This window comes from Acinetobacter sp. 479375, from assembly GCF_000581715.1.
Classification (GTDB): domain Bacteria; phylum Pseudomonadota; class Gammaproteobacteria; order Pseudomonadales; family Moraxellaceae; genus Acinetobacter; species Acinetobacter ursingii.
The window spans coordinates 115,344-170,000 of record NZ_JEZN01000007.1; the positions used below are offsets into that span (position 1 = coordinate 115,344).

The 54,657-nt window shown below is 41.0% G+C and carries 47 protein-coding genes, 4 tRNA genes, 1 rRNA gene and 1 riboswitch (2 of these 53 running past the window's edge); of the genes, 28 read left to right on the forward strand and 24 right to left on the reverse strand.

Annotation, left to right across the window (positions count from 1 at the left end):
• Positions 1–635 carry the 3' portion of an AEC family transporter gene (locus J500_RS08230; RefSeq protein WP_004991331.1) on the forward strand. 244 nt of this gene lie to the left of the window's left edge, so the window shows 635 of its 879 coding nt (coding positions 245–879); its start codon lies off the left edge, out of view; its stop codon occupies positions 633–635.
• A gap of 306 nt (positions 636–941) precedes the next feature.
• Here J500_RS08230 and rdgB read toward each other — a convergent pair whose 3' ends face one another.
• From rdgB to J500_RS08265, 7 genes are all read right to left on the reverse strand, one after another.
• The gene (gene rdgB / locus J500_RS08235; protein WP_004991329.1) at positions 942–1,571 is read right to left on the reverse strand and encodes an RdgB/HAM1 family non-canonical purine NTP pyrophosphatase; all 630 of its coding nucleotides are present in this window, start codon (positions 1,569–1,571) and stop codon (positions 942–944) included.
• 71 nt (positions 1,572–1,642) lie between these two features.
• Positions 1,643–2,230: a tetratricopeptide repeat protein gene (locus J500_RS08240; RefSeq protein ID WP_004991327.1), complete on the reverse strand. Its 588-nt coding sequence runs from the start codon at positions 2,228–2,230 to the stop codon at positions 1,643–1,645.
• Positions 2,227–2,820 (reverse strand): methionine biosynthesis protein MetW, encoded by a 594-nt coding sequence (gene metW / locus J500_RS08245; RefSeq protein WP_004991325.1) that lies wholly within the window; start codon positions 2,818–2,820, stop codon positions 2,227–2,229. Before metW ends, J500_RS08240 begins: the two co-directional genes overlap by 4 nt.
• Positions 2,820–3,983: a homoserine O-succinyltransferase MetX gene (gene metX / locus J500_RS08250; RefSeq protein WP_034699061.1), complete on the reverse strand. Its 1,164-nt coding sequence runs from the start codon at positions 3,981–3,983 to the stop codon at positions 2,820–2,822. The genes metW and metX overlap by 1 nt, the downstream gene beginning before the upstream one ends.
• An 84-nt stretch (positions 3,984–4,067) precedes the next feature.
• Positions 4,068–5,765 (reverse strand): 2-isopropylmalate synthase, encoded by a 1,698-nt coding sequence (gene leuA / locus J500_RS08255; RefSeq protein WP_004991322.1) that lies wholly within the window; start codon positions 5,763–5,765, stop codon positions 4,068–4,070.
• 443 nt (positions 5,766–6,208) lie between these two features.
• Positions 6,209–6,892 carry a Fe2+-dependent dioxygenase gene (locus tag J500_RS08260; RefSeq protein ID WP_004991321.1) on the reverse strand — a complete coding sequence of 228 codons (684 nt, stop codon included), beginning with the start codon at positions 6,890–6,892 and terminating at the stop codon, positions 6,209–6,211.
• A gap of 105 nt (positions 6,893–6,997) precedes the next feature.
• Positions 6,998–9,208 carry a TonB-dependent receptor gene (locus J500_RS08265; protein ID WP_004991319.1) on the reverse strand — a complete coding sequence of 737 codons (2,211 nt, stop codon included), beginning with the start codon at positions 9,206–9,208 and terminating at the stop codon, positions 6,998–7,000.
• Positions 9,209–9,564: 356 nt separating this feature from the next.
• Here J500_RS08265 and tig point away from each other — a divergent pair, with 356 nt between their 5' ends.
• From tig to J500_RS08285, 4 genes are all read left to right on the forward strand, one after another.
• A complete protein-coding gene (gene tig, locus J500_RS08270) occupies positions 9,565–10,899 on the forward strand; it encodes a trigger factor (RefSeq protein ID WP_004991314.1) in 1,335 nt (444 codons plus the stop codon).
• A 196-nt stretch (positions 10,900–11,095) separates the two neighbouring features.
• Positions 11,096–11,701 (forward strand): ATP-dependent Clp endopeptidase proteolytic subunit ClpP, encoded by a 606-nt coding sequence (clpP, locus tag J500_RS08275; protein ID WP_004991313.1) that lies wholly within the window; start codon positions 11,096–11,098, stop codon positions 11,699–11,701.
• A gap of 26 nt (positions 11,702–11,727) precedes the next feature.
• Entirely contained in the window at positions 11,728–13,038 is a 1,311-nt protein-coding gene (gene clpX / locus J500_RS08280) for an ATP-dependent Clp protease ATP-binding subunit ClpX (protein WP_005001393.1), read from the forward strand.
• A gap of 165 nt (positions 13,039–13,203) precedes the next feature.
• Complete coding sequence (locus tag J500_RS08285) at positions 13,204–13,917, forward strand: DUF2846 domain-containing protein (RefSeq protein WP_034699065.1); 714 nt, start codon at positions 13,204–13,206, stop codon at positions 13,915–13,917.
• A gap of 73 nt (positions 13,918–13,990) precedes the next feature.
• Here J500_RS08285 and J500_RS08290 read toward each other — a convergent pair whose 3' ends face one another.
• The 6 genes from J500_RS08290 to J500_RS08315 form a co-directional block, all read right to left on the reverse strand.
• Complete coding sequence (locus J500_RS08290) at positions 13,991–14,557, reverse strand: DUF2059 domain-containing protein (RefSeq protein ID WP_034699068.1); 567 nt, start codon at positions 14,555–14,557, stop codon at positions 13,991–13,993.
• Between the two features lie 205 nt (positions 14,558–14,762).
• Positions 14,763–15,164 (reverse strand): ribosome silencing factor, encoded by a 402-nt coding sequence (gene rsfS / locus J500_RS08295; protein ID WP_004991308.1) that lies wholly within the window; start codon positions 15,162–15,164, stop codon positions 14,763–14,765.
• Between the two features lie 81 nt (positions 15,165–15,245).
• Complete coding sequence (locus J500_RS08300) at positions 15,246–16,040, reverse strand: hydroxypyruvate isomerase family protein (protein WP_034699073.1); 795 nt, start codon at positions 16,038–16,040, stop codon at positions 15,246–15,248.
• Positions 16,041–16,052: 12 nt separating this feature from the next.
• The gene (locus J500_RS08305; RefSeq protein WP_034699075.1) at positions 16,053–16,925 is read right to left on the reverse strand and encodes an NAD(P)-dependent oxidoreductase; all 873 of its coding nucleotides are present in this window, start codon (positions 16,923–16,925) and stop codon (positions 16,053–16,055) included.
• Positions 16,926–16,955: 30 nt separating this feature from the next.
• Positions 16,956–17,744, reverse strand: a complete 789-nt coding sequence (locus tag J500_RS08310) for a crotonase/enoyl-CoA hydratase family protein (protein ID WP_034699078.1) — start codon at positions 17,742–17,744, stop codon at positions 16,956–16,958.
• 88 nt (positions 17,745–17,832) lie between these two features.
• A complete protein-coding gene (locus tag J500_RS08315) occupies positions 17,833–20,628 on the reverse strand; it encodes an ATP-binding protein (RefSeq protein WP_034699082.1) in 2,796 nt (931 codons plus the stop codon).
• 154 nt (positions 20,629–20,782) lie between these two features.
• Here J500_RS08315 and cysM point away from each other — a divergent pair, with 154 nt between their 5' ends.
• The 4 genes from cysM to J500_RS08335 are packed head-to-tail and all read left to right on the forward strand — an operon-like array spanning position 20,783 to position 26,320.
• Complete coding sequence (cysM, locus tag J500_RS08320) at positions 20,783–21,712, forward strand: cysteine synthase CysM (RefSeq protein WP_034699086.1); 930 nt, start codon at positions 20,783–20,785, stop codon at positions 21,710–21,712.
• A 31-nt stretch (positions 21,713–21,743) separates the two neighbouring features.
• On the forward strand, positions 21,744–22,589 hold the full coding sequence (locus J500_RS08325; protein ID WP_034699089.1) for a 3'-5' exonuclease: 846 nt from the start codon (positions 21,744–21,746) through the stop codon (positions 22,587–22,589).
• A gap of 8 nt (positions 22,590–22,597) precedes the next feature.
• A complete protein-coding gene (gene rlmD / locus J500_RS08330) occupies positions 22,598–23,986 on the forward strand; it encodes a 23S rRNA (uracil(1939)-C(5))-methyltransferase RlmD (protein WP_034699092.1) in 1,389 nt (462 codons plus the stop codon).
• Between the two features lie 27 nt (positions 23,987–24,013).
• On the forward strand, positions 24,014–26,320 hold the full coding sequence (locus J500_RS08335) for a RelA/SpoT family protein (RefSeq protein ID WP_005001421.1): 2,307 nt from the start codon (positions 24,014–24,016) through the stop codon (positions 26,318–26,320).
• Between the two features lie 110 nt (positions 26,321–26,430).
• On the opposite strand, the gene J500_RS08340 is transcribed toward J500_RS08335, so the two are convergent.
• Positions 26,431–27,600 carry an acyl-CoA desaturase gene (locus J500_RS08340; RefSeq protein WP_034699129.1) on the reverse strand — a complete coding sequence of 390 codons (1,170 nt, stop codon included), beginning with the start codon at positions 27,598–27,600 and terminating at the stop codon, positions 26,431–26,433.
• Positions 27,601–27,850: 250 nt separating this feature from the next.
• Between J500_RS08340 and J500_RS08345 the strand changes: the two genes are divergently transcribed.
• Positions 27,851–28,348 carry an META domain-containing protein gene (locus tag J500_RS08345; protein ID WP_004993961.1) on the forward strand — a complete coding sequence of 166 codons (498 nt, stop codon included), beginning with the start codon at positions 27,851–27,853 and terminating at the stop codon, positions 28,346–28,348.
• Positions 28,349–28,379: 31 nt separating this feature from the next.
• Here J500_RS08345 and J500_RS08350 read toward each other — a convergent pair whose 3' ends face one another.
• From J500_RS08350 to J500_RS08360, 3 genes are all read right to left on the reverse strand, one after another.
• The gene (locus tag J500_RS08350; protein WP_004993960.1) at positions 28,380–29,090 is read right to left on the reverse strand and encodes a glycerophosphodiester phosphodiesterase; all 711 of its coding nucleotides are present in this window, start codon (positions 29,088–29,090) and stop codon (positions 28,380–28,382) included.
• A gap of 39 nt (positions 29,091–29,129) precedes the next feature.
• Positions 29,130–29,708 (reverse strand): cob(I)yrinic acid a,c-diamide adenosyltransferase, encoded by a 579-nt coding sequence (locus tag J500_RS08355; protein WP_004993959.1) that lies wholly within the window; start codon positions 29,706–29,708, stop codon positions 29,130–29,132.
• A gap of 84 nt (positions 29,709–29,792) precedes the next feature.
• Positions 29,793–31,619, reverse strand: coding sequence for a TonB-dependent receptor plug domain-containing protein (locus J500_RS08360; RefSeq protein ID WP_004993958.1), 1,827 nt, complete (start codon positions 31,617–31,619; stop codon positions 29,793–29,795).
• A gap of 35 nt (positions 31,620–31,654) precedes the next feature.
• Positions 31,655–31,867: riboswitch (cobalamin riboswitch) on the reverse strand.
• Positions 31,868–32,013: 146 nt separating this feature from the next.
• On the opposite strand from J500_RS08360, the gene J500_RS08365 reads away from it, so the two are divergent.
• The 4 genes from J500_RS08365 to J500_RS08380 all read left to right on the forward strand — a co-directional run bounded on the left by J500_RS08365 (position 32,014) and on the right by J500_RS08380 (position 35,588).
• Positions 32,014–32,658, forward strand: a complete 645-nt coding sequence (locus J500_RS08365; RefSeq protein WP_004993957.1) for a phosphoribosylanthranilate isomerase — start codon at positions 32,014–32,016, stop codon at positions 32,656–32,658.
• A 13-nt stretch (positions 32,659–32,671) separates the two neighbouring features.
• Positions 32,672–33,883 (forward strand): tryptophan synthase subunit beta, encoded by a 1,212-nt coding sequence (trpB, locus tag J500_RS08370; RefSeq protein ID WP_171063292.1) that lies wholly within the window; start codon positions 32,672–32,674, stop codon positions 33,881–33,883.
• A gap of 73 nt (positions 33,884–33,956) precedes the next feature.
• A complete protein-coding gene (locus J500_RS08375; protein WP_004993956.1) occupies positions 33,957–34,469 on the forward strand; it encodes a DUF1543 domain-containing protein in 513 nt (170 codons plus the stop codon).
• A 123-nt stretch (positions 34,470–34,592) separates the two neighbouring features.
• On the forward strand, positions 34,593–35,588 hold the full coding sequence (locus J500_RS08380) for a DUF2804 domain-containing protein (protein ID WP_004993955.1): 996 nt from the start codon (positions 34,593–34,595) through the stop codon (positions 35,586–35,588).
• Positions 35,589–35,610: 22 nt separating this feature from the next.
• Here J500_RS08380 and J500_RS08385 read toward each other — a convergent pair whose 3' ends face one another.
• Positions 35,611–36,486 carry a metal-dependent hydrolase gene (locus tag J500_RS08385; protein WP_004993953.1) on the reverse strand — a complete coding sequence of 292 codons (876 nt, stop codon included), beginning with the start codon at positions 36,484–36,486 and terminating at the stop codon, positions 35,611–35,613.
• 117 nt (positions 36,487–36,603) lie between these two features.
• Here J500_RS08385 and J500_RS08390 point away from each other — a divergent pair, with 117 nt between their 5' ends.
• The 5 genes from J500_RS08390 to J500_RS08410 all read left to right on the forward strand — a co-directional run bounded on the left by J500_RS08390 (position 36,604) and on the right by J500_RS08410 (position 42,091).
• Positions 36,604–37,632 carry an AraC family transcriptional regulator gene (locus J500_RS08390; protein WP_004993951.1) on the forward strand — a complete coding sequence of 343 codons (1,029 nt, stop codon included), beginning with the start codon at positions 36,604–36,606 and terminating at the stop codon, positions 37,630–37,632.
• 424 nt (positions 37,633–38,056) lie between these two features.
• A complete protein-coding gene (gene trpA / locus J500_RS08395) occupies positions 38,057–38,860 on the forward strand; it encodes a tryptophan synthase subunit alpha (protein ID WP_004993950.1) in 804 nt (267 codons plus the stop codon).
• Positions 38,857–39,753 (forward strand): acetyl-CoA carboxylase, carboxyltransferase subunit beta, encoded by an 897-nt coding sequence (accD, locus tag J500_RS08400; protein ID WP_004993949.1) that lies wholly within the window; start codon positions 38,857–38,859, stop codon positions 39,751–39,753. Before trpA ends, accD begins: the two co-directional genes overlap by 4 nt.
• Entirely contained in the window at positions 39,750–41,036 is a 1,287-nt protein-coding gene (gene folC / locus J500_RS08405) for a bifunctional tetrahydrofolate synthase/dihydrofolate synthase (protein ID WP_034699101.1), read from the forward strand. Before accD ends, folC begins: the two co-directional genes overlap by 4 nt.
• Positions 41,027–42,091: an SPOR domain-containing protein gene (locus J500_RS08410; RefSeq protein ID WP_171071574.1), complete on the forward strand. Its 1,065-nt coding sequence runs from the start codon at positions 41,027–41,029 to the stop codon at positions 42,089–42,091. The genes folC and J500_RS08410 overlap by 10 nt, the downstream gene beginning before the upstream one ends.
• A 32-nt stretch (positions 42,092–42,123) precedes the next feature.
• Here the strand turns inward: J500_RS08410 and J500_RS08415 are convergent, their stop codons facing one another.
• The 3 genes from J500_RS08415 to J500_RS08425 all read right to left on the reverse strand — a co-directional run bounded on the left by J500_RS08415 (position 42,124) and on the right by J500_RS08425 (position 44,563).
• Positions 42,124–42,708: a dual specificity protein phosphatase family protein gene (locus tag J500_RS08415; protein ID WP_034699107.1), complete on the reverse strand. Its 585-nt coding sequence runs from the start codon at positions 42,706–42,708 to the stop codon at positions 42,124–42,126.
• Positions 42,705–43,523 carry an MBL fold metallo-hydrolase gene (locus tag J500_RS08420; protein ID WP_034699110.1) on the reverse strand — a complete coding sequence of 273 codons (819 nt, stop codon included), beginning with the start codon at positions 43,521–43,523 and terminating at the stop codon, positions 42,705–42,707. Before J500_RS08420 ends, J500_RS08415 begins: the two co-directional genes overlap by 4 nt.
• Positions 43,524–43,921: 398 nt before the next feature.
• Positions 43,922–44,563, reverse strand: a complete 642-nt coding sequence (locus tag J500_RS08425; RefSeq protein ID WP_004993944.1) for a peroxiredoxin — start codon at positions 44,561–44,563, stop codon at positions 43,922–43,924.
• Between the two features lie 362 nt (positions 44,564–44,925).
• Here J500_RS08425 and secA point away from each other — a divergent pair, with 362 nt between their 5' ends.
• From secA to J500_RS08465, 8 genes are all read left to right on the forward strand, one after another.
• Complete coding sequence (secA, locus tag J500_RS08430) at positions 44,926–47,637, forward strand: preprotein translocase subunit SecA (protein ID WP_004991246.1); 2,712 nt, start codon at positions 44,926–44,928, stop codon at positions 47,635–47,637.
• A gap of 164 nt (positions 47,638–47,801) precedes the next feature.
• Complete coding sequence (locus tag J500_RS08435; RefSeq protein ID WP_034699113.1) at positions 47,802–48,173, forward strand: hypothetical protein; 372 nt, start codon at positions 47,802–47,804, stop codon at positions 48,171–48,173.
• 130 nt (positions 48,174–48,303) lie between these two features.
• Positions 48,304–49,536, forward strand: coding sequence for a bifunctional glutamate N-acetyltransferase/amino-acid acetyltransferase ArgJ (argJ, locus tag J500_RS08440; RefSeq protein WP_034699114.1), 1,233 nt, complete (start codon positions 48,304–48,306; stop codon positions 49,534–49,536).
• Between the two features lie 155 nt (positions 49,537–49,691).
• On the forward strand, positions 49,692–50,756 hold the full coding sequence (nadA, locus tag J500_RS08445) for a quinolinate synthase NadA (RefSeq protein WP_034699115.1): 1,065 nt from the start codon (positions 49,692–49,694) through the stop codon (positions 50,754–50,756).
• 132 nt (positions 50,757–50,888) lie between these two features.
• Positions 50,889–50,965: transfer RNA gene (locus tag J500_RS08450), tRNA-Pro, on the forward strand.
• Between the two features lie 71 nt (positions 50,966–51,036).
• Positions 51,037–51,113: transfer RNA gene (locus J500_RS08455), tRNA-Arg, on the forward strand.
• Positions 51,114–51,147: 34 nt separating this feature from the next.
• A tRNA-His gene (locus J500_RS08460) sits at positions 51,148–51,223 on the forward strand.
• Between the two features lie 18 nt (positions 51,224–51,241).
• Positions 51,242–51,318 (forward strand) — tRNA-Pro (locus tag J500_RS08465).
• A gap of 124 nt (positions 51,319–51,442) precedes the next feature.
• Here the strand turns inward: J500_RS08465 and J500_RS08470 are convergent.
• The 3 genes from J500_RS08470 to J500_RS08480 are packed head-to-tail and all read right to left on the reverse strand — an operon-like array spanning position 51,443 to position 53,628.
• The gene (locus J500_RS08470) at positions 51,443–51,922 is read right to left on the reverse strand and encodes an OmpA family protein (RefSeq protein WP_034699116.1); all 480 of its coding nucleotides are present in this window, start codon (positions 51,920–51,922) and stop codon (positions 51,443–51,445) included.
• Positions 51,923–51,936: 14 nt separating this feature from the next.
• Positions 51,937–53,154, reverse strand: a complete 1,218-nt coding sequence (locus J500_RS08475) for a diguanylate cyclase domain-containing protein (protein ID WP_034699117.1) — start codon at positions 53,152–53,154, stop codon at positions 51,937–51,939.
• Between the two features lie 6 nt (positions 53,155–53,160).
• On the reverse strand, positions 53,161–53,628 hold the full coding sequence (locus J500_RS08480; RefSeq protein ID WP_004991239.1) for a YfiR family protein: 468 nt from the start codon (positions 53,626–53,628) through the stop codon (positions 53,161–53,163).
• A gap of 615 nt (positions 53,629–54,243) precedes the next feature.
• Here J500_RS08480 and J500_RS08485 point away from each other — a divergent pair.
• Positions 54,244–54,657, forward strand: a 16S ribosomal RNA gene (locus J500_RS08485); its annotated part runs 1,112 nt beyond the window's last position; the annotation flags it as partial.

The window sequence follows — 54,657 nt, forward strand, 5'->3', positions numbered from 1 at the left end:
TATGCTTTAGCTATGTCAATATGGCGTGGCTGGGTTTTCCATTCGCGATTGCTTTATTTGGTACTCAAATCAGTTCTGCGATGGTGGCTTTATATATTGGCGGGTCTATTTTTGGCAATATTTGGGCTGTCACTGCGGTGTCTTCGGAGCCGCAAGAAAAATCGGTCATTGTAAAAAAAGTGATGCAATCTCCACCTTTTGTGGCTTTGGTTTTAGCTGGATTATTTAGGTTGATGGAGCTGCAAAATATCCAAGAAACCTATTGGGTTGATCACGTTTATAGTGCCAGTAAGATCGGAATGACCTTTGCAGGAATGTGTGTATTGGGCATGTGGTTACGACGAACCAAAGTCAATGTAGATGATTTAAAACGAAGTAGCATGATTTTAGCGCTTAAAATCATTTGTGGTATAGCATTGTGTAGTATTGCTTATTTTTATCTACCGATTCCACATGTTCAGCAATATATCGGTGTCATGTTTTTATTGTTCTGTTTACCGCCTGCGGCAAATATTGTGGCGCTTGAAACGCATTATCAGGGGACTGGAGTTTCAGCGAAGTATATTGCGTCGGGTACGATTGTGAGTTGTGTGGTGATTGCAGTTTATGGAATGTTGCTGCATTTTTATTTTTAAATCTATAAATATCCAGAATAAATATTCTACGTGTAAACGTCGTTCGCAATGTTTTAAATCAAAATATATTTACAATATAAATTATTGTAAGTATATGTTTTTCAATGTATTTTAATAGTAAATAAGTGATGTGTAGTTTTCTCATTCTTTACTTTTCAAGGATGAAAAGTAACAAAAATCCTTTGTTTGGCTGATGGTACGTCCTTGATACCACAGCCAAACGGGCGGCATCCATGCCGCCGTCACGGTCGTGCATCTCTATTTTATATTCAAATCTATGTGTATGTTTCTTGTTGAGAGGGTTCTTTATACGTGAGCCAAACTCTCACGAAAACGTTGCATTGCCTGCCCACGATGGCTGATTTTATTTTTTTCTTCCTTACTCATTTCCGCACTGCTGATGCCAAGTTCTGGCAACCAAAATAATGGGTCGTAACCGAAGCCATGTTCACCACGCGCTGCTTCTAAAATTTCGCCATGCCAGAAACCCTGAAAGATTTGTGGAAGTGGATCTTCTGCATGTTCAACCAAAGCCAATACACAGACAAACATTCCTTCAATCACTTGCCCATTTTGACGAAATGGTTTTAAGTCATTTAAAAGTTTTTCATTATTGGCGCTATCATTGCCATGATTACCCGCATAACGTGCTGAATAGATACCCGGTGCGCCGTCTAATACAGGAACACAGATGCCAGAATCATCTGCAATGGCAGGTTTTCCTGAAATTTTAGACGCATGTCGTGCTTTAATAATGGCATTTTCAATGAAGCTCAGTCCATCTTCAATCGCATCTGGAATGTCCAGTTGCCCTTGAGGAATAACATCAACAGGAAGTTTCAGCTCTGCAAATAGTTTTTCAAACTCGGTAATTTTACCTTTGTTGTTACTGGCTAAAACTAAAGTACCTTGAGAGAGCCAATGCGGTGCAGACATAATCAAAACCTAAATAAAAGAGAAAATTAAAAAACAAAAAGCACCCGAAGGTGCTTTAAAATTTGAAGAACTTACTGCGCCTGAATCCATTTGTCCGCACGATCAACCGCTTGACGAATCTGATCTTGGGTTAAATTGGCAGCCAACGCCGTTTTTTTGCTTTGTGACATGTTAATCACTTTATTATCTAACATGCCATCACGAGTCGATAACTCGTACCATTGATAGGCGCCCTGATAGTTTTTCTTTTGCTCTTCCATCATGGCGAGATTATAACTAGCACGGTTGTCACCATTACTGGCTGCTTTTTCAAAGTATTTACGCGCCATCGCTTCATTTTTAGCAACGCCAACGCCATCTGCATACATACGGCCGACATTGAGCTGAGCAGGGGATAATCCCTGATCTGCTGCTGCTTTAAACCATGTAAAAGCTTGTTTATCATCTTTGGCTACATCTTTACCGTATTGGTAATGCGAACCTAAATAAAATTGTGCACCCGCCTGACCCGCTTTAGCAGCTTTCATCAGATCGGTAATCCCCATTGTAGAATAATGTGCAGCTTGTGCTGCAATAGATTGTGGTTGGGCAACGTAATCAGCATGTGCGTGAATACTTAAAAGTCCAACTACTAGTGTGCTGAATAATGTTTTTTTCATAGAGCGCTCACTCGATATATTGCGACTTCACCAAACAAATTAGGGACATGCTTACTTAAAAAGCTCCCTTGCTGATTCCCATTGACGGCAAGTCGATTAATAATCCGAATCTGATTTTCTGCACAAAGTGCTTCAAAATCTCGGAAAGTACATAAATGAATATTGGGCGTGTTATACCACATATAAGGTAATGCATCTGAAACAGGCATCATTCCTTTCAAAGCCAAAAACGAGCGCGTCTTCCAGTGCGCAAAGTTTGGAAAAGTAATGATGGCTTGTTTGCCCACTCGCACCATGTCACGTAATAAAACGTCTGGTGCATCTACAGCCTGCAAAGCTTGCGCCATGACGACATTGTCAAAAGACTGGTCGGCAAAACGGCTCAAGCCAAGATTCAAGTCTTGCTGAATAATATTTAACCCGCGACTGACCGCAATTGCAATCTTTTCTTGATCAATTTCTAGCCCATAAGCATGAATTTGGTGTTTTTTGCTCATATGAGCCAATAATTCACCATCGCCACAGCCTAAATCCAGCACACTGGAACCCGGTTTAATCCACTTTTCCGCAAGTTGTTGGTCGATACGCATCAGATCGCCTCCACGTGTGGGGTAGATTTTAAAAGCGCTTCACCGCCTAAAAAAGCCCGTAGCGTTTTTACATAGAGTGGAATAGGAAATAAAAATGAATCATGCCCTTGTTCAGCATCGATATCCAGATAAGTCACAGGTTTATGATTGGTAATAAGTGCATCGACAATTTCCTGAGAGCGTTCTGGGGCAAAACGCCAGTCCGTAGTAAAGGAAATCACGAGGAAACGACATTGAGTTTGCGCCATTGCTTTAGTCAATGACTGCTCATACTCACGTGATGGATCAAAATAATCCAACGCCTTGGTCATAATCAAATAGGTATTGGCATCAAAATTTCGGCTAAATTGTTCGCCTTGATAGCGCAGATAGCTTTCCACCTGAAATTCGACATCAAAGCCATACATAAATTTGCCCGATTTTAAATCACGACCAAATTTTTGTTTCATCGCTTCTTCAGATAAATAGGTGATGTGACCCACCATCCGCGCCAAAATCAATCCGCGTTTTGGATAGCTATCATTTTCCAGATAACGACCATGATAAAAATCAGGATCAGACAGGATGGATTGGCGCGCGACTTCGTTAAACGCGATATTCTGTGCTGAAAGTTTAGGTGCACTGGCAATAATCACACAATTTTTTAAACGATCAGGATAGTCCACTGACCATTGTAAGGCCTGCATGCCGCCCAATGACCCACCAATCACCGCATACCAAACATCAATGCCCAATCGATCTGAAAGCATAGTTTGGGTTTTGACCCAGTCACGCACGGTGACCAAAGGAAAATCTGGGCCGTAAGGACGGTTTTCATTTTCAGGATTGGGCGAAGTTGGGCCAGTCGAGCCATTACATCCGCCAATATTATTCAGTGCAACCACAAAAAAATGATTGGTATCAATCGCTTTGCCTGGGCCAATACAGGCATCCCACCATCCTGATTTTTTGTCATCTTCGTGATGATAACCCGCCGCATGATGATGCCCAGAAAGCGCATGACAAATCAAAATCGCGTTAGATTGATCTGCATTTAAAGTACCATAGGTTTCAACCATCAGTTCGAAACGCGGTAAGCTGCGGCCACATTCTAAATGTAGAGGGTGTTCAAATTGAAACTTTTGTGGAGTGACCAAACCCACGGAGTCAGATGCAAAAGACACGGGAGCGATTCGCCTTCTATCTTTAAACCAATAATAAAGAAAGGATACCATAGGTATCCTTTCAAAAAGAGTGTTTTACGTAGTTTATACAGCGGCAGCGGCCACTTGATCTGTGCTCAAGACACCTTGTTCAATTAAACGATTGGTTGAGGCCAAAATCGCTTCAATGGATGAGGTCACGGTGTTGTCATGGATTCCTGCTCCAAACGCACTCTTACCTGTTCCTTTGACTTGAATTTCAATCAAGGTCAAGGCCTTGGCGTTGGCACCAGAGCTAATGCTACGTTCTTCATAGTTCAATACATCAATCGGCAATTGAAGCGCATTTAAGAAAGCCGAAATTGGACCATTGCCTTCGCCACGTAATTGTTGGATTTCACCATCAATATCCACTTCGAGTTCAATTGCCTGCGTGCCATTTACGTCAGAAAGGCGATAGTTTTTTGCGGTATAGTGCTGCTGTTTAGCATTTACGTAAGTGTCTTGGAACAAATTCCAGATTTCAGTTGCACTAATTTCCGTACCGTTGCTGTCGGTATGTTGTTGCACAATTTGTGAAAATTCAATCTGTAAACGACGCGGCAATACCACGTTGTAGTGAGATTCTAACAAGTAAGCAATGCCGCCTTTACCCGACTGGCTATTGACACGAATCACTGCATCGTAGTCACGACCCAAGTCTTTTGGATCGATTGGCAAGTAAGGCATATCCCAGATTTCTTCGTTTTTCTGGAATTCAAAGCCTTTTTTGATGGCATCCTGATGTGACCCTGAGAATGCCGTGAAGACCAAATCACCCGCATAAGGATGGCGTGGATGCACCGGTAAGCCCGTACATTCTTCAATGATGGCAATCACTTCATTGATGTTGGAGAAATCTAACTCGGGTGCAACACCCTGCGTGTACATATTTAAAGCAATCGCCGCGACATCAACATTACCTGTGCGTTCACCATTACCAAATACGCAACCTTCAACACGGTCTGCTCCAGCCATAATCGCAAGTTCAGACGCTGCAATCCCACAGCCACGGTCATTATGACAGTGAACAGAAATGATCACTCCATCACGACGGGCAAGATTACGGTGCATCCATTCGATTTGGTCTGCATAAACATTTGGTGTTGAAACTTCGACTGTTGCAGGCAAGTTTAAAATCACTTTATTGTCTGCTGATGCTTCCCAGATTTCAGTCACCGCATCGCAGACGTCTTTAGCGACTTCTAATTCTGTAGCAGAAAAACATTCTGGGCTGTACTGAAATACCCATTCAGTTTCAGGATATTGCGCTGCAATTTCTTTAATTTTTTTAGCAGCATTAACCGCTAAAGCTTTAGAGCCATTGGCATCAACATTCAATACTTTTTGACGGAAGGTCGGTGAATTAGCATTATAGATATGCACAATCGCGCGTTTTGCACCGACCAAAGACTCAAAGGTACGCTCAATTAAATGATCACGTGCTTGTACCAACACTTCAATATAGACATCATCTGGAATGTGGTTTTCTTCAATCAATTTACGAGTGAAGTCAAAATCTACTTGAGACGCCGATGGAAAACCAATTTCAATGTGTTTGAAACCAATTTTGACCAACATCTGGAACATTTTAAACTTTTGATCGATGTCCATCGGTTCAAAAATGGCTTGGTTACCGTCACGCAAGTCGGTACTCATCCAGATCGGCGCTTTGGTAATTTCGTTATTCGGCCATTGGCGGTCAGGTAAATCGACGCGCTGGTACATACGGCGATATTTTTTGCTTGGATCTGCCAACATCATGAGATAACTCCTTGTTGTAGTGCGCTTGCTCTATATTTTCAGGCAACTCACTACTTTATATATGGTGTTTAAATAAAACGATTAAAAGAAAATAACGAAAAATTTTGAGGCCAATTTTACAGGCAAAAAGAGAGTATGCGCGCTTGGCGCAGCATCAGGAGTGTATTCAAATCAGATGTAGACTTGGAAAAAGCAAAAATGTATTTCATTTCCGTATACCATTAAATAAGCTTAGTGGTTTCACCTGCGTAAAAAGATTTTACGACTCATTTGAGTGTAGGTGAAAAACGCCGCATATGCAAAATCATATCTTAAATTTTAATTTGAATAAATGGAAAATATTTCCCTGTTTTTTGCATAATTTGCAATTTATGAGGAAATATTTTCCTAATAATGATTCTATGTTGGTGATATTTTTTATTTATGGATTTGCGGAGCAGGTTTTATAACTCAGACCACATTCGCATCAGATTATGATAAATGTTAGTGAGCTTCATTACTTCTGGATAATGGTCGCCATGTTGCATACGTAAATTGCGAACGGACTCATCCAAAGTAAATAATAAATGCCGTTTGTTATCATCGCGAATTAAACTTTGTACCCAGAAAAAAGAAGCGAAACGTGTACCACGAGTAATACTACTGACCTCATGTAAACTGGTTGCAGGATAAAGTACGACATCGCCTGCGGGAAGTTTAACTTCGTGGTAGCCATAAGTATCTTCAATGACAAGTTCACCACCGTCATATTCATCTGGTTCACTTAAAAATAAGGTGCAGGATAAATCGGTGCGGATTTGTTCAGTTGTACCACGGATTAGACGAATCGAATTATCGACATGAAATCCAAAACTTTCATGTTCATTGTAACGATTAAACAAAGGTGGAATAATTTGATGGGGAAGGGCTGCGGTTTGGAATGTGGGATGATTCCAGATAGCCTTAATCACCAGATCGCTTAAATGCTGGGTCAAGGGATCTTGTTCAGATAATTGCTGATTGTGCTTAACTGAGGCAGACAAAGTTCCCGCAGTCACTTTACCTCCAACCCAAGTGGCTGATTCCATCAATGTTCTAAATTCCGCGACCTGTTGTTTGCTCAGTACTTGAGGAATATGATGGATCATATGAAATACCTTTGATCAGAAAGTGGCAATTAGAAAAATAGCCTCATGAGGAGGCTATTTTTCTAAATTTTAATTAAAGCCATAAATAGATTATGGTTTTAAGGATTAATATTTAAAATTAATGGCTAATACTGCATTACGACCATCACCTTCAAAAGCATAGTGTGCAGCATGCGCACTGGTGAAATAACGTTTATCCGAAATGTTATTTACATTTAACTGTAAATTCACATTTGGATTAATTTCATATTTCGCCATGGCATTATAAATGGTGTAAGCAGGCATATATTTTTCGGCAGTGGTACTCGAGTTAACATAGACATTGTCTTTATATTGAGCACCCGCACCTACAGTCAACTGTGGTAAGACTTTATAAGTCGACCATAATGTTGCACTGTTTTTTGCAACATATGGGATTGGGCCACCTGCTGGAACTGCTGTTCCACGTGAAAAGCCACCATCGGTGAGTTCACTGTCTAAATAACTATAACCTGCTGAAACTTCCCATTTATTGGTGATATGACCGTTTAAGCCAAGCTCAAAACCATCAACCTTACTTTCACCCACATTTGAGTAAAAACCTGCTGCATCCTGAATACGAGTATTTTGCTTTTCAGTACGGAAGATTGCAGCAGTGACATTGGCACGTTTATTGAAGATATCCCATTTAGTACCGACTTCATAAGTGCGGGCTTTTTCAGGTTTCAGGTCATTAATGGTAATGGCAACTGCCGATTCACTACTATCACCTTGTCCAACACCCACTGGATTGGCAGAAGTCGCATAGCTCGCATAGATACTGCCATTTTCAGTTGGTTTGAAGATCAGACCCGCTTGATAACTAAAGAAATCGCTATCGCTTTCAATACTTGTTCCCGCAGGAGTGGTTCCAGATGCCTTATTATATTTAGCTTCTGTATCGAACTTATCCCAACGTAAACCCAGATTCATTAACCATTGTGGTGTAAATTCGATGCTATCAAGCGCATATAAACCCACGGTACGGCTACGGGTGGTTGTGACCGCAGGATTTGCATCACGTGTACCAATCATGGCTGGATTATCTGGACTGGTGATACTGGTACACCAATAAGTCACAGCATTACACTGAGCATCTGCGGCTGTTGCAGATTGATTAAACGTGTATGACCCCATATCAGTGTCTTGTAAACTCCATTCAACGCCTGTATTAAACGAGTGTTTAATGGCGCCTGTATTGAATTTTCCAGTTAGAGCAAGTTGGTCTGAATAAGCGTCGGTGTCAGAAATTCGACTCAGCGCATGACCACGATAAACATAACCATTTAAAACATTGTTTAGCCCATTTGTACCCGTTTTAGAGTCATTTGAGTTGGTGTACACATAATCTGTTTTTGATTTTGTATAGTTCACCACATTAGATAAGGTTAAGTTGTCGTTAAAATCATGTTCTAACTTAAAGGTGCCAATATGGTTCTCACGTTTATCAAAGTCGCGATTTTTCCATCCATAGTAAATACCTTGTTTGGCTTGATAGGGTTTTCCGCCAGTCGATAAAAATGGAATACCTGCATCAGGTTCGTCATAACTTTGTAAATAGTAATAGCTTAATGATCCGCGAGTGGCTGTACCCAAGCCCCATGCGATGCTTGGTGCAATACCAACGCGATTGTATTCTGCACCATTACTTTGACCAGGCTTTTCGTTTTGATGTCCCATGACCACGACACGGCCAGCAACACCATTTCCAAAATCTTTATTGGCATCAAGTTGTATCTGACGATAGTCGTCTGTACCTGCTGCGACAGTGCCTTGATAAACATCACCTTGATGCGCTTGTTTGGTAATGAGGTTGATACTACCGCCAACACCACCGCCACCAGATAAAGTAGAACTCGAACCTTTGGTGACTTCTACCTGTTCAATTGCAAACATATCGCGGTTTTGCAGGGTGGCATTGCGGACACCATCTACATAGATTGAAGACTGGGAGCTATAACCACGAATATAAGGTGTATCACCAAATGGTGTACCACCTTCGCCTGCTGCGAAGGTAATTCCTGGTACATTTTGTAATGCTTGAGTTAACGAATTTGCACCGGTGTCTTGTAGCAATTTTTGAGAAACGACAGCAACAGATTTTGGCGTGTCTAAAAGGGGTGCAACATATTTTTTATTAGCCGAGTTATCTACTTTCAGACTGTCAGTACTCGCTTCAGCGTGAATAGTAGGTAAATGGGAAACGTCATCTTGAGCGATTGCTGGAACAGCAACAACAGATAAAGAAGAGGCGATTGCGGATGAAACAATCTTCTTACGCGTTTTAATAAAAGACATAGTCACAGATATCAATAATAAAAAGTATGTGAATAATAATGATTATTATTTTTATAAGTAGTTTTTTTCCATTGAAATTCTTGTTCAAAAAAGGAGATATTATGGATTTTAAGAAACATTATTTTACATGTGTATATTTAACTTTATGAAAACTAAATAAATTATTGATATAGATGAAAATATGTTCTTTTAAAAAAATTATTTTTTAAGTTTTTTTTAAGTTTTTTGTTTTTTTGGGGAAATGGTTTTTTCCATTAAAAACTTCCTTTTTCATCATCTGTTTTGTATATCGGGAAAGTTGTCATATAATGTGGCACTTTTAAAAATTGTTACTCTAACTAATTATCGAGGAAGCCATGCAAGTAACGACTGAAGCGGTTTCGGGCGTTGCCCGTCGTTTAAATGTTTCTGTACCGACGAGCCGTATTAATGAGCAATTTGAAGCTCGTTTAAAACGCACTGCCAAAACTGTGAAGATCAACGGCTTCCGTCCAGGCAAAGTGCCTATGTCACGTGTACGTTCAGACTTCGGTCCTGGTATTTATCAGGAAGTAGTGAACGATATTATTCGTGATAGCGTTTTTGAAGCAATTCAACAAGAAAAAATCAATGCTGTAGGCATGCCGAACATTGAAAAAGTGGAACATAAAGATGACGCTTTAGTGTATGAAGCGACTGTTGAAGTGTATCCAGAAGTTGAAGTTAAAGCATTCAATGATTTGGAAGTTGAACGCAAATCAACTGAAATCAACGACAAAGACGTTGATCAAATGATCGAAAACTTGCAAAAACAACGTCAAACTTGGGCTGTTACCAAAGGTATGGCGAAAAAAGACATGCAAGTGACTTTCGACTTTGAAGGTTCGATTGATGGTGAAAAGTTTGAAGGCGGTTCTGCTGAAGACTTTAAACTGGTATTGGGTTCTGGCCGTATGATTCCTGGTTTTGAAGATGGGATCGTGGGCATGAAAGCAGGTGAAGAGAAAGTCATCGACGTCACTTTCCCTGAAGATTACCAAGCTGAAAACCTTGCAGGTAAACAAGCGCAATTCAAAATCACTGTGAAGCAAGTTGAAAAATCAAAACTTCCAGAGATTGATGCAGAATTCCTTAAAATCTTTGGTTTGACTGAAGAAGAAGGCGTTGAAAAACTTAAAGCTGATGTTCGTAAGAACATGGAGCGTGAAGTTCGTAACGGTTTACGTAACCAAGTAAAACAAGCGGCGTTTGATGCACTTGTTGCTGCAAACGAAATCGAAGTTCCGGCTGCGATGGTTGCTCAGGAAATCGATCGTCAACGCGAACAAATGATTCAACAGTTTACTCAACAGTTTGGTGGTGCTGGTGCTCAAGCATTTGACAAGAGCATGCTTCCAGATGAATTGTTCAAAGAACAAGCTGAAAAATCAGTAAAATTGGGTGTATTGGTAAGTAAAGTACTTGCTGATGCGAAACTTGAAGTGGATCAAAGCCGTGTAGATGCTTATATCGAAGATATGGCATCTTCTTATGAAGATCCAACTGAAGTGATTGAATACTTCAAAAATGACAAACAGCAACGTGCTCAAATCGAAGCGGTTGTGTTAGAAGATCAAGTGGTTGATCACATTTTGGCTGCTGCAAAAGTAACCAATACTGATGTGAGTTATGAAGACTTATTGAAAGAACAACAAGCGCGCCAAGCTCGTTAATCTTTCATATAGATTGAGAAAAGGCGCGAAAGCGCCTTTTTTTATGAATCTGTTCTTTTCTGATATTCCGACAGAAATGCGCGTTTTATACAGAAATAAAACGATATTTTGAAAGGAATGCTTTTGCAATTTTAGTGATTATCCCTCATATTGTGGGAATGAGTTAAGTTACAAAAATTTAGGAATAAATAATCGTATGTATGTTCCAACAATTGAAAATGCTTTAGTTCCTGTTGTCGTTGAACAGTCTTCACGTGGTGAACGTTCTTTTGATATTTTTTCACGTCTGCTACGCGAACGTGTAATTTTTCTAACGGGTGAAGTTGAAGACAACATGGCGAATTTAATTGTCGCTCAGATGTTGTTTTTAGAAGCAGAGAACCCAGATAAAGATATACACCTCTATATTAATTCACCAGGTGGTTCAGTGACCGCAGGTATGGCAATTTACGATACCATGCAGTTTATTAAGCCAGATGTAGTGACTTATTGTATGGGTCAGGCGGCATCTATGGGTGCATTTTTACTCAATGCTGGTGCTAAGGGTAAACGTTACTGTCTTGAAAATGCCCGTGTCATGATCCACCAGCCACTCGGTGGTTTCCGTGGTCAGGCTTCTGATATTGAGATTCATGCGCGTGAAATCTTATTTATCAAAGAGCGTTTGAATCGTTTAATGGCAGAACATAGTGGTCAAGACTACGAAACCGTTGCCCGTGATACGGATCGTGATAATTTCATGACTGCGCAAGCAGCCAAAGAATATGGTTTAGTGGATCAAGTTTTATCTAAACGTCCCTAAAAGTTAAGATTTAAGTTGGAGTAATTATGTCCGAACATCCTCAAGGACAAAAACATTGTTCATTTTGCGGTAAAACGCAGTCTGAAGTCGGGAAACTGATTGCAGGTGAGGACGCATATATCTGTAATGAATGTGTGGACGTGTGTCTTGATCTCGTGCAAACCAGTCAACAAGTTGAAGCTGGAGATTGGGCAAGTCGTGAGCTACCTAAACCGCAAGAAATTCGTAAAGCTTTGGATCAATATGTGATTGGTCAGGATATTGCGAAAAAAACCTTATCTGTAGCGGTTTATAACCATTACAAACGCCTGAAAGTCGGTCAATCTGGACATAAAGCCAATCAGGATATTGAAATTGCCAAAAGTAATATCTTGCTAATTGGGCCAACAGGTTCAGGTAAAACCTTGCTTGCACAGACTTTAGCGCGGTTATTGGATGTTCCATTTGCTATGGCAGATGCGACGACCTTAACCGAAGCTGGATATGTGGGTGAAGATGTCGAAAACATCGTGCAAAAGCTGTTACAAAAAGCCGATTATGATGTAGAGAAAGCACAAAAGGGCATTATCTATATCGATGAGATCGATAAAATTACCCGTAAGTCTGAAAATCCATCGATTACCCGTGATGTATCGGGTGAAGGGGTGCAACAAGCCTTACTGAAAATGATTGAAGGTACTGTGGCTTCGATTCCGCCGCAAGGTGGACGTAAGCATCCACAACAGGAATTTATTCAGATTGACACTGCGAATATCCTATTTATCTGTGGTGGTGCGTTTTCTGGGCTTGAAAAAATCGTGCAGCAACGTCAGGAAAAAGGTGGCATTGGTTTTACTGCGGAAGTCAAAAATAAAGATGAAAGCAAAAAACTGGCTGAATTGTTCCGTCAGGTTGAACCGACTGATTTGGTGAAATTTGGTTTAATTCCAGAGTTTATTGGTCGTTTGCCTGTGATTGCAACGCTTGAAGAACTGGATGAAGCAGCGCTCATGCAGATTTTGACTGAGCCGAAAAATGCGTTGACTCGTCAGTATCAATATCTATTTAATATGGAAGATGTTGATCTGGTATTTGAAGATGCAGCATTGCGTGCAGTTGCTAAAAAGGCTTTAGAGCGTAATACAGGGGCGCGTGGTTTGCGTTCGATACTGGAAAATGTATTGCTTGAAACCATGTATGAGCTGCCAAGTCGTGATGATGTCGGCACTGTCATCATTAATGAAGCAGTCATTACAGAAGGAGCGCAACCAGTTTTCCAAAAGGAGCGCTTACCGCACAAAAATCATGATACGGTTGAACAAGTTGATTTGAAAGTGGTTGATTCTAAATCTGCGTAAGTTTTACATACGTTCAGTCATCTGATACTTATCTGAAAAGCATGATCTGCTCAGGCATTTCATGCTTTTTTATTTGCAAATAAGAAATGAGGTGTTAATCTTGAGGCGAAATACGCATAGTTTTGCGCCGTAAAATAAATGAAATAAAACGCCTTGAGGGATATCATGCGTTATTTATTATTATCACTGTGTTGCGTTGGGGCGTTGACAGCCTGTCATAGTACTTCCCAGTTAAAATCTGAGCCTGAAACCTTAACCTCAACTTTGCCAAAAGTCGATGTCAATCAAGAGCCTGGAATATTAGATCAATATCATGTGGGTGGGTTTTCTGTCGGTGGTTGGGTTAACCAAAAACTAGGACAATATTTTCAGCCGATTCAACCACAAAACTCGCAAGCAGCAGTGGTATATTTGTATCGTCCTGACTCGCGTTGGAATCAGCAGGAGATCGCCGCTGCCAACATCTTTATTAATGGAAAGCGGATTCCGAGTTTATTAAATAATCATTATTATTGGGTGGAATTGCCTGCGGGAACTTATCGGATTTCGACCAGTCGTCCTTTAACAGTTTTTCATTTTCAAGAACCCAAATATATTGATATGACGGTAGATGCAGGACAAAGCTATTATCTGAAATATGATGAAGAAAATCCTGCACGTAAAGAACGCACAGGACCATTTTTGATTATGCAGGAAAAAATAGGGCGTAATGAAATTGCATTTACTCGTTTGAAATCATCGAGCTATAACTTTGTAGCACAAGATACTTCAGGCAAGATTCGACATAAACCGCAAGAATTAAAACCTGCAAAATATGATGAAAAATCAGATGTGTTATTGGTTAAGCCATTTAAAATCTGGAATCCAATGACGTGGTAAGCTTGATTCGGCTGAGGCGGTATCCCGCTACAGCCGAATTTACATTTATACTGCTTAAAAAAATAATGATAAATTACTGTTTTTTTTGATTTTTATTTTTTTCGACAATAAGAGGAGCAATAATAGCCATCATTTTTTCCTGAAAATTTTCGCGTGTTTTATCATCATTAAACATTTCTTGGCCTAGCTGCATCATATAGGTAGACAATTCACCCATCATTTTGGCATTTTTCCGAGTAATGGATTGACCTTCAGGCGTTTTGAGAAATTTAATACTGGCTTGTAACTCTTCTTCGCTGTAAGTTTTCAAGTAAATATCTTGAATCACCTGCTGAGTTTTAGGATTAGTAATGATTTGATTGCTTGATTCTTTTAAAAGTTGGCTCAACTGGGTGGCTGCTTGTTTCTCTTTACTATTCAGTGTTTGTGAACCAGTTGTATTTAAAATAATTTGCTCTGCCTGTTTATTATAATAAGGCTCTAACTCTGTGAGTGATTGACGTAATAAATAGTCAATTTGACTCACTTGCATGAGTTCTTTCACTGTACTGAGTTTCGCAGGCGAAGCCAATAAACCTGTGCTAATGCAGGTCAGGCACAAACTGATAGAAAGGCGCTTAATAAGTTGTTGAACAGCCATGAGGATGCCTTTGGTCTAAATTATAGAATTAATTTGAAAGTAAAATATAAAAGTGGATCTAGTTTAATCTATATGTTGGTTTTTTTAATATTATTTTGTAGTTCTTTTTAAACCCTGATTAAGTAAATCCTAAAATGTTCGATAAAAGATTGGCTTTAAAATGAAAAAGCGACCATTTAGGCCGCTTTTTTTTGCTCTTATAATTTTAGGCAGTTGCCTCTGGAGCATTGCGCCATAAGCTTTCAAGATCGTAAAACTTACGAGCGGTTGGTAACATCACATGGACAACAACAAAGCCGAGATCGATCAATATCCATTCGGCATCACGTTCACCTTCAACCCCAATCGGGCGAAAACCTGCTTTACGTGCTTCATCGGCAACATTATCAGCAAGGGCTTTAACATGGCGAGTAGATGTACCGCTCGCAATAACAATCGCGTCGGCAACATTACTAATGCTGCTTACATCAAGTTCTAAAATATCTTTTGCTTTTACATCGGTAAGTGCATCATGTACAACTTTTAGACAAGCTTCTACATTATGCGGCGTTGAATTCATTGCGAGATCGTGAGAATTAGAAGCGCTGGGCGATGGTTCTAAATTCATAAAGGGTATAATTTCCTGACAATTACTCAGGATCTAATATAGCGAAGTTTTGACTAAATTTCAAACCCTCGCTGTAACACATTATGTATTTACGTCATTAGAAAAATATTTGTTTTTCCATTCGAAAGACTGCGCAGATGTGTATTGAGGTTTGTATTCTGCTGCAATGTATCCTTGGTACTGACTGTGCTGTAACCACTGAAAAATCTGTGCAAAGTTCAGTGCGGCTGTATCAGGTTCATGACGACCTGGGCAGTCTGCAAACTGGATGTGTCCAATCTGGTTGATATTTTCTTTTAAACCTTCGAGTACATCTTCACCCATCATTGCCATGTGATAACAATCATATTGCATTTTTAAAGCAGGATGTTGTACCGCTTCAAGCATTTCCTGAGCCTGAGCAATATTTTGAACTAAAAAGCGCGGCATATCAGTGCCATTGATCATTTCAAATACAGGCTCAATCCCATGTTCAGTCATCAGGTGACACGCCAGTTTAAGGTTGCTGGCCAGTGTATTTAGGCAGGGCAGTAAATCTGCATCCAGCGGCTGTTTACCAGCTAAAATATTGATTCGAGGCACATCTAGCGCACTCGCGTATTGAATCGCTTGTTCCAGCGCCTGATGAAATTCAATTTCTTTACCAGGAATGCCTGCCAGACCATTGCCACCTTGCATCAGATCACCCGCAGGGGCATTAATCAGACACAGACTTAAGTGATGTTGTTCGAGTTGTTCACGAATCTGGTGAATACTGAGTTCGTAAGGGAATTGAATCTCTACATGTTGAAAGCCATATTGACGTGCCAGTGCAAAACGTTCAATTAAAGGAACTTCAGTAAAAATAAGGGAAAGATTCACTGCTAACTGACTCATGATCTTCATCCTTTAAGATTTATTTTCTATCTGTTTGATCATAGTCGCTAAATCTTGCTCGGCAAAGCCTTTTTGTTGGTGCGCTTGTAACTGAGTTAAAGCTTGGTTAGCCACAGGAATATTGAGATTAAAATTTTTCGCCAATTTTACTGCGTTGTTTAAATCTTTCGATAACGTTTGTACTTTCCATTGCACAGGTTCAAAGTTATGCGTCGCCATGCGAGGTGCTAAGATCTGAAACGGTTTTGAGTCTGCAAAACCACCTGCCAGTGCGGGTGCGAGCAAAGTGGTATCTACACCAGCTAAATTCGCCAATGCGATAGCTTCTGCAATTAAGGCGCTATTGGCTGCTACAATTAATTGATTACAAATTTTGGTCGCTTGCCCTGTGCCATTTTCTCCCATACGTGTCACACGTTGTGAAAGTACCTGATAAATAGGAGCTAGTTCATCAATGATTTTTGCATCGCCACCTGCAAAAATGACCAGTGTTCCTTGTTCTGCGCCAACCGTACCGCCAGAAACAGGGGAGTCAATCCAATATCCTTGTTGTTGGATAATTTGCTTGGCAAGGTCTAGGGTCGTTTCTACAGACAAGCTAGAAAAATCGACAATGATCTGTTCTGGTTTTAAATAAGTCTTAATTTGCCCAAATACATGACTCACCGCGTGATCATCCGCCAGACAAGTCAAAATGACAGGATAATCGCCAATATTTTTAAGTTGTAAAGATGTAGCGCCCATTGTCATTAATGGTTCACAGGCGGCTTCAGTTCTATTCCAGACTGAAACTTTAAACCCCGCTTTTATTAAACGGCTTGCCATCCGACTTCCCATTAAACCCATACCCAAAAATGCAATTGGCGTATTTACATCAACTCTCATATTGGCTTCCTTATTGACATATATATCCATCTATTTGTATTGGCGCGGCAAAAATTCAGTTTCAGGATGTTTGTCCTTTTGACGTGCCAAACGGCTATTTTTACCGAGAATCAATTTAAGTTGCCAAAGTTTTTCCAAGCGTAGTGCTTTTTGGGGTTCGTGTTCCATCGCATCTAAAACCCGTTTTGCTGCCGTTAATGCATCAGGAGAACGCTGTATGAGCTCAAGTGCCAACTGATGTGCACGTTCCAGCGGATTTTCAGAAAGATGGGTGACCAGACCAATTTCTTTGGCATAATCTGCATCAAAAATACGCGCAGTTAGCGTTAATTCTTTCGCCAAATCTACACCGACCAAACCCTTAATCGTGCGAGTCAGTCCCATATCTGGAACAAGTCCCCAACGACTTTCCATAATCGACATTTTGGTTTCTGGCTGTGCAATACGAATATCTGCGGCAAGTGCCAGTTGCATACCTGCCCCAAAGCAATAACCTTCAATTGCCGCAATCACAGGAACAGGCAGGTTCTGCCATACCAAAAAGGCTTTTTGAAAGAGGCTTTGTCCGGGTTTTATTAGCTCCCATGCAGCATACAGGCTGTTTTTAGGTGCGTTTAAGTCAGCTAGATCAATACCTGCGCTAAAGACTTGTGCTTCACCAGTTAAAATGACACAGCGTACACGACGGTCTTTTTCAATTTTTTTTGCAGTGCTGACCAGTTCACGCAGTAAAGCAAAGCTCATGGCATTGCGTTTTTCTGGTCGATTCAGACGAACTGTGACGATACCATTTTGATTGCTGACATTAAGAAGCGCCATGTGTATTCCTTTGATTTTATTTATGTACGCAGCATAACATGAGCCAATCATGGAAAAATGACAGCTCAGTCACGTTAAAAACGCTTTGCTAAGACGTGGTATTTAAAATTTGTTGTGCTGCACTCTCAACTTCACGAATACTGAGTTGAAGTTCCTCAAAACGATTTAATACCTCTTGAATAAAAGCATCATCGGCACGGCGACGTTCTTTTCTCAAGGTTGAAACGAATTGTTCAAAGTCGCCAGTGACATGTTGTAATTTTGGTGTGCCGACATAGCGAGTTGCACCATAAAGACGATGCAACACATGTTCCAGTTGAGGGAAGTCTTCCAGTTCGATTAACTGTTGCATTTCATTGAGTTCAGTATCAAAGCTATCCACGAGCATTCTAAGTAAGTCTTGCGCCAGATCTTCTTTATTGGCTGCAAGTTGTAAGCTTTGCTGCCAATCTAAAATTGTGGGATCAAGCGCATCCATCAAAATAGTATTTTCAGGTCTGGTATTGCTGGCAAAATTATTTTTAGTCCATTCATTCAAGATTTGAATAATTTGTTCAATCTGAATCGGTTTAGTGACGTAATCATCCATCCCGACTTTGAGTAATTTTTGTTTTTCATCCGATAGTGCGTGTGCGGTTAAAGCAATAATCGGTAAGCGCATTTTGCCATCTAATGTCGATTCCAATGAGCGAATCGCGCGAGTGGTATCAATTCCTGACATCACTGGCATTTGAATATCCATAAACACAATATCAAATGGTTTTTCATCACGCTCAAGACGATTTTCAATAATACTCAAGGCTTCCTGACCACTAAGCGCTTTGGTGGTTTTCACGTTGAGTTCACCCAGTAATGCTTCGAGTACAATCAAATTGGGTAAATGATCATCCACCGCCAGCACATGTAAGCCCTGACCATTGAATTGCTCATGCTCAGGTTCAAAAATAGGCTGATTGCTCAACAGTTGAATCAAGGCAGCTCGACTCAGCGGCTGATACAGTGGTCTAGCTCGATATTCATGCAGCATATTTGGCTCAAGCGCCATTTGATAACCATAGACTGCGAGATTACTTGTATAGCGACTGCGAATTTCTTTGAGCAAGGCTTCGGTATCGCCACTATGATCGACAATTAACCAGGTGTTATCTGCGGATTTCAGGCTATTCAAGCGGCTGAACAGATCCAGAATAGATTGTGCTTCGGTATGTTGTACCTGATAGTTTTCAAGATAATGGCGTAGGATATTTGCAGTTGCAGGATGCGCCAGAAAAGACACCACATGTAAATGTTTAAATTGAGGATGCGCAATTTGGTGATCTTCATCCACTTGGAACAAGGCGGTAAACCAAAATGTTGAACCTTTTTCAGTGGGCGCGCGTTCCTGATTGTCTTCAAACCCAATTTGACCGTGCATGAGATGGACAAGTTGTTTAGAAATTGCCAGCCCAAGTCCAGTGCCACCAAACTGGCGGGGGACGGAAGCATCGCCTTGAGAGAAAGACTCAAATAGTTTTTTACGATCGGTTCCGCTTAAACCAATCCCACTGTCTTGTACGCTAAAGTGAATCAGACATTGTCCAATATCATCATGTTCGAGTCTTACCCGAACAATAATTTCACCATCAGGGGTAAATTTAATCGCGTTAGAAATCAGATTGGTCAGAATCTGTTTAAAACGTAATACATCCCCAATCACATGGGGTGGAATCTGGTCATCAAAATAAAATGCCATATCGATATGCTTTTGCGCCGCCAAAGGCGACAACATATCCATGACATCAAAAATCGCTTCTTCCAGATCAAACGACGCGGTTTCAAGCTCAAGCTTGCCGGCATCGATTTTAGAAAAATCCAGTACATCATTAATCAAAGCCAATAAATGTGCAGACGATTTACGAATGGTTTGTAAATAGAGGCTTTGCTCATTATTTAGATTTTGTTGACGCAACATTAAATGAATAAACCCATCAATACTGTTTAATGGCGTGCGTAGTTCATGGCTGATATTGGCAAGAAAAACCGATTTGGCCTGATTGGCTGAAATCGCCTGATCACGTGCTTGTCGATAGGTAATATTTTGAACTTCAAGTGTATCCAGTGTGCGTCTTAAATCATCTTCAGTTTGTTCGGTATGTTCTTTAAGTTCTAAAAAGCTGAAATGCAGGCGTTTCACCATATTGGCAATGTCACGCTGTAACAGTCGTAATTCGCCGGTACTGTTAATCACCATGTGTTGATCAAGTGTATCGGCATTCAGACGTTGTAGTTGCATCCGAATTTCATACATCGGCGCGATCCAGCGTCGCGAGTAAAAATTGAGACACAACAACAGCAATAACAGAGTAATGAGGCCTGTAATCACCAGTACGGTAAACACGCGATAACGTGCCAGTTGCAAAGGTTGATTGTCCATTTCAACCACAAGCCAAGTGGGTTGTTGTGCACTCTGAAGTTTAAGCCCATAAATACTATTATGATTATGTTTGATGGGGCCAAAAAAAACCAAGTCTGGAATACTTGGCCAAAAACGGGTATCACGATAACCGATGCTGAGTTGCACTTGTCCTTGTGCATCAATAATGGCTGCGCGCTGTAAATTCCGTTCAGCAAACATGCTTTGCATGATGGACTGGGCATAATCGTATTGATCTGGACGCAATGTGACCAGTTTCAATAAATCTTCGGATGTACGCTGATAACGGGTTAATAATGCGGCTGCGGCATGACGTTGCTGTAATTTGGCTGAATTACTGGTTTCATTTAACACCAGTACAGTGCCAACGCCTGTCAATACCATGATCGGGACAAAAATCAAGGCAATGAGTTGGCCATAAGCATGATTCAGATGTAAGCGTTTGGATAACTTTTTATTGAAATTTGACATAGCCCGATCAGATCTATCTCTTTGATCGGCATATTAACACGGCTTTGTCATAAACTGGCGAGGCTTTCAGCATTTTCAAGAAAAAGCCTGCGAAATGGGTGCAGTAAAGGTCATTTTTTCATACAATAGCCGCACCTCGATTTAGGTGTAGATCATGAGTAATACAGAACCTAATTTTTTTGCCGATGAATTTTTACTGGATCACTATGTAGGTAAAACGCCTCTGGTTCGTTTACAGCGTTTAGCCAAAAATAGCCGAACGACAGTATTGGCAAAACTCGAGGGCAATAATCCCGCTGGTTCTGTGAAAGACCGACCTGCTTATAATATGATTATGCAGGCTGAAAAACGCGGTCAGATTCAACCTGGCGACACTTTGATTGAAGCCACCAGTGGCAATACCGGAATTGCACTGGCGATGGTTGCCGCGATGCGCGGCTATAAAATGAAATTAATTATGCCCAATAATATGAGTCAGGAACGTAAAGATGCGATGCTGGCTTATGGTGCGGAGTTAATTGAAGTGACTCAGCAACAAGGCATGGAAGGCGCACGTGATTTAGCTTTGCAAATGCAGACCGACGGTCAGGGTTTAGTCTTAAATCAATTTGGTAATCCTGATAATGTCGAAGCACATTACTTAACCACTGGCCCTGAAATCTGGGAACAAACAGGCGGTAAAATTACCCATTTTGTCAGCTCGATGGGAACCACGGGTACCATCATGGGCGTATCTAAATATTTAAAAGAACAAAATCCAGAGATTCAAATCGTGGGTTTACAGCCTTCTGAAGGGTCTAGTATTGCAGGTATTCGTCGCTGGCCAAAAGAATATTTGCCGACAATTTTTGATGCATCTCGCGTAGATCGTATTATCGATATTCCACAGATTGAAGCTGAAAAAACCATGCGTCGTCTAGCGCGTGAAGAAGGCATTAGTGCAGGAACATCATCGGGTGGCGCGGTTTGGGCATCGCTCAAAATTGCAGAAGAACAACCTGATGCCGTGATTGTCTGCATTATCTGTGACCGTGGCGATCGTTATTTATCAACAGGTCTGTTCTCTGTGCAGGATCCTGAATAAACATTTTAACGAGTACTCTTTAGAGATTATTATGCGCTTTCCGACACTGGTTTTTGATATTGAAACCTTGACTGATTTAAAGGCGGGGGCGCATTTATATCATTTGGATCTGCCTGATGATGATCTGGAACAAGCACTGAGTAAAATTCGCCGTCAGGAATCTGGCATGGATTTTCAGCGTTTGCCCTTACATGAAATCGTCTGTATTTCTGGTTTATGGGTGGATGAGCATGGTTTAAGGCTGTTTTCCTTTAGTCAGGAACATTATTCTGAAGCTGAGATCTTAGCCAAATTTCTTTCTATTTTTGATAAACGCTATCCGAACTTAGTCAGTTGGAATGGTTCACAATTTGACTTGCCTGTGATCCTGTTTCGTGCCATGTATCATGGTTTGTCTGCCCCCAGTTTATTTGATCAGGGTGAGTTAGATACGCAAAAGCGTTATAATAACTACCAGAATCGTTATCATCATCGGCATATCGATGTGATGGATGTCATGGCAATGTTTAATGGTCGCAATTTTCAGAAATTGGACGATATCGCATGTTTGCTTGGCTTTCCCGGAAAACGTGGAGAATCGGGTTATCATGTACCAAGTTATGTTCAACATGAACAATGGCTGAAACTGACCAGTTACTGTGAAGGTGATGTACTCAATACTTGGCTGATTTATCTACGTTGGTTGTTACTCAAGGGGCAATTGTTGCCACAGGATCATGAACAGTGGATTCAGGCGACCATTCATTACTTACAGCAACAATCGCAACACCATGAGTTTTTACAGGTCTGGCAACAGACCAGTGATCATACTCCATTCACGCAGCATTATTTTTCTTCAAATTCTCGCGACTCATCACCCAACTCATCAAATCATTAGGTCTTCTCTTGAAACACGCCACTAAACCTTCTGCTCAACCTCCTGTGTACACTTTTCAGGTCGAGTCCTTATCGCATGAGGGGCGTGGTATTGCGCATTTTGGAACAGATGTAGAACATCCTGAAGCCAAAACAGGTAAAAAAGTTTTTATCCGCTATGCGCTGCCGAATGAAATCGTTCGCGCCAAAATCACGCATGAAACCAAACGTCTGGAAGAAGGGGAAATGCTCGAATTGTTGAGTGAACCTTCTCCATTGCGCGTAGCCCCGATTTGTCCTCATTATGGCATTTGTGGCGGTTGTAGCATGCAGCATATAGATTCTAATGAACAGATTCAGTTAAAACAGAATGTATTGAAGTCACATTTGCAACATTTTGGCGGATTACAAGCGACGCAGTGGTTGCCTCCTTTGCGTTCAGCGCAGCAGGATTACCGACATCGGGCGCGTATCGGTGTGCGTTATTGGCCTACCAAAAAGCAGTTAATAATGGGCTTTCGGGAGCATCAAAGTAATCGTTTAATCTCGATTGGTACTTGTCCAATTCTGCAAGTACGGTTGTCAGAGGCTTTACCTGAATTAAAACAATTACTGCAAAGTTTAAAAGGCAAAGGCAGTATTGGTCATATAGAGTTGGCGATGGGAGATTCAGAGATCGCACTCTTGGTTCGCCATGTCGAGCCGCTCGCTTATAAAGATATAGATCAACTACTGGGTTTTGTAAGACAAAAAGGCTGGCAACTTTATCTGCAACCTAAAAGCTTTGCGAGCAGTTTAAAACGCGTGGATGAACAAGCAGAGATGCGTCTACATTACAGTTTGCCTGAATTTGACTTAAATTTTGCGTTTTCGCCGCTTGATTTTACGCAAGTTAACCCAAGTGTAAACCAACAGATGGTACAATTGGCATGTGAATTGCTACAGCTACGACAGGGTGAGCGCGTGCTCGATTTATTCTGTGGTTTAGGTAACTTTACTTTACCGCTGGCACGTTGTGTTGGAACAACTGGGCGAGTGGTGGGAGTAGAAGGTAGTGAGGACATGGTACAACGTGGAACAGAAAATGCGAAACGTAATGAAATTTCACAAGTTGAGTTCTATTCACAAGATTTAACAAAAGATTTTTCGCATCATTCTTGGGCAAAACAGGGATTTGATGCATTATTGATAGACCCTCCACGTGCGGGTGCATATGAAGTTATGCAGTACATTCCGAACTTTGGAGCAAAAAGAATCGTTTATGTATCGTGTAATCCAGCAACACTGGCAAGGGATGCAAGTGTACTGGCTGAGCATGGTTACCAATTAAAAAAAGCAGGGGTGATGGACATGTTTACTCATACGGGTCATGTTGAATCTATTGCTTTATTTGAAAAAATGAAAGAGCTAAACGATTAAAAATGAGTATCACCATAGGAGAATGGTATGGTCACAGTACGTGAACAGCTACCTGAACGACTAATTGAGTTGTCAGATGAAACGACTGTAGAACATGCCGAAGAAGCACAACGTGAACTGGCAGCATGGCTGGATCGCGTTCGTGATATTTTAGACGGGGCAGAGCTAACCAAGCTTGAAGAAATTGCTTATCTTATTTTACAAAAAGAGTTGACCCTAAATACCCACCATTCATCCAATACCTTTTCAACAGGCATTGGAATGGCTGATATTTTGGCACATTTACATGTCGACGAAGATACTCTGTGTGCAGCGATGCTGTATCGTTGTGTCCGTGAAAATGTCATTACACTGGAAGAAATTCAGAAAAAATTTGGAGAGCAGGTTTATAACCTCGTCAAAGGCACTTTGGCGATGGGTAAACTGTCTGAATTAATTGAAAAAAACAAACGTCTTGAAGATCACTTTAATAATAATCAGCGCGAACATTTAAGTGGCATTTATAAGATGCTGATTTCAGTGACTGAAGATGTCCGTGTTGTATTGATCAAATTAGCTGAACGGACACTGGCATTACGTGAGCTGGCGACGTCATCTCGTGAACGTCAGGAACGTGTAGCACGTGAAATTTTAACCATTTATTCTCCTTTGGCACACCGTCTGGGAATTGCCCAACTGAAATGGGAACTGGAAGATTTAGCATTTCGCTATTTAGCGCCAGATCGTTATAAAGAAATTGCATCTTTACTTAATGAAAAACGTCTTGAGCGTGAACAATACATTCAGTTTGTGATTGATAAGCTCAAGACCGAGCTTGCGGAACATGGGATTGAGTCTGAGATTACAGGGCGTGTTAAACATATTTATTCAATTTATCGGAAAATGAAGAGTAAAAACTTAAGTTTCGATCAATTGTATGATATTCGCGCGTTACGTGTTTTAGTCAAAAGCATTCCAGAATGCTATCACTCATTAGGGATTGTTCATCAAATCTGGCGGCATATTCCGCATCAATTTGATGACTATATTACCAACCCGAAAGCCAATGGCTATCGTTCTTTGCATACCGCGGTGATTGCTGAAAATAAATCACTGGAAGTGCAAATTCGTACCTATGAAATGCATGAAGAAGCTGAGCTAGGGGTATGTTCACACTTTAATTATAAAGAAGGCTCTAAAACCACAGATCATTCTTTTAATCATCGATTACATTCTCTTAGAGCGGTGTTGGAGCATTATCAGGAACGTAATGAAAGTAATGTCCATAAGCATGACGATGAATCAGAAAATTTAGAAGATCTTCAAAATTTTGAAGACTTTGAAAAGATTTATGTGTTTAGTCGTGATGGGGATATTAAGGAATTACCACGCGGTTCTACCGTTTTAGACTTTGCCTATCATGTACATACCGAAGTGGGTAACAAGTGTTATGCCGCGCGGGTGAATCAGCGTTATGTACCCCTCACATATGCCTTAAAAACAGGTGAGCAGGTTGAGATTTTAACCAAAAAAGATCGTGAGCCGAACCGTGACTGGTTGGTGAACTCTCTGGGTTATATTAAAACTGCTCGTGCGCGTGATAAGTTACGCCATTGGTTTAGACAGCAGGATCGTAGTAAAAATCTGGAAGTCGGTCGTGAAATTCTGAATAAAGAATTGGCACGTTTGGCGATTCATCCAAAAAGTATTGATCTCAACGATTATTCATCACACTTTAACCTGAAAACAGGTGATGACATATTGGTTGCATTGGTCAGCGGTGACATTAGTCTGCATGCCTTGATTAATCAGGTCAATCGTCAAATGCATCTGGACAATGACGAACCTGAACTGGTACTTAAACCGACACTGAATCCGCGTGCTAGTCATACTCTGTCTGCACATGGTATTTTGATTGACGGTCTGGATAATGTCGAACTTCATATTGCCCAGTGCTGCCAGCCTGTACATGGTGAATCCATTGGTGGTTATATTACGTTGAATCGTGGCGTGAGCATTCATAAAGTAGCTTGTCCAGATTATTTGCGCATGATCAAAAATGAACCAGAACGTGCAGTTGAAGCAGACTGGGAAATGCAGCCGACTCGTGGTCAAAGTGTGCAGATTGTGATTGATGCCTATGATCGTCGTGGATTGCTCAAAGATCTGACACAAGTGATTTTTTCAGATCAAATCAATATTCGTCAGGTCAATACCATCTCTGAAGCCGATGGGATTGCTAATATGAAACTGTTGATTGAAGTTAAAGGCTTGGCACAGTTATCTCGCTTGCTGGCACGTTTAGAGCAACAACCTGGAATTATTAGCGCCCGTCGCTTGGTACAGGGCAATTAAAATTCATATCTGAAACCATGAAAAACAAAGAAGCCCATCTATTTAAGATGGGCTTCTTTATGAATAAGGAGAAGATGCTGAAGAATTAGATCAGCATCTGATGATGATCATTATTCAGAAACTGCATTGCGTTTTTTGACATTACGCATCAAAGTTTCCAGACATTCGCGATGGTGACTTAAACGATGTTCGAGTAATTGAAAATCGACTTTAAGTTTATGATCCATTTGATGAATCTTTTCTGCCATTGCGGCTTTTTTAGCATGCAACTCTTGTTCTTTCAACTTCGCCCAGTCATTAAGTGTCAGAGTAAATGCCTCATACTCTTGAGCAATACGCTGCTTCATTTGAGCAAGGTCAGTGTTGACATCATGACCATAGATAGCCAAATCTTGCTCTGCATATTTAAAACGCATCGCTAACTCAGCTTTTTGAATGTTAAAACTTGGAATACGGCGTAAGTTTTTCGCTAAGCCCAGTTTTGAACACGACCAGATCAACCATTTAGTTGGGTCATATTGCCACCATTTCACCCCATTACGATAATCGTATTGGAAGATGTGATGGTAGTTATGATAACCCTCACCCCATGTGGCAATCGCGAGCCAGAAATTATCACGTGCCGTGTTTTCATCCGTATAAGGACGTTTGCCCCACATATGACAAAGTGAGTTAATAAAGAAGGTCACGTGATGGCTCAAAATTAAACGAACCAGACCACCTAACAGCATGACGCCCCAAACATCACCGACAGCCCAGCCCACAGCGCCCAGAATGACGATATGAACCGCAATGACCAGTGGAATGTAATATTTGTGTTGGAACATCACCAGTTTGTCATTGAGTAGATCTGGTGCATTTTTGAAATTTGGTTCTGCTGCTGGATAGTCACGTAACATCCAGCCAAGATGTGCGTACCAGAAGCCTTTTTTGATGGAATATGGATCTTTTTCAATATCGTCTACATGGCGATGATGGGTACGGTGTCCTGAAGCCCAGAAAAGGATACTGTTTTGAACCGCAAAGGTTCCCATAATCATCAGGATGATTTTTAACGGTAAAGTCGCTTCATAGGCGCGATGTGCCCACAGGCGATGATAACCAGCCGTAATACCTAGACTGCTCATACCTAAAAGTACAAACATACTCACCCATGATGCCAAGCTAAAATCATGGTGATAAGCGTAAAGTGGGATCGCAATAACCGCGACAATCGGTAAAAAAACTAAAGCAAAAATTGCAATCCAGTTGATTGGGGCTTGAGTTGCGGGAGTATTCATCTCCATCAGCGCTCCTGGAAACCTTTTTGTGAAAGGTTAAAATAGTACTATCTGGCCCTGAAATTATAACGAACATGACGGGCTACGAATTCATCATATTAACATGAGCGAACACATGTTCACTAGCAATATTGTACAAGTGTATTGATCAAAACAGTAACAGAATTCAACAATGTGCTTATTGATTTTATCGCAAGATCCATCATGTTTATGAAAGATAAACGATGCAATCAAATAGGGTAGGCATTTTGTGAGACATTCTTTACGCAACTTACTGTTTTTAAGTGTGGTTTTCGCTTTGATAGGCTGTCAAAGTACAACAGCACCCATACAAAAAAATAACGGCAAACCAGCGTTAAACGCCCACCATCTCAAACAGTCATCTGTTCAGCCTTCGCGTAAAAGTATCGATGGTGTACAAGATGTGACTTGGCAGATTACATCTGTCCTGCAAAAACGCGCTAAATTTTTTAATCAAATGCCTTTTCTGACATTGAACTCAGCTGTGCAAAGCGTTCAAGGCAATACGGGCTGTAATACGATTTATGGTCGTTATACCTATAACTTTGCCTTACAGCAACTTGATCTGGATGTTCGGGCAGGCCACCAAAGTTGCGATGGTGCATTGGCACAAGAAGCTGAATTGATGGATGTCTTGCAACGTGTGAAACGATTTAAGTTGCAAGGTAATCAGATATTGTTGTTGGATCAAAGTGGGCAAATTGTAGTTCAAGCCCAGAAGAAATAAACCAGTTTGGATCAGTGAAGATTTAATGATCTTAAAGTGCTGCCAACATTTGCTTTGGATAATCCGTAATTAGGCCCTGAATGCCTTCATCCCTGAGTTGTTTGGCACGGTCGATATCATTGACTGTCCAAACACTAATGTTTAACTGCGCTTGCTGGGAAAGTTGTAGCATGTCGTGGGTGGCCAATTGATCCATCCAGCCAATATGACAACATCCTAGCTTTTGAGCTATTTCAATGGCTTGAGCCTTTATATCTTCTTCAATCAAAAAACCGCGCTTAAAGTTGCTGTTTTGTTGTTGTAGAGAATGCAGAATTTTTTCATCAAAACTGGTGATGGTGACTTGTTGCTCAAAGCCTTGTAAATATTGAGTTAAGCTTTGGGTGAGTTGTTCAGCATCAGCTTGATTATTTACCGCTTTCACTTCAACTTCGATATGATCAAAATCATGTAATAGATTTAAAACCTGTGTAAGTGAAGGCGTGTATTCAGCTTGAGGCCAATTCTGCCAGTTGTGACGATGGTCAAATTGTTGTAGATCAATATCCTGATCATATACCGAGCCAGAAACACCTGTAGTCCGCAAAAAATTATCATCGTGAATAATCATAAGTTGATCATTGCTGAGTTGACGAATATCAAACTCAACAGCGCGAATGCCTAAGTCTCTTAAATACTGAAAACCACCCAGTGTATTTTCAGGTGCTTCGCCCCGTGCGCCACGATGACCAATGATTTGCATAGTTGAGTTATCCAGAATATGACCTTGTGATTTTAAAATTTAAATCGTGTCATTAATATTACGTTGCCATAACACTTCTGAGCCACCACTTTCACGCTGTAAGGTTCGAGATGCCACAAATAACCAATCTGACAAACGATTCAATAATTGTAATGAGGTGGTTTGAATATTTTGATCGCGTTGCTGGACCGTAATCAAACTGCGTTCTGCACGGCGACATACCGCACGAGCTTGATGTGCATAACTACAGGCCAAGCTACCAGAAGGCAGAATAAACTCTTTAAGCATTGGAAGCTGCTCATTCATCTGGTCAATACTTTGTTCTAAGTACTCAATGCTGGCATCTTGCAACAAAGTATAGTTGGGGATACAGACTTCACCGCCTAAATCAAACAGCCAGTGTTGAATCAGACTTAAATGTTTTTCCCATTTTTCTTTTTCATTGTTGTCAGAGTTGGCTATTTGTGCTCTTAAAACTCCTAAGATCGCATTTAACTCATCGACTTCACCGAGTGCAGTAATGCGTAAATCATCTTTGGAAACGCGAGAGCCATCGCCCAAACCTGTGGTGCCTGCATCGCCAGTGCGGGTATAAATCTTACTTAAACGGTGTCCCATAAATTTTCCTTCAAAAAAAGGATAATGTCGGTCATTACATTATCCTTAAACTGCGCTGTTTAAAATATTTTTATCTATTTTTGTTTAATACGAAAGCGTTACTCCTGCTGAAGCAAGGCGACCGCCGTTGATGTAGTAACTACCGCTACCATAGGCTGTGCGATAGTTTGTATCTCCGATATTTTGAATATTGGCGAATACTTGAACATTCTGGTTAATATTGTAATGACCATGCATATCAATGCGTAAGTGACCTGGAACTTTTACATCATCATAGGCGCTATTGTCATAAGAACCATTTGCCATCACAGTCGTCGAGAAACCATAATGCTCATCTTGCCAGCCAGTAGTTAGACTCACATTCTGACGTGGACGACGGCTCAAGTCTTCATGAGTGTTATCATCTTTGGCGCGAACATAGTTATAACCTAAATTTGCATAAAGATGTTCACCTTGCCATTTGATATAGGCTTCGCCACCTTCCATTTTAGCTTTGTCTACGTTCTCCATTCGACTGCCACTATAGTTAATTAAGTCATCGACTTGAGTAGTATAGAGTGATAGGCCTGTAGAAATGTTGTAGGCTAGTTTTTGGTCAACCCCAATTTCATAAGAAATACTTTCCTCTGGTTTTAACTCAGGATTACCGCCGTAGGCATACATGTCATTTAAAGTCGGTGCTTTAAAGGCTGAACCAATATTTGCATACACGCTAGTAAGCGGAAGTAGTTGGTAGCGAATTGCACCTTGAGCCACGGTGTGGGTTCCAAATTTTTCATTATCTTCAACCCGTAAACCCACTTGGGTATTTAAGCCTGCCTGATTATATTGGTGTTGGATATAATAACCTGTTGAATCAATATCTTCGCTGTATGGTGTGCCGTAAGAGATTACATCACCATCAATATTGCGATGCGTTACACCTAACAGAATATTTTGATGTGCAGTAAAATTCCATTTCCCATAAAGTTCCGCTTCTTGAGTTTTACTATGAACAAAGTCATAACTGTTGAGATAGTTAGGATCTTTTTGGTTAATATCATCCTTAAACTGAGATAAACGAGCATTTAACTCGATATTCTCGAGCAATTTTACTTTACCTTTTAAATTAATGACTTCATTTTTAAAATCTTGATTGACCAAGCTACCATAGTTGTCATAAGCACTATTCCCTTCATTTTGGCTATAATCAACGGAAGCAGCGTAGTTCTCTTTGTCTACACCAATTTTGGTACTAAAACCTTTTTGATCATAAGAAGCATCCGCTGCATTGGCGCTGTCTTTAACAGGCGTTCCATCAGTTTCAAGACGTTGACCGCGTACTTGCGCATAAAAACCATTTTCTGCTAAATCTGCACCAACTACAGATTTATAGGTTTTATTTTCGCCGACTTCGCCTGTCACAAAGGCTGAGTTTTTTTCTGGTGTTTTTGAAATCAGTTGAACCACACCAGAAATTGCATCAGAACCATAGAGTACCGAAGCAGGCCCTTTCAAGACTTCAATTTGTTTAATATCTGTCGTATCGATAAAAGGCAAAGATGCCGTTCCCGAAGTAGCAGAGTTTAAGCGAACACCATCCCGTAAAATCAGAGTTTGGTTTGAATTACCGCCACGTAAAAAAATCGATGCAGTTTGTCCATAACCACCACTTTGCACCATATTAATGGCAGCTTCGCTCATTAATAGATCTGGTAAAGATGCAATTGGAGATTGTTCGAGTATTTGAGGTTCAATGATAGAAATCCGCGCAGGGACTTCACTCACTTTCTCTGCACTTTTAGAAGCTGTAACGACAATAGGATCAAGTTTGGTGGCATTCGTTGATTCATCTGCAAATGCAACAGATGAAAACCCCATCGCAATAGCGATAGCACCCACTAAACGAGTAGGTTGTGAAGAAATAGACATGATGTGCTCCATACATTCACCCCACGTGAATGATTGAGTTGACGGATGCAACAAGCAGGTCTCCGGACTTCAATATTATACCTATGAGGGTATTCACATATTCACCTTCCCACATTTGATCATGCAGTGGTGTTAAGCCCAAATTAGCCCAAAAAATATGCTTTACATTGTTACCGTTGCGGGGGCAGTGCTGGAGTTTCACCAGCTTCCCTATGGCGATTGCTTTGACTTGTTGCCATTTGGGCGAAGTATAAAGTCTGGCTGTGAATTAAACAATCTGAATACGATCTATTCACACTAAGTTTTTCCGCAACAGAACGAAATTGCATTACAATAGCTTTCTTTTTATGATTTATAGATGGCTATAGATCAGGCAACCAAGAGCCATATCCTTATGCGAACGCGCGCAAAAATTTGCGGTATTACCCGTTCTCAAGATATTTTATCGGTCGTTCAGGCAGGTGCTGACGCCATAGGCTTTGTATTTTTTCCACCAAGTCCGCGTTATGTTAGCCCAGCGCAAGCACAGCAACTCATCAAAAATATTCCGCCGTATGTACAAACAGTGGGTTTATTTGTGAATGCCAGTGCAGAACAGATTCAGACAACACTTGAGCATGTCGCATTGGATATCATACAGTTTCATGGTGATGAAACGCCTGAGCAATGCCAGCAGATAGCGAGCGTCTGTAAACGCCGTTGGTATAAAGCGCTTCAAGTCAAACCTGATCTGGATGTCGTGGGTGAAATTCAGCGTTATCAGGCTGCGGGGGCCAGTGCAATTTTACTCGATGCATGGCATCCTGAACTCAAAGGTGGAACGGGTCATCAATTTGACTGGTCGAAGTTTCCTAAAATAGATATTCCTCTGATTTTGGCAGGAGGCCTAACGCCTGAGAATGTCAAAGATGCGATTGAAATAACACATGCTTACGCGGTAGATGTGAGTGGCGGTGTAGAATCTGCCAAAGGTATCAAAGACCAACAACTTATAGAAAGATTTATGCAAGGAGTCCAACGTGGATCAGCAAAACGCTAGTCAAAACGGTCAGATGGTTGACTATACGCAATATCCAGATGCTCGTGGGCATTTTGGTATTCATGGCGGACGTTTTGTGTCAGAAACGCTCATGGCGGCTTTGGAAGATTTAGAAAGTCTTTATAACCGTATGAAAAATGACGAGCAATTTTTGGCAGAATTCGACCGTGATCTGGCTTTTTATGTCGGACGTCCTAGTCCGCTATATCATGCAGAGCGCTGGTCGAAACACTTGGGCGGTGCACAGATTTATTTAAAACGTGAAGACTTGAACCATACAGGTTCACACAAAGTGAACAACACCATTGGTCAGGCATTATTGGCGAAACTTTCAGGTAAAAAGCGGATTATTGCTGAAACAGGTGCAGGTCAGCATGGTGTTGCTACTGCAACGATTGCCGCACGTTTGGGCATGGAATGTGTGGTTTACATGGGTGCTGAAGATGTCAAACGTCAGGCCATGAATGTTTATCGTATGCGTTTACTCGGTGCAACTGTTGTGCCTGTGCAAAGTGGTTCAAAAACCCTTAAAGATGCCATGAATGAAGCCATGCGTGACTGGGTCACCAATGTTGACAGCACCTATTATGTGATTGGAACCGTGGCTGGTCCGCATCCGTATCCGCAATTGGTACGTGATTTCCAATCGATTATTGGTCGTGAAGCACGTCAGCAAATTCAGCAGCAGGCCGGTCGTTTACCTGATGCTTTAGTCGCCTGTGTCGGTGGTGGTTCGAATGCAATGGGCTTATTCTATCCATTTTTGAATGACTATGATGTCAAAATGTATGGTGTCGAAGCGGCTGGTTATGGGGTCGAAACAGGTAAACACTCTGCGCCACTCAATGCAGGACATATCGGTGTACTGCATGGTAATCGGACTTATTTGATGAGTGATGCGCAAGGTCAAATTATTGAAACGCATAGTATTTCAGCAGGTTTAGATTATCCGGGTGTAGGCCCAGAGCATAGTTTCTTAAAAGATATGCAACGTGTGCAATATGTGCCAATCAACGATGACGAAGCCTTACAGGGCTTCCGTGATTTGACTCAGATTGAAGGAATTATTCCTGCACTCGAAAGCTCTCACGCAATGGCTTATGTCACTAAACTGGCACCAACCATGTCGAAAGATCAAATTATTATTGCGACAGTTTCAGGTCGTGGTGATAAAGACTTGATGACGGTTGCCCGTGTCGATGGCGTTGAAATGGTTGAAATGTAATCTTTAACTTATTTGTTTTTAGGATTTAGGCTGCCGATCAGGTGGCCTTTTTCTTCAACAAAAGAGAATAAAAATGTCAAATCTATTTGTGGTCATGCTCGGTGGTCGTCATGCCCGTGCCAATACCGAAGTGCATGATGTAGTCTTTGCCATCGGATCTTCGCTAGAAGACATCACACCGCAACTGAAACAAGCATGGTTTGGCGAGCTAAAAGGCCTACACATCGATGCATGGATGAAGGTAAATGGTGTGGAATCTGAAGGCGTATCTTATCAAGTCTATTTCTCTCATGCTGCACCATCTGCACAGGATCAAAAGCTATATTTGATTAATCTAGGTGGCTACGATGCACGTGAATTTGGCGAATTACATCGTTATGTTTTGGTGGTTGCCCCCGATGCAGTGATTGCCAAACAACGCGGTAAAGCTTATATCGATCAAAAATGGCAAAAAGCCCATACCGATCGGGTGCTTGAGGTGGATGATTGTTTGGCGATTGATTGTGTGCATGGACGTTATATTCATTTAGTTCAAGGCTCATTTGCTCCAAATCATTGGGAAAATACTTATCTCACTTTGGCTTAAATGTTCGGATCTCAAAATAATCGTATAGAAAAACAATATGTTTTTCATCTATAAGTGAAAATTGTGTAAAATTTGCACGTGTGTCCTGATTTTTAAATGGATCATTTAATCGGATAACTGAAAATGGATTTAATACAAGAAAGTGGCCAACCACGTTATGGTCGTTTTAAGGAAATTCCGAGTGCGATTAGTCTGAGTCGTTATGTCTATCAATCGCCTTTCGGCAAGATAGAAAAAGGCTGGCGACGTAAACTGAAATATAAGAAATTTAAATTTTGTAGTATTCAGCACGAACATTATTCAATTGGGCTTGCCATCGCCGATATTGCGTGGGCAGGGCATGGTTTTTTTTATATTTATGATCATGCAACCCAACAAGTGCTAGAGTGGAATGCCATTCAGCCTTTGGCGCGTAAAACTCATGTCGATGAGCAACCACAATTTAATCAAAGTTATTTTTACAAAGCACCTTTTGAAATTGAAATGCAACATGCCAATGGTGTGCGCTATGTACGTGTGACCAAATATGGCGAAATTAAACTCAGCGCGCGAATTTTCTGTGCGGGAACGGAACCTTTAAGTTTATGCTCGCCCAATGGTATTAATGGCTGGACTTATACCCAAAAGAAAACGACTTTGGCCGTTGAAGGATATTTTATCAATAAACAAAATCAACTGATTGAGTTTAATGATAAAACCTTTGCTGCTTTGGATGATACCTGTGGATTTTTGCGTCCCGAAACTGCGTGGTTCTGGCTCTCCTGTAATTTTTGGGATGCTCATGGACAGCGTATTGGAATTAATCTGGCCTCTGGAGTGAATGAAAGTTTTGGGAATGAAAACTGTCTGTGGGTGAATGGCCGTCTTTATCCGCTGAGCGATGTCTTGTTTGAGCGCGTACAGGAAAATCGCTGGCGTATACGTTCTCTGGATGAAAAGTTGCAACTTGAAGTTGAAACGGGTTGGCGACGTTATGAAAATATTAATCTCAGAATGGTGGGCAGTCAGTTTAGCCAATGGCAAGCTAACGTCACTGGGCAGATTCAACTCGAACAGGGGAATGTGATTCAGCTCAATGCTGAATATGCCTTACTCGAACAGCATTATGCCAAATGGTAATGTTTCGAGTGAACAGCAGGCTTTAATAGCCTGCTTCCCAAAACGCTTGACCTGCTAAAATAGGATCACCCGTTTCTTCGTAGGTTTTAACCCAGACATCGTATTGATGAATTACAGGATGCAGGCTGGGATGAAAGTCAGATTTATACCAGTCCAGATATTCCTTTTTCATCGCCGTTAAAATTCCCTTGCGCCCTAAAAACCACGGTAAGCCTTTACGAAACAATTGCAAACGCTGCCGACCATTAAAACCATCACAGCGTAACATCACATTGGCACGATATAAGGTGAAGCCGAGCATCAAAGCGGTGGTGATCGCCAGCGCAAATTTACGAGTGGCCTCAGGCACTTCTCCGACCTGTTGCATCACGTCAAAAGCCACATCACGATGCTCCATTTCCTCAATCGAATGCCAAGCCAACAAAGCCCGAACATAAGGGTGAACCTCTTGCAGCGTTGCTTTTTTGCTATAAAAGGTTTCTGCCATCAATGCAGTCAAATGTTCTGCCGCCGCAGTCATGGCGATATTGTATTGTGGTGAACGTTTGGTGAGCTCAAAGCGGAAAATCTTTTTGAGCGTGGTCGTAAATTGCTCAACGGGCATACCTTGCTCTTTCATGAGTTGATTCATTTTGTCATGGGCAATGCCATGCTGAGCTTCCTGTTTAATAAAGTCAGCTACTCGTGCCTGTAAGTCAGGATCCTGAATCTTGTCACGAAATAATCGGACGCACTCGATAAAATAACGTTCGCCATCTGGAAAAGTCAGGCTCAGCGCATCAAACACACGAGTTCGAAACGGATCACCTGCAAACCAAAAACGAGGAATATCTTCAAGTTTAAAGTCTAGTTTGCTGCGCACCACAGGATCGACCTGATATTGTACATGGGCATTCATTTGTTTTAATTCTCGGTTGAAACAATGATTTTAGTATGGCGACAATCATCCGTTTTGTTTTGACAGTTGTTGCCATATTTTATACAAATAGCGACATGAGACAAAAAGGATGTCGCAATGTCAGTAAAAATCATAGTGGGATATGTACGCCTTCTACATCGCGTCTTGCAACATTATCAACTGGAATCTCTGCTGAGTGGTTCAGAACAACAGTCGCAATGGCAACAATTGACTGATGCATTGAACAACGATGCTGAACAGGGTTTCGATTTAACAGTTTATCTACAGTTGATGAAGCAACTCCAGCGGTATTTTAAACGTCCGATTAGTTTGGTTATGGCTGAACAAGCTAGTTTGCAGGACGCGGGGATGATGGGCTATCTGGCATCCACCAGTTTAAACTTACAACAGGCGATGTATCTGCTTGAGCAATATTATCCCTTATTGTTTCAACAAACCAATCTGGAGCAGCTCAAAATTGTGGAGCAGGATCAACAGATTCAGATCATGTGGAGCGGAAATTATCAGGATTACCGTGAAATTTATGAATTGAATTTGTCATTAATCTTTAGAATTTCCAAACTGATTGCGCAGGAGCAATTGATCCCGCCTCGTTTGATTCAGTTAGGACTGCCCCCGCATTTATCATTAAGCCATTATGAGCAGTTTTTTGGCTGTAAAATTCAGCTGTATGTGGGGCAATATAAAATCTGTTTTGATCAACAGGTACTACAAGCACGAAGTTTTGCTGCCGATCAACAACTCAATCAGGTGTTATCCACTCAAGCTAAACAGTCCTTACAACAAGCGGATACGTTTGAGCACCGACAGCAGTTATTAAAACAAAAGGTCTGGGGTTTTATTGAACAGGCATTAAAACAACAAAATGAAGTCATTCAGGATTATGTCGCCAGACAAATGCATTATTCTGAACGAACTTTACAACGGCAGCTCAAATCTTATCAGCTTAATTTTCAGGATATTCTGGATGAATATCGTTTGCAGCTCAGTCAATATTATTTACAGCAGGGCCGTTCACTGGTCGAAATTGCGGCACTCTTGGGTTATGCCGATCAAAGTGCTTTTGGTCGAGCCTTTAAACGCTGGACAGGGAAAACGCCAAAACAATTTTTAAAACAGTTTTAGTGAAATAGAAAACACTTTGAAAATTGGCTAAATTTTTAAGCGTACAAAGTCAAAACAACGGGATTTAACGATTCACTTTTAGAGCTGCGTATATGAAAGTGCCATGTTTTTCATACATCGGCAGATCACTTTAATGACATTGTATCGTGACTTATAATTTTGTTTTTATATCATTTTTTTTATAAATTTAGATTTTATTGAAGATTTTATTGCTTTAAATGATGGCTAAAAATAGGAAGCTTTGATCATTGAGAAAAAAAGCAAAATATTGATAAATGTATAGTCTGGGTTGTAGGGAATCACAACAACAGCGTATAGGTGAATGCGAAAACTGTTCAATGAGCAAAAAATAGCGTTACAATGCGGTGTTCTGTATTTCTACAAACAACTCCTCAGTTTTTAAAATCAAGGAAAGCACAACCCTATGTCACGTCTCGCCACTCGTTTTGAACAGCTTAAATCCCAACAACGTAAAGCGTTGGTTTCTTATGTGATGGCGGGCGATCCTGAGCCACATGTCACAGTATCACTATTACATAAAATGGTTGATGCAGGTGTGGATGTGATTGAACTGGGCTTACCCTTTTCCGACCCAATGGCAGATGGGCCAGTGATTGCACTTGCGGCTGAACGCGCTTTAGCAGGTGGAACCAACACGCTTGATGCACTGAATATGGTCAAGGAATTTCGTAAAAATGATACAGAAACGCCTGTAGTTTTGATGGGATATTTAAATCCTGTTGAAGTGATTGGTTATGAAAAATTTGTATCAACTGCGAAAGAATCTGGTGTAGATGGCATTCTTTTGGTGGATATGCCGCCCGAAGAAGCCAAAGATTTGGATGCTGTATTAAAGCAGCACGATATGGATCAAATCTTTTTGCTCGCACCAACCTCAACCGATGAGCGTATTCAACATGTCGTAAAACAAGCCAGCGGCTTTATTTACTATGTATCACTTAAAGGCGTAACCGGTGCAGCAACCCTAGATACTGCTGAAGCTGCGGCACGTATTGCCAAGATCAAAACACATACTAACGTACCTGTGGGTGTGGGTTTTGGGATTAGTGATGCGGCATCTGCCAAGGCTATGGGACAGGTTGCCGATGCGGTAATTGTGGGAAGTGCTTTAGTTAAACCTTTTGCTACATTGGCAATCGACCAAGCGGTTGAACAAACGGTCAATAAAATCAAGGAGCTTCGAGCTGCGCTCGACGAGTTAGTATGAATCAAGAAGTGAAATCAGGGAAAATTCTTAGCCCATCGACGCCGTGGACTGAACGTCATGTTCCTGGCATCCACACGCCTGATGAGCAACAAGTGCTTAAGGCAACATTTACTGAGCCAACGATTGAATGCCCTGAATGTCATGCATTGGTGACACGTACTGCAATCGCATTCAATGCCTATGTTTGTCCACAATGTGATGAACATTTGCGTATGAAAGCACGTGATCGTTTAACATGGTTTTTTGATCAGATCCAAACCGAACTGGGTCAGGAATTTGCAGCCAAAGATCCACTTAAATTTGTCGATAGTAAGCCTTATCCTGAGCGTATGCGCGAAGCACAAAGCAAAACGGGTGAAACAGAAGCTTTAGTGGTAATGCAGGGCAGTTTAAATCATATCCCAATGGTTGCTTGTGCCTTTGAATTTGATTTCATGGGCGGTTCAATGGGAACAGTTGTAGGCGATCGCTTTGTTCAAGCGGCTGAACGTGCAATTGAACTTAAACAGCCTTTAGTCTGTTTTGCTGCTTCTGGCGGTGCACGTATGCAGGAAGGCATGTTGTCGCTGATGCAAATGGCGCGGACATCTGCTGCGATTCAGAAAATGAAAGATGCGCATTTACCCTACATTGTAGTTTTGACTCATCCTGTCTATGGTGGCGTAACGGCATCTTTGGCAATGCTAGGTGATGTACATATTGCTGAACCTAAGGCCATGATTGGTTTTGCGGGTAAGCGAGTCATCGAACAAACGGTACGTGAAAAACTGGATGAACCGTTTCAGCGCGCCGAATATTTGCTTGATCATGGGGTAATCGATCAAATTGTTCATCGACATGCATTACGTGATACTGTATCCCGTATCGTGGCGAAATTGATGAATTTACCTTGAAACCTGATGCTCCAAAAATAACAGATAATTTAGATACATGGCTCGATTATTGGGGCCATGTTCACGTTACAGGGATTGATTTAGGTCTGGAACGTGTGATTCCAGTGGCTGAGGCTCTGGGTGTCATGCAACCACAAGCCAAAGTATTTACCGTGGCTGGAACCAATGGTAAAGGATCAACGACAACCACGTTGGCCTCCATTTTAAATGAACAGGGTTATCAGGTTGGCCTTTATCAATCGCCCCATATTTATCGTTTTAATGAGCGGGTTAAATTAAAGGGTCAGGAAGTTGATGACCAGACTTTAATCGATGCTTTTGTCCAAGTGGATCAAGCGCGTCGTCAGTGTGAGTTAAGCCTCTCCTTTTTTGAAGCCACGACTTTAGCGGCTTTTGTTATTTTTAAACAAAAACAATGTGATGTCTGGGTACTTGAAGTCGGCCTGGGCGGTCGTTTGGATGTCGTGAATGTGATTGATCCCGATATTGCGGTGATTACCAATATTGGTCTGGATCATACCGATTGGCTGGGCGATAGCATTGAAAAAATTGCGTTTGAAAAAGCAGGGATTATGCGTCCCGATATTCCTGTCATTTTTGCTGGCCTACAAGATTTACCACAAGCGATTCAAACTCAGGCCGATCAAGTCAACGCTAAATTATACGTGGCGCAACAAGATTATTTTTATCAAGCTGCGGGTGATGGTCAAAGCTGGAATTTTGCATCATCAGGAACCACATTAAAACTTCCACTGAGTTCCCTAGCACTGGAAAATATTTCGACTGCGGTGGCTGCGGTACTTTTGAGTGGATTAGATATTTCTCAGGCAGCATTGAGCAGCGGAATCAAAAAAGCACAATTGGCGGGTCGTTTTGAACAGCGAGTCATCGCAAATAAAACCGTTATTTTTGATGCTGGTCATAATGCACATGGTGTAGAATTTTTGTTAAAGCAATTGCGAAATTTCTTGGAATACAATAAACAGTACACAGAAGTTGTTGCTGTATTTTCAATGTTGGCCGATAAAGATATAAAATCAGTGGTAGAGCGATTAAAATCCACTGTTTTAAATTGGAAAATTGCGCCGTTGAATGTTCCTCGTGCTGCACCGTTATCTCAATTAATGGATGCATTACAAGGTGAGACAGTACACAGCTTTGAAAGTATCCAAGAGGCGTTTAAATTAGCACTTGAGCAAACCAACAATAATCAGCTAATTTTAGTCTGTGGTTCGTTTCATACATTAGAAGCGGTGTGGGAGTATTTGGAACAATGTCAATGAATAACAAACAGCGCTGGATGGGCGGTGTTGTTTTATTAGGTGGTGGTGTTTTATTGGCAGCATTACTCCTGAAAGGAAAAGAAGAAATACACCAAACGCAAGTTCAAACCCAACCAAAAGTCGAACAACCTGCAAAGGACAATAATCGTTCAAATCAGGCGGGCGAAATGGTTCAGTTACAACCGCTCGCAGTTGATGTTGAAACGGAAAAGCGTTTACTTGAAGAACAGCGCCGTGCGCGTGAAAAAGCGGTGGCAGAACAAGAAGCTCGTGCCGCAGACTTTCTAGCGCAACAACAACAGGCCGAGGCCGCAGCCGCGCGTAAAGCCGCAGAAGAATATGCAGCGATCAATGCGCGTCGTAATGCTGCTCAGGAAAGTTCAGACAATATTCCGCCAGAAATCACGGATCAAACAAAAAATACAGCGCAAAATACTGCACAAAAAGCCACAGACCAAAAAAAGTCTGAACAGCAAAAACTTGATGCAGAGAAAAAATTGGCTGAGCAGAAAAAACAAGCTGATGCTCAAAAGCTGGCTGAACAGCAGAAAGCTGAGCAATTGAAAAAGCAGAAAGAAGCCGAAGCCAAACGTAAAGCTGAGCAAGAGCGCGTTGCCGCAGAGAAAAAGGCAACTGAAGATAAACAGCGACAGTTAGACGCGGAAAAAGCAGCCAAGAAAGCGGCTGAAGATAAACGTAAAGCTGAAGCTGAGAAAAAAGCAGCAGATGAGAAAAAGCATAAAGCCGAAGAAGACGCCAAGAAAAAAGCAGAAGCTGATAAAGCACGTGATTTGTTGGAAAATGGCGATAAAAACTGGATGGTACAAGTGGCTTTAGCTGCCAACCAAGCCAATGCAGATGCAGTGGTTTCCAAACTTCGTGCCAAAGGCTATAAGGTCACCACCAGCCCTACTTCTAAAGGCATTCGAATTATGGTGGGGCCATCTAAAAGCCGCGAAACTGCCGATGCTGCACGGAAGAAAATTGTGTCAGATAGCAGTTTGAATATGAAATCAGCTTGGGTGATCGACTGGGTTCCACTCGATCAGCGTTAAGTGTTTTTGGCAGTGTTATTCTTGCTGATGATTTAAGATGGATTCGAGAGTTGCTCCCGAATCCATTTTATATTTTCAGGCGTAAATATTTTTTCAATATTCACCCAGATGGGGTGGTAGCCGTAACTTCCGTATTTCATTTCTTGTACAGCATTTTCTATCGACCAATTTTCAAAAATAATTCGATACATTGCCACACTAGCACCTGTTCGATCTGACCCATGATAGCAATGCAATAAAACCTTTTGGTGGTTTTGTTTTGCGATTTGAATCTGTTGCATCACTTCTAGTAAATCTTTTCGATTAATGGCCCATGTATGAATCGGGATGTGAACTAAATTAAATTCGTGTGGATCAAGCACTTTGAGATCATCATTACGACTGCGTAAATTTATGATGGTCTGAATCTGCTGTTGTCGTAATTCAGGTATTAGTGCTTGTGAAGGTTGCTCGCTGCGATACAGATCATGGCTAATTTTATAAAAATTATGCTCTGCGTGAAGCAAATTCCCCCAATGTGATGGTCGTTGCTCAGGGGAAAGCGAGGGATGAGTAATACAGCCTGATAGATTTAAAGTGAGTATGATCAATACGGGAGAAAATAAGGTTTTTTTCATGATAATGGTCGATAGCGTAAAAATTCTTGAATATCATGCGCACAAATCAATTCAATGTGTGGTTCATGTTGGGCTAAATATTGGAGTTGTTTGAGATTGGCTAAACGCATTTTATTGTCATACGCGAGCATACTCTCAAATATATGTAGTCCTTTCAGTTTCTGTTTGGAGTCTAATTCCTGATGTGAAAAATAGGCATCCCCACAAAATAACATCCAGCCCTCTGCTTGTTTAATCGCAATCCCGCAGTGCCCAGCCGAATGCCCCAATAAAGGAATCATTAAAATTTCATCCTGAAATAATGGCAACCCCATCACTTTTTCCAGATTGAACCAACTTTCTCCTTGAGTATGTTCAATGAAATTCCAAAGACGATGCTGCTTAAATTGGTTGTTCTTATAACGAATACGATTTTTGAAGGACAATGATTGTGTGGCATTAAATTCGGATGCCAACACATGTACGGTAGCTTGGGGAAAATCAGAAATACCACCCGCATGGTCAAAATCCAGATGACTCACAAAGATATGCTGCACATCTTTGGGATTTAATCCGAGTTGTTGAATTTGCTGAACAGCGCTGAGTTGAATATTGATTTCAATTTTTCCAAATTGATGGATCAGTCTGCCCAGTCGTTGCTGAGTATGTAAATAATCTTGTAAACCTAAACCTGTATCAATCAACACCAACCCACGATCAGTTTCAAGCAATAAACAATGACAAATAATATGTGCCTGTAAGCCTGTTTGACTGACTAGAGGGGCGCATGCAGGGCACATCGTACCGCAATGCAAATGATGAATGTTATAAATCATAAATTTATTGTTTTTAGGACATTATCTTCTTTATAACCTAGTCCGTGAGTTTTACCAAATCTGTTCATTATAAAAAGTACCCATCATGACAATGGGTACTGGGTGGAGAAACGGTGATATGAGTTATTGTTTTGAGGTTTATTTTTATTATTTAATGCAATCTTCATGCTTGTAAAACATGGAAGACTTACTATCTTAAATGATGCGCTGCGCTTGTTTTGATAAAAATTGAAGTATCACATTCAAACACTACGCGCTTCGCTTGTCTTGAACAAAATTAAAGCGTTGCTTTAACCTCTTAACTCACAGCATAGCTGTTCATCTCCTTTTGAAGACTTTAAGAGTTTTGTTCTTAGACTACGCGCTTTGCTTGTCTTGCGAAGAATTGAAACGATGTTTCAATTCTTCTCAGGCTGTGGTGTCAATCTTAGATAAGGTTTGACGGCCTTATAGCCTTTCGGAAAGCGCTGTTTGATTTCTTCTTCATCTTTGAGTGAAGGTACAATCACCACATCTTCACCTTGTTGCCAGTTTGCTGGAGTTGCGACTTTATGATGGTCTGTCAGTTGTAATGAATCTACGACCCGTAATATTTCATTAAAATTACGACCTGTTGAAGCAGGATAAGTAATAATCAAACGAACTTTTTTATTGGGATCGATAATTACAAGCGAGCGTACTGTAGTGGTTTCACTGGCATTGGGATGAATAAATCCATACAGCTCTGAAACCTTACGATCTTTATCGGCGATGATCGGGAAGTTGACTGTGGTGTTTTGAGTTTCATTAATATCTTTAATCCAGCCCTGATGGGATTCAACATCATCCACTGAAAGCGCAATCGCTTTGACTCCACGTTTTTCAAATTCATCTTTAAGTTTTGCGGTATAGCCAAGTTCAGTGGTACATACAGGCGTGTAGTCCGCAGGATGTGAAAATAAGATCGCCCAATCATCACCTAAAAACTCATAAAAATTAATTTCTCCTTCACTGGATTGTTGTTCAAAATTAGGGGCGGTATCACCTAAACGTAAGCTCATTGCAAAAACCTCATAATATTGTGATGTGTTGTATGACCTTAAATATGCAGTTTTTTTATTGCATTTAAAATTATTGTTTTCGCATGTTGTTATGAGTTTTTAAGATATAGAGTGGGGGCTTGATTCAAAAATAGATCAGAAAATCGCATGCAAATCGGTGTAAGTTAAATGCAAATTTGCTACATTAACGCTCTTTGGTTAAGCAATGTTAGAGTCATCTAGCAGATTTTTTCGCTGTTTGGGCGTAAAACCCTTGTAGTTCTTATTTGTGGCTCCATAATAACAGCTAAGAAAAAATTAACCGACCTAGGGTTTGTTGCTATTAACAGACCTTATAACAAACAGGATTAGAGAGTTTATTCATGTTGGCAAGTCTGATCGGAGGTATCTTCGGTACAAAAAATGAGCGCGAACTTAAACGCATGCGTAAAATTGTTGATCAAATCAATGCGCTCGAGCCGACGATATCAGCACTAAGCGATGCAGACTTATCTGCAAAAACTCCAGAATTTAAAGAACGTTATAACAATGGTGAAAGTCTGGATAAATTATTGCCAGAAGCTTTTGCCGTATGTCGTGAAGCGGCAAAACGTGTCATGGGTATGCGCCATTATGATGTGCAATTAATCGGTGGTATTACCTTACACGAAGGTAAAATCGCAGAAATGCGTACAGGTGAAGGTAAAACCCTGATGGGTACGTTGGCCTGTTATTTAAATGCTTTAAGTGGACAAGGCGTCCATGTTATTACGGTCAATGACTATTTGGCGCAGCGTGATGCTGAACTCAACCGCCCATTGTTTGAGTTTTTGGGATTGAGCATTGGTACGATTTACTCTATGCAGTCTCCAGTTGAGAAAGCTGAAGCTTATCAAGCGGATATCACATATGGTACCAACAATGAATTCGGTTTTGACTATCTACGTGACAACATGGTGTTTTCACTGCCAGAGAAAAAACAGCGTGGTTTGAATTATGCGATTATCGATGAGGTCGATTCGATCTTGATTGATGAAGCGCGTACACCGTTGATTATTTCGGGGCAAAGTGAAGATTCTTCGCAGTTGTATGCCGCGATCAATAACATTCCACCTAAACTTCGTGCGCAAAAAGAAGAAAAAGTGGCCGATGGTGGGCATTTCTGGATTGATGAAAAACAGCGTTCAGTTGAAATGACTGAAGTGGGTTTTGAAACTGTTGAGCAAGAACTGATTGCCATGGGTTTATTGGCAGAAGGCGAGAGCCTTTATTCTGCAAGTAACTTAAGTCTGGTTCATCATGTGACTGCCGCAATTCGTGCGCATTTCTTATATCACCGCGATGTTCATTATATTATTCATGATGGTGAAGTGATCATTGTCGATGAACACACTGGTCGTACCATGCCAGGTCGCCGTTGGTCAGAAGGCTTGCATCAGGCCGTTGAAGCCAAAGAAGGTCTGGAAATTCAACCAGAAAACCAGACGCTTGCAACTACGACTTTCCAGAACTATTTCCGTTTATATAAAAAACTTTCAGGGATGACCGGTACTGCGGACACTGAAGCGGCGGAAATGAAAGAAATTTATGGACTAGATGTGGTGATTATCCCAACCCATCGTCCAATGGTTCGTTTAGATCAAAATGATTTAATTTACCTGAATCGTAACGGTAAATACGATGCGATTGTGCAGGAAATTAAACGTATTCAGGAAACCCGTGCACCAATTTTGGTGGGTACGGCAACCATTGAAGCCAGTGAAGTGTTATCGCATAAGTTGACTCAGGCAGGCATTAAGCATGAAGTCCTTAACGCGAAACAACATGAACGTGAAGCGGATATTATTGCGCAGGCAGGTAGTCCAGATTCGGTCACGATTGCAACGAATATGGCTGGGCGTGGTACGGATATTATTTTGGGTGGTAACTGGAAAGCCAAGCTAGCTAAAATTGAAAATCCAACGCCTGAAGATGAGGCGCGTTTAAAAGCAGAATGGGAACATGATCATGAAACCGTGCTGAATGCAGGCGGTTTACATATCGTCGGTTCTGAGCGTCATGAATCACGCCGTATTGATAACCAGTTACGTGGTCGTGCAGGTCGTCAGGGTGACCCTGGGGTATCACGCTTTTATTTATCACTTGAAGATGATTTGATGCGTATCTTCGCAGGTGACCGTGTGGTTGGTATGATGCGTGCCATGGGTCTCAAAGAAGATGAAGCCATTGAACATAAAATGGTGAGCCGTTCGATTGAAAATGCACAGCGCAAAGTCGAAGCACGTAACTTTGATATTCGTAAGAACTTATTGAAGTATGACGATGTCAATAACGAACAACGTAAGATCATCTATTCGCAACGCGATGAAGTTTTAGCTGAAAGTACGCTGCAAGATTATATCGAAGAAATGCATCGTGATGTCATGAAAGGCATGATTGCGAATTTTATTCCGCCTGAATCGATCCATGACCAATGGGATGTTGAAGGTCTGGAAAATGCCTTGCGCGTTGACTTGAGTATTGAGTTGCCAATTCAACAATGGCTTAATGATGATCGCCGTCTAGATGAAGAAGGGTTGGTAGAACGAATTACTGATGAAGTAATTAATCGCTATCGAGCGCGTCGCACCCAAATGGGAACTGATACCGCCGTTACCCTTGAACGTCACTTTATGTTGAATTCTCTGGATCGCCATTGGAAAGATCATTTGGCGGCGATGGATTATCTGCGTCAGGGGATTCATTTACGCGGTTATGCTCAGAAAAATCCTGAACAGGAATATAAAAAAGAAGCCTTTAACTTGTTCATTAATATGTTAGGCATTATTAAATCTGACGTCGTAACTGATTTGTCACGCGTTCATATTCCGACACCAGAAGAACTGGCAGAACTTGAAGCTCAACAGCAGCAACAAGCAGAAGCGATGCGCTTATCTTTTGAACATGATGAAGTTGACGGCTTAACTGGAACAGTGACTCATCACGAGATTGAAGAACAAGCGCCACAGCAGCAAATTACGCCCCCTGCGAGCCGTAATGCGCCATGCCCATGTGGATCTGGACTCAAATATAAACAATGCCATGGTCGTATTTAATCGTGAGATAAAGATCTTGCCATAAAAGATCCTGATTTAAAAAAAAGCAGAACATTTATGTTCTGCTTTTTTTACGAGATGTTGCAAGCTGTGAATAGTATTTGCAGTTTGTTCGATTAAATGGTATTTACTTGCACATCTTGAAGTGAAAACTGGTAAAGACAATGAAAAAAGTATTAAAAACATTAGCAATGACGGCCTTAACGATTCCAGCATTTGCATTTGCTGCAACAGAAAATGCACAGCCAATCCAAACCACGACTGTTGACAAGGTAATGGCTGCACAAGGTAATACTACAGCTCAAGCAACTGTTCAGAATCAAACGACGACTTTAGTCAGTCCTAGAACAGGAATTCGCTATACGCTGGGTAATACAGGAACTCGCCCTATTATTTTTAAAACAGCGGCGATTAGTGCTGCCAACTCTGCAAATGTAAGTCGCATTGTCGCGACTAACCCTGCGCTTTCTGCAGCGAGTCAGGAAAAAGCCAAGCAGGCTTTATTGGGTACATCTGCTCAACTTGCGGCCAATTAAAAAGTCAAAATAAAAAAAACAGCAAGATTGCTGGTTTTTTTATTGCTGTAAAGTGAGTTTGAGCTCTCGATTTTTATGTTATTTTGAACTAAGCTTTTCTTTTCTATAACGAATTCATCGGATATTCAAAATGGCTGTTGGTGACGTAACAATGCCGCATATGCATGTGGTAAAGGGTGTAAAAATTGGTTCAACCCAAGCGTATGTGCGTTATCCCAATCGACGAGATTTAGTGGTGTTCGAGTTTGTTGAAGGTTCGCAGGTTGCGGGTGTTTTTACCCAAAGTGCTTTTGCCGCTGCGCCCGTTTTACTCAGCAAAAAACATTTAAACGAAAGCTCAGCAGTACAACAGCCGCGTTATCTCATTATTAATACTGGTAATGCCAATGCTGCAACAGGAAAACTCGGTTTAGAAAATGCGACTAAAACCTGTGCCAAACTGGCTGAACTTGCTCATGTACAACCTCATCAGGTTTTGCCTTTTTCAACAGGCGTGATTGGTGAACAGCTTCCGATTGAGCGTTTATTAAATGGCATTCAACCTGCGTTAGACACATTAGATGAAGCAAGTTGGACAGATGCTGCATTTGGGATTATGACCACGGATACCGTGCCTAAAGGAGCATCTGAACAGTTTGAATTGGATGGTATCACCTATACCATGACTGGTATCAGTAAAGGCGCAGGGATGATTCGTCCCAATATGGCAACCATGCTGAGTTTTGTCGCAACTGATGCACCGATCAGCCAAGCAATGGTTCAACAGCTATTACAGACCACAGTCGAGCATTCATTTAACCGCATTACCATTGATGGTGATACCTCAACCAACGACTCCTGTATTTTTGTTGCCACAGCTCAGGCGGGTGGAAATGTAATAGAGTCTAGCACTGATCCACGCTATACCGTGGTGCTTGATGTACTCACCCTTATCATGAATCGTTTGGCACAATTGATTGTGCGCGATGGTGAAGGCGCTACCAAATTCATCACTGTGACTGTCGAGGGTGGAGCTAATACCCAAGAATGTTGTGATGTCGCGTATAGCATTTCAGATTCACCGCTGATCAAAACCGCTTTATTTGCTTCCGATCCAAACTGGGGACGGATTGTCATGGCGATTGGTAAGGCGGGCATTCAAAACTTGGATAGCAGCAAAGTTCAGGTCTGGTTGGGAGATGTGCAAATCTGTCTGGATGGCGGTGCAAATCCAGATTACACCGAAGAAATGGGGGCTGCGGTGATGGCGGAAAAAGAAATTACCATACGTGTTGATTTGGGACGTGGTCAGGCGAAGGACACTGTATATACCTGTGACCTGTCTTATGATTATGTGAAAATCAATGCAGATTACCGATCTTAAATATTTCGCTATAATTTAAGCTATAATCAGGCCTCCTCTGGGAGGCTTTTTTAACTGCCCGCTTTTGGTTCTCAAGTTATCAAATCATAGCCAGTAACTTGTGATGTAACGTTACAAGCATGCCAGCCCGTATGCAAAAGGATGAGAAGACGTTTATGAGTAGTGCGAATTTAATTGCGAACGACGCAAAAAACATTGTGCAGGCGCATTTAGATCGTTTAGGTGAGCCGAAAGATCAACACTTAAGTCCAGATGTTAAACAGGCAAAATTTGCGGAAATTGCAGCAGAACTCAAAAAACGTAATGCGGTACTTGTCGCACATTATTATTGTGACCCCGATGTACAGGAACTAGCAGAGCTGACTGGTGGATGTGTTTCTGACTCACTGGAAATGGCACGTTTCGGACGAGACCATGCTGCAAGCACATTGGTGGTTGCAGGTGTCAAATTTATGGGTGAGACGGCTAAAATCTTGTCTCCAGAAAAAACCATTTTAATGCCCACTTTGGAAGCCACTTGCTCACTGGATCTAGGCTGTCCTGTGGATGAATTTACTGCATTTTGTGATCAGCATCCTGATCATACTGTTGTGGTTTATGCCAATACCTCTGCCGCAGTTAAAGCACGTGCGGATTGGGTGGTAACATCGAGTTGTGCCGTAGAAATTATTGAGCATTTAGACAGTTTGGGTGAAAAGATTATCTGGGCGCCAGATCAACATTTAGGGCGTTACATCCAAAAGAAAACAGGTGCTGATATGTTGCTTTGGGATGGGGCCTGTATTGTACATGAAGAATTCCGCGCTCGTGGTATCGCCAATATGAAAGCACTGTATCCAGATGCAGCTGTGTTGGTTCATCCCGAATCTCCAGAATCGGTGGTGGATATTGCAGATGCTGTGGGTAGTACTTCACAGTTGATCAAAGCCGCACAAACGTTGCCACATCAGCTTTTAATTGTTGCTACGGATCGTGGCATTTTTTATAAGATGCAACAAGCGGTTCCAGATAAAATCCTAGTTGAAGCGCCGACTGCGGGTGAGGGAGCGACTTGTCGTTCTTGTGCACATTGTCCTTGGATGGCGATGAATGAGCTGGATGGAATTCTGCATGTATTACAACATGCGGATCAGGAAATACACGTCGACGCTGCTTTGACACAACGGGCTAAACTTCCTCTGGATCGGATGTTGGCGTTTAGTGCTTCACTAAAACGCTAAAATGCTGCTTAAATATACATTCGATAAGGATTTTTAATTTTTTTTAATTCTAGGTGTTGACGTAATCACACGCCGCGCCTAGAATGCACACCGTACCGCACGATGTGCGATATAGCAAAAGCTGAGATAAATCGGAGCATAGCACAGCCTGGTAGTGCACCTGGTTTGGGACCAGGGGGTCGTAGGTTCGAATCCTACTGCTCCGACCATTAAAATATTGTGATGTATTTGATATTTTAAATTCGGCGAAATATCGCATGATAGACATATCATCGGTTACGCGCCTGTAGCTCAGTTGGATAGAGCATCCGCCTTCTAAGCGGATGGTCACAGGTTCGAATCCTGTCAGGCGCGCCATTCGGTAGCTTGGTACTAAGAATCAAATGTTATGGTGGATGTAGCTCAGTTGGTAGAGCCCTGGATTGTGATTCCAGTTGTCGCGGGTTCGAATCCCGTCATTCACCCCACTCTTTTAAAGAGAGTATCGGAGCATAGCACAGCCTGGTAGTGCACCTGGTTTGGGACCAGGGGGTCGTAGGTTCGAATCCTACTGCTCCGACCATTTAAAACTTAAGTTTTAAAATAGATAAAATATCCGCTTAAATGCGGTTTTTTTATGTCAGAAATTTCTTCCTTTCAAAATATCTCCACCACATGATTGTCATGGAGATTTGAAAATTTTAAGTTTAAGGAATAATAATTACAGCAACACGACGATTTGCAGCACGATTTTCTTCAGTCGTATTGGGTACTAAAGGTTGTTCAGCACCGCGACCAACAATCTGTATATTTTGTGCTTTAAAGCCATGCGCTATGAAAATATTGGCAACGCTCTGTGCGCGTTCTTGGGATAACTTCAAATTATATTGAGTTGCTCCAATATTGTCGGTATGTCCAACGATTTTCACTTTTTGCAAATCATATTTTTGCAACTGACGACTTAAACGTGAAATTTCCTGCTCATGTGCAGGTTGAATATCTGTTTTATCGAAATCAAATAACAATCGTTCTGGTAAACCGAGTGTCCAGCCTTCATCGGTCAGTACGAATCCTTCCTTTTTTAACATACGGACTTGTTTATATTTTAAAGGGCCAAAACTTAAGCAACCAGAAAGTGCAATACAAATCATTGCTAAAAATGAAATTTTCAGGGAGTGGTTAAGCATATGGAATTCCAAAATTAAGGTTTATAAATAAACCAGTGGTGAGTTAAATGTTTTGCTTTATACATCGATTGATCGGCTTGCATGATCAAATCTTCTGGTGTAGTGGCGAATCTTGAAAATGCGATGCCTAAACTAAAGCTGAATTCAATAGATTGCCCTTCAAATATGATCGGTGCTTTACTACTGGCAATTAAATTTTCAGCAATCGTAATCAGGTGTTCAACTTGGTGAATGGATTGCAAAATGACAGCAAATTCATCTCCACCTAAACGTGCAATAAAATCTTGATGTCTCAGCTTTGATTTTAAACGCTTCGCCATTTCTTCTAGCACGGCATCACCTGCTAGATGTCCAAATTGATCATTGATTTGTTTGAAATTATTATTATCAATAAACATCAAAGCGGAATTTTGTCGTTTCTGGTGATCTTCAAATAAATCAACCAGTTCTTGATAAAAGTAGCTTCGATTTGGGAGCTGGGTTAAATGGTCATGATGTGCTTTAAATGATAATTGATGATTTTCATTTTGTAGATGTGTATGCCATGTTTGAATTTCTTCCAATAATTGATTAAATACATCATTTAAATCTTGAAACTCTTTAATATTATTATTTGGAAAGCGTAGGTTATATGCTTTTTGATCGCTGACGACTTGGGCAATCTGAGTCAATGGGCGCATGGATTGCATAATATAACGATAGGTCATATTGGTTGACCACCATAGCGCAATGACAATAAAAATCATGGCAATCGCAAGGCCAATTAGAATGGTAATAATAAACTGAATAATTTTTTCTGAACTTCCAAAAAGAACCAACTCACCAATTTTGTTGTTGTGATGATAAACTGTTAATTTAATAGGATCTTTTAGAAAAACATAATCTAAAAAACTTTGGAGCTGACTATAATAAACAGGGGGTTTTGAACTCGATGCCAATTCTAAATGATTTTTGTCATAAATATGGATCGTACGAATCGAATGCTGCTCCGTATATTCATTTAAAATTTGTTGTAATGTGAGTTGATCTTTAAAAACCAGTGCTGGCTGAATCCGTTCACTCACGGTCAACCCTAAAATATTCAAATTTTGTTTGGCATAAGTTTCAATGGTAAATATTGAAATAAGAACAAACGTGAATGTACAGATAAAAAAAGTAATGGCAAAAATCGTTGCCTGAGATTTACGGAATAAAGAATGTAAAGACTTAGATTTATACAGATTTGAAATCATTTCTCCTTACTCCGCATTGCGAGCTAAAAGTAGTACTCGAGGATCAATATGAACCTGAGAATAACTCAAAGCATCGAGATTAACTTTGAAGGTGGTTAATCCGCGCTGCGTGTATAAACAAAAAATGCTTCCAGTTTCACAATCAGGATTATTATTGCTAAAAGATAATAAGTTTCTTTGAGGATAAGCATTCACTAAATTTTGCTGTTGTTGAGGCGTGAGATTAGAAAAATAAACCGCCTGACATTGAGATTTCGAAAAATTGACCGCGCTTAATCCTTGAATATGATATTCATAAGCAGATTGTTTGACTTGGCTTTGAAACGCTGCCGTTGCAACAGGATTATCAATGACACATAAGGTTGGTGTAATATTATTTGGCCATTTACTATAACTTAAAATGGCTAAAGTCAGGCTATAAGCATTATGGACAGAAACAGCGGGCACAGTTTCACAGGCCATTAGAATGACCATAGCAACAGCTAAACTTCTTCTTATACTGTAAAACATGTCAATAAAACTTATAAATATGCAACCGTCGTCTAATTCTACTTAAATTAGCTGTTTAAAAAAAGTTCTAAATATTTTTAACGAAAATAATAAAAATTGCTGAATTGTTTTATAAATTAAGCTGATTGGTGCAAATAACAATCAAACCCGTTAAATATGATCAAAACATAGACGATGGGGTGAAATCTTTTAAGAAAGGGGTTGCGTTGGTTTGATAATGCTGTAGAATGCGCACTCATCGGCGGTGATGCGGATAAAAACTTGTTGAAAAACAGGGTGTTGGTTGGATCTTGAAGGATTTGATTGATATTTTGGTAGAGTAGAATGAGTTTTAAAAATATCTAAATTACTTGTTGACTTTTAAGAGATTGAGAGTAATATAGCCGACCTAGCTTGATGCTGACGAAGCATGAAGAAGATCATTAAGAGAATAGAAGAACAACTTGTGTGGATTTTTACTAATTGATTGATCGAAATATTGTCATTGATTGATTGGTTTAAATTACTCGAAGTTTATTTGAGAGAATTTGTCAGTAATTGATGAGCCAAGATTTGTAGCCATAAGCTACTAATGATTTTAAACTGAAGAGTTTGATCATGGCTCAGATTGAACGCTGGCGGCAGGCTTAACACATGCAAGTCGAGCGGAGAGAAGTAGCTTGCTACTGATCTTAGCGGCGGACGGGTGAGTAATACTTAGGAATCTGGCTATTAGTGGGGGACAACATTTCGAAAGGGATGCTAATACCGCATACGTCCTACGGGAGAAAGCAGGGGATCAGTAATGACCTTGCGCTAATAGATGAGCCTAAGTCGGATTAGCTAGTTGGTGGGGTAAAGGCCTACCAAGGCGACGATCTGTAGCGGGTCTGAGAGGATGATCCGCCACACTGGGACTGAGACACGGCCCAGACTCCTACGGGAGGCAGCAGTGGGGAATATTGGACAATGGGGGGAACCCTGATCCAGCCATGCCGCGTGTGTGAAGAAGGC

Bases quoted from the DNA above. Each gene is read 5' to 3' on its own strand.
- metW (WP_004991325.1), bottom strand. From the start codon at position 2,820: ATGCGTATCGACCAACAACTTGCGGAAAAGTGGATTAAACCGGGTTCC.
- J500_RS08470 (WP_034699116.1), bottom strand. From the start codon at position 51,922: ATGCTTAACCACTCCCTGAAAATTTCATTTTTAGCAATGATTTGTATT.
- J500_RS08435 (WP_034699113.1), top strand. From the start codon at position 47,802: ATGAAAAAAGTATTAAAAACATTAGCAATGACGGCCTTAACGATTCCA.
- J500_RS08350 (WP_004993960.1), bottom strand. From the start codon at position 29,090: ATGCAAATCATTGGTCATCGTGGCGCACGGGGCGAAGCACCTGAAAAT.
- J500_RS08315 (WP_034699082.1), bottom strand. From the start codon at position 20,628: ATGTCAAATTTCAATAAAAAGTTATCCAAACGCTTACATCTGAATCAT.
- J500_RS08290 (WP_034699068.1), bottom strand. From the start codon at position 14,557: ATGGCTGTTCAACAACTTATTAAGCGCCTTTCTATCAGTTTGTGCCTG.
- J500_RS08360 (WP_004993958.1), bottom strand. From the start codon at position 31,619: ATGTCTATTTCTTCACAACCTACTCGTTTAGTGGGTGCTATCGCTATT.
- J500_RS08475 (WP_034699117.1), bottom strand. From the start codon at position 53,154: ATGATTTCAAATCTGTATAAATCTAAGTCTTTACATTCTTTATTCCGT.
- J500_RS08260 (WP_004991321.1), bottom strand. From the start codon at position 6,892: ATGATCCATCATATTCCTCAAGTACTGAGCAAACAACAGGTCGCGGAA.
- tig (WP_004991314.1), top strand. From the start codon at position 9,565: ATGCAAGTAACGACTGAAGCGGTTTCGGGCGTTGCCCGTCGTTTAAAT.
- trpB (WP_171063292.1), top strand. From the start codon at position 32,672: ATGGTTGACTATACGCAATATCCAGATGCTCGTGGGCATTTTGGTATT.
- J500_RS08310 (WP_034699078.1), bottom strand. From the start codon at position 17,744: ATGGCGCTTCTTAATGTCAGCAATCAAAATGGTATCGTCACAGTTCGT.
- J500_RS08420 (WP_034699110.1), bottom strand. From the start codon at position 43,523: ATGATTTATAACATTCATCATTTGCATTGCGGTACGATGTGCCCTGCA.
- clpP (WP_004991313.1), top strand. From the start codon at position 11,096: ATGTATGTTCCAACAATTGAAAATGCTTTAGTTCCTGTTGTCGTTGAA.
- J500_RS08305 (WP_034699075.1), bottom strand. From the start codon at position 16,925: ATGAGAGTTGATGTAAATACGCCAATTGCATTTTTGGGTATGGGTTTA.
- rsfS (WP_004991308.1), bottom strand. From the start codon at position 15,164: ATGAATTTAGAACCATCGCCCAGCGCTTCTAATTCTCACGATCTCGCA.
- J500_RS08375 (WP_004993956.1), top strand. From the start codon at position 33,957: ATGTCAAATCTATTTGTGGTCATGCTCGGTGGTCGTCATGCCCGTGCC.
- J500_RS08425 (WP_004993944.1), bottom strand. From the start codon at position 44,563: ATGAGCTTACGTTTAGGTGATACCGCCCCTAATTTTGAACAACAATCC.
- nadA (WP_034699115.1), top strand. From the start codon at position 49,692: ATGAGTAGTGCGAATTTAATTGCGAACGACGCAAAAAACATTGTGCAG.
- J500_RS08365 (WP_004993957.1), top strand. From the start codon at position 32,014: ATGCGAACGCGCGCAAAAATTTGCGGTATTACCCGTTCTCAAGATATT.
- cysM (WP_034699086.1), top strand. From the start codon at position 20,783: ATGAGTAATACAGAACCTAATTTTTTTGCCGATGAATTTTTACTGGAT.
- J500_RS08265 (WP_004991319.1), bottom strand. From the start codon at position 9,208: ATGTCTTTTATTAAAACGCGTAAGAAGATTGTTTCATCCGCAATCGCC.
- J500_RS08325 (WP_034699089.1), top strand. From the start codon at position 21,744: ATGCGCTTTCCGACACTGGTTTTTGATATTGAAACCTTGACTGATTTA.
- leuA (WP_004991322.1), bottom strand. From the start codon at position 5,765: ATGATGTTGGCAGATCCAAGCAAAAAATATCGCCGTATGTACCAGCGC.
- trpA (WP_004993950.1), top strand. From the start codon at position 38,057: ATGTCACGTCTCGCCACTCGTTTTGAACAGCTTAAATCCCAACAACGT.
- accD (WP_004993949.1), top strand. From the start codon at position 38,857: ATGAATCAAGAAGTGAAATCAGGGAAAATTCTTAGCCCATCGACGCCG.
- J500_RS08240 (WP_004991327.1), bottom strand. From the start codon at position 2,230: ATGAAAAAAACATTATTCAGCACACTAGTAGTTGGACTTTTAAGTATT.
- J500_RS08415 (WP_034699107.1), bottom strand. From the start codon at position 42,708: ATGAAAAAAACCTTATTTTCTCCCGTATTGATCATACTCACTTTAAAT.
- J500_RS08480 (WP_004991239.1), bottom strand. From the start codon at position 53,628: ATGGTCATTCTAATGGCCTGTGAAACTGTGCCCGCTGTTTCTGTCCAT.
- J500_RS08380 (WP_004993955.1), top strand. From the start codon at position 34,593: ATGGATTTAATACAAGAAAGTGGCCAACCACGTTATGGTCGTTTTAAG.
- J500_RS08340 (WP_034699129.1), bottom strand. From the start codon at position 27,600: ATGAATACTCCCGCAACTCAAGCCCCAATCAACTGGATTGCAATTTTT.
- J500_RS08285 (WP_034699065.1), top strand. From the start codon at position 13,204: ATGCGTTATTTATTATTATCACTGTGTTGCGTTGGGGCGTTGACAGCC.
- rdgB (WP_004991329.1), bottom strand. From the start codon at position 1,571: ATGTCTGCACCGCATTGGCTCTCTCAAGGTACTTTAGTTTTAGCCAGT.
- J500_RS08300 (WP_034699073.1), bottom strand. From the start codon at position 16,040: ATGAGTCAGTTAGCAGTGAATCTTTCCCTTATTTTTACTGAAGTTCCT.
- secA (WP_004991246.1), top strand. From the start codon at position 44,926: ATGTTGGCAAGTCTGATCGGAGGTATCTTCGGTACAAAAAATGAGCGC.
- J500_RS08410 (WP_171071574.1), top strand. From the start codon at position 41,027: ATGTCAATGAATAACAAACAGCGCTGGATGGGCGGTGTTGTTTTATTA.
- J500_RS08355 (WP_004993959.1), bottom strand. From the start codon at position 29,708: ATGGGACACCGTTTAAGTAAGATTTATACCCGCACTGGCGATGCAGGC.
- J500_RS08385 (WP_004993953.1), bottom strand. From the start codon at position 36,486: ATGAATGCCCATGTACAATATCAGGTCGATCCTGTGGTGCGCAGCAAA.
- J500_RS08390 (WP_004993951.1), top strand. From the start codon at position 36,604: ATGTCAGTAAAAATCATAGTGGGATATGTACGCCTTCTACATCGCGTC.
- J500_RS08335 (WP_005001421.1), top strand. From the start codon at position 24,014: ATGGTCACAGTACGTGAACAGCTACCTGAACGACTAATTGAGTTGTCA.
- clpX (WP_005001393.1), top strand. From the start codon at position 11,728: ATGTCCGAACATCCTCAAGGACAAAAACATTGTTCATTTTGCGGTAAA.
- argJ (WP_034699114.1), top strand. From the start codon at position 48,304: ATGGCTGTTGGTGACGTAACAATGCCGCATATGCATGTGGTAAAGGGT.